Source organism: Methyloligella solikamskensis (assembly GCF_042676065.1).
In the GTDB taxonomy this organism is placed as follows: Bacteria; Pseudomonadota; Alphaproteobacteria; order Rhizobiales; family Methyloligellaceae; genus Methyloligella; species Methyloligella solikamskensis.
On sequence record NZ_JBHTJO010000001.1, the window covers coordinates 720,064 to 765,000 of the forward strand.

A 44,937-nucleotide genomic window follows, 5' to 3' on the forward strand; every position below is an offset into this window, starting at 1 on the left:
TGGCGCCGTTCTTTTTATCTCGGCCGTCTATTCCTCGGGCTCGGGATCCGGGATCGGGGTCACCTTGAGCAGGGTCAGGCGGTTGCGCTGACGGCGGAGCACCTCGAAGCGGAAGCCGTGGAAGGTGAAGGCCTGGCCGGCGTTCGGGATGGTCTGGGCCTCGTGAATCACCACGCCCGCGATGGTGGTCGCCTCCTCGTCGGGGATGTCCCACTCCATGAGCCGGTTCACGTCGCGAATCGGCACCGAGCCTTCCACGATCACTGAGCCGTCGGCCTGAGGCCGCGCGGCGGTGCTGGCGAGATCGGTCTCGTCGGTGATGTCACCGACGATCTCCTCGATGATGTCCTCCAGGGTCACCAGACCCATCACCTCGCCGTACTCGTCGACGACGATGGCGAAGTGGGCCTTCCGCTTCAGGAAGGCATTGAGCTGATCCTTCAGGGATGTGGAATCGGGGACGAACCAGGCCGGGTTGGCGAGGGCCACCACGTCGATCTTGGAGGAATCGCCATCCGCCTCGCGGAGCGCTCGGAGCAGCGTCTTGGCATGGAGAATGCCGATGATCTCTTCCGGCTTGTCGCGCCACAGCGGTATTCGGGTGTGCGGGCTTCGGAGCGCCGCGTCGACGATCTGGTCCGTCGGCAGATCCGCGTCGATGGTGTCCATGTTCGTGCGGTGGACCATGACGTCCTCCACGGAGAGGTCGCGCAGATCGAGAACGCCGCCGAGCATGTCGCGGTCGAGCTTCACCACGCCGCCTTCCTTGTGGTGGAGCTCGATGGCGCCGCGGATCTCCTCATGAGCGGAGAGCACGTCCTCGTCGGCGCCGATGGAAGTGCCGAAGAGGCGCAGGATCGCCCGCACCATGACCTGCATGGCTGCGGTCACGGGCGCGAACAGCACCACGAAGATGTTCACCGCAGGTGAGAAGGTGAGCGCGAAGCGTTCCGGGTTGGTGAAGGCCAGGGTCTTGGGCAGCACCTCGGCGAAGACCAGCACCAACGCGGTCATCACGATGGTGGCGTAGACCACGCCCGTGTCGCCGAAGACGTTGATGAAGAGGCTGGTGGCCAAAGCGGAGCCGGCGATATTGGCCAGGTTGTTGCCCAGGAGGATGGCGCCGATCAGCCGTTCCCGGGTCTGGGTCAGGCGGACCACCAAGGAGGCCCTGACATCGCCGTCCTGCTCCAGGGCGTGAATACGCGGTCTGGAGACGGCGGTGAGCGCCGTTTCAGAAGCGGAGAAGAAGGCCGATGTCAGAAGCAGGATAAGGATGGCACCAAGGGTGATGGAAAAGCCGAGGATCATTGGCTGCCGCACTCTCGTTTCAGGAAGTCGGTGAGTTCGTCCATATCGACGTCGCGCTCCAGATAGGCGCTGCCGATGCCGCGGGCCAGGACCAGAGCAAGCTGGCCGGCCTGAACCTTCTTGTCCTGGGACATGAGGCGCAGCATCTCGGCTGCGCTGGGGCCGCCGCCTTCGATATGCTTGATGGCGGTAGGCAGCCCGACCAGGTCGAAATGGCGCTCCACGCGACCGGCGTCCTCGCTGGCGCAGATTTCCTGCTCGGCGGAATAGCGGAAGGCGAGCACCATGCCGATGGCGATTGCCTCGCCATGGAGTAGGCGGTCGGAATAGCCGGTATAGGCTTCGAGCGCGTGGCCGAACGTGTGGCCGAGATTGAGCAGGGCGCGGGCGCCACTCACCTCCTTCTCGTCCTCCTCCACGATGGCCGCCTTGGACTTGCAGCTCGTGGCCACCGCATGGAGGCGCGCCTCGGGCTCGCCATTGAGCACTGCGCGCCAATTGTCGCCCAGCCAGTCGAAGAACTCGGGATCGTTTATGAGGCCGTATTTGGCGATCTCCGCGTAGCCCGCGAGAAGCTGGCGTTCGGGAAGCGTGCCGAGCACGTCGAGGTCGGCCAGCACCAGGGCCGGCTGGTGGAAGGTGCCGATGAGGTTCTTGCCCTGGGGCGTGTCGATGCCGGTCTTGCCGCCGACGGAGGAGTCCACCTGGGCGAGCAGGCTGGTGGGCATCTGCACGAGATTGACGCCGCGGCGCAGGATCGAGGCGGCAAAGCCGGCCAGATCGCCGACCACGCCGCCGCCAAGCGCAATGATGCAATCGCCGCGCTCCACGCCGAGATCGAGCAGTTGCTCACAGACCTTCTCAAGCTGAGAGAAGCATTTGCTGCTCTCGCCGGGCGGCACGATGACCTCACCGAGGAACAGGCCCTGCTCCTGGAGATTGCGCTTCATGTCGGCCAGATGGAGCGGCGCGACATTCTCGTCGCTCACCACCGCGTAGCGGGCGGCCGGCAGCAGGTCGTCGAGGCGCAGAGCCGCATGGGCGAGGAGGTTCTCGCCGATGATGATCTCGTAGCTGCGCCGCGCCAGGGTCACGGGAATGGTCGTCTCGACCTTGGCATCGGACGATACGGACAAGGATTCAGCCATTACTTGCCTTCGGAAATCTGCTCGCCACTTTGCGAGTCTTGTTGGGACAACAGGTGCTCCTCGAGCATGTCGACGATTTCGCCCACGACCGTATCATGGGGCGCATCGCGGGTCTCGACCACGAGGTCGGCCTGGGCATAGACGGGATAGCGCTGGTCCATGAGCTTCTTCATGGTTTCCTTCGGATCGCCTGTGGCGAGTAGCGGACGGTTGTTGCGGCGGCGCACCCGCTTCATGAGGATGGGTAGCTCGGCGCGCAGCCAAATAGACAGGCCGGACTCGGCGATTCTGTTCCGTGTCTCGGGGTCCATATAGGCGCCGCCGCCGGTGGCCATGACTTGCGGGCCGCTGCTAAGGAGACGGGCGATCACTTTCCGCTCGCCGTCGCGGAAATAGGCCTCGCCGTGATTGGCGAAGATCTCCTGTATGGTCTCGCCGGCCGCATCTTCGATCTCGTTGTCGGCATCGGTGAAGGGCAGGCCGAGGGTCGCCGCCAGGCGTTTGCCGACGGAGCTCTTGCCAGCGCCCATAAGACCGATCAGAACGAGGCTCCTGGACTGGAGCGCGCTTCGGATGCGTTCCAGACGGGGGTCGGCGTCTTCTGTTTTTGCTTTTTGCCGGGGGAGGCTCATTGGGCCGCATGCGGCAATCGAGCCGCTATCCTTCCTTGGTGGCGGAAAGTTTCACAACTTGCCGCTGCTGACAACGGGGTTCACAGACGCCAGAATAGCGATCCGGCGCCTAAGAGTCATAATCGCGCCGCCTTCGGCGCCCAGACACGAAAACGACACGGGGATCGGCCAAGTCCGCCATGCCAACACTGTTTCGACTTCTCACCGTTTTGGCGCTGATCGTCGGGACCGTGGCCGGCAGCCTCTATGTGCTGGCGGAATACTTCCAGCCGACCCCGAAGGAAATCACCAAGCCGTTGCGCAATGTTGAAGTGCGGAGCGAACAAGACGCCAATGCGAGTGACTAGGCGCGGCTGCGCGACCCTGCTGCTGACGGGGCTCGTTTTCTGCGGCCTTGCGGGACCGGCGTACGCTCAGATCGAGCGGCGGTCGCTGGAGCCGCTGGATGTGCCCCAGGATCAGATGCCTCAGGCGCCCGCCCAAGGCCCCGGGCAGGGGCAGAGCGGCGGACAGATATACGGTCAGCCTCAAGAGTACGGACAGCCGCAAGATTACGGACAACCCCAAGGCCAGCCTCAGGGGCAGACCTTCGACGGGTACGGTCAGCCGCCTGCGGACGCCGGCAGCCCGAATTACGACGGGCAGCAATATGGCGGGCAAGGCCAATACCAAGACCAGTACGGTGGTCAGCAATACGGCGATCCGAACGCGCCGACCTCTCTGACCCCGCCGGGACTGGATGGTCCCAGCTATCAGGAACAGCCGGCATATGGAGGCCAGCCGTCGGGAGGTCAGTCTTCCCAGCCGACCTATGACGGCCAGCCTGGCCCGGCATACGGCGATCGGCAGCCAGGATTTTATGGCGACTCCTCCTACGCGCCCCAGGCGTCCTATGGAAATCCGTCCGGCGACCAGTCCCCCATGCCGGCCGGCGTGTGGCGGAATGTGGATGCGCAGCAGATGCAGCAATTGCTGGCCGGGGCCAAGCTGCCGTCGTCGTCGCCCGTTCTGTCGGTCCTGATCGCCCGGGCGCTTGCCGCCGATCCGCCGGAAGGCGGCCAGGAGACCGCCATCCGTGTTTCGGCCCTGGAGCGCGCCGGCCGGGCGGAGCAGATCGTGGAGCTGCTGGCCCCGGCGGCCCAATCGGGCGATCCCGGAGTTGCCGCACGCTACGGGCTTGCGCTTCTGGCGGCCGGACGGGATCAGGAAGCCTGCGGGCTCAATCTCGGCCAGGTGCCCCAATCGGCGCGGCCGGACAGCGACGTCACGCAAGCGGCACTGCTGATCCCGGTCTATTGCGCAGCGCTTCAGGGCAATGCGCAAGGCGCCGCCCAGGCGCTGCAGTCCGCACAGCAGCGGGGTGTGCGCTCGCCCGTCGCTTCCGCCGTGATCGGCCAGCTCTCTCAGACCAGTCAGGAGCCGCCGCCGATCCCCGGCACGTTGGATGTGCTGGATTATGTGTTCCTGCGGCTGGGCAAGGTGGCGTTGCCGGCCTCTCTGGCGGACTCCGCCAACCCGACCCTGCTCTCCCGGATCGCGCAGGATTCCGAAGTCTCGCCAGAGCTGCGGCTTGCCGCGGCCGAGCGCGGCGCTTCGCTTCATCTCGTCGATGGGGAGGTGCTGCGGGAGGCCTATACGCAAGCCGCGCCCCAGCTCGGCAAGGAGGCGAGCGCGCCATACGCGCTCAGAGCCAAGCTATTCGTCAATCTTCAGAAGGCGCCGTCTGCCGCCTATCGGGCGGAATCGATCGATGCGCTGCTTTCGAGCGGCAAGGAGGCCGGGATTCAGCTGGAGCTGGCGGAAGCCCTGGCGCCGGAGAACGCCAAGCTGGCTCAGGATCCGTCGGCGGCCAAGTTCGCCGAGACCGGGGTGCGGGTGGCGATCCTCGCGGGCGACGATCAAAGCGCCTGGGAGTGGATCGAGCGCGGCGGGCAGGCGGCGCGAAGCTGGCCGCTGCTGGTGGCCGTGGACGACCCCTTCGGCCCCCGGGCCGAGGCGGCCCTGAATTCAGGCGCCGAGATCGCTTCCCAGACTGGGCTTCCCAGCCCGGTGCTGCATCGTCTGATCACGGTGCTGGATGCACTGAATTACGACGTACCGATCCCCCTCTGGGATATGGCGAGCAAGTCGGAGCAGCCGTCGGACGGATATCTGCCCGAGCGAGGCGTGCTCACCGATCTCCAGCAGGCTTCCGAGCAGGGTGAGGTCGGCAAGACGGTGTTGCTGGTCGCCGCGGCCTTGGGCCCGAACGGACCGTCCGGCGCCAATCTCCTGGCTCTGGGGGACTCGGTGCGGGCACTTCGGAAAGTAGGGCTTGAAGCGGAAGCCCGCAGGCTCGGCTTCGAGGCGCTCTATCCCCGCTGGCCCTTCCAAGGGAAGGCGTGAGCGCGGTGGGCGCGGGCTCCGACCAGGATTTCCGCTCCTCGGAGCTCAAGCTCTTCCTCGACATGCTGATGGCCGAGCGCGGCGCGGCCGCCCATACGATCAGCGCCTATACGACGGATCTTGCCGCCTTTCTCGGCTTTGCCAAGGGGCGCGGCAAGGATGCGCAGTCGGTCACCCCCGATACGATCCGCGCCTTTCTGGAGCAGCTCGCCAAGGATGGGCTCGCGGCCACCAGCCGGGCGCGGAAGCTCTCGGCGATCCGGCAGTTTTTCCGCTTTCTGTTATCGGAAGGGATCCGGGACGACGATCCCTGCTCGGCCATCGACAGCCCAAAGCTTGGCCGGCCGCTGCCCAAGGTGCTCTCGCTTGCCGAGGTGGAGACGCTCTTGGACACGGCCAAGGCGGGTGTGGAGGCGGCGCAATCGGACTCCGAGCGCCGCCGGGCCTCACGGCTCTATGCGCTGCTGGAAACGCTCTACGCCACGGGTTTGCGGGTTTCGGAGCTGATCAGCCTGCCCCGGAACGTGCTTCTGGCGGACGATCGGGTGCTGACCATCACCGGCAAGGGTGGCCGGGAGCGGCTGGTGCCCCTGAACGAGACGGCGCGCCAGGCCATCGCCGCGCATCTTTCGGAGCTCGAGGGCGATCCGGCCCTGAAAGGCTCGCCCTGGCTGTTTCCGGCCCAGAAGGCGAGCCAGCACCTGACGCGCCAGCGTTTCGGTCAGGAACTGAAGACCCTGGCGGGGGCGGCGGGTATCGCGCCCTCCCGTGTCTCGCCCCATGTGCTGCGCCACGCCTTCGCAAGCCATCTGCTGGAGCGGGGCGCGGATCTGCGCGCCGTGCAGCAATTGCTGGGACATGCGGATATCTCGACCACCCAGATCTATACGCATGTGATCGAGGAGCGCTTGCGGCGGCTGGTGGAGGAGCATCACCCCCTGGCGAAGCGCTGAGGCCGCAAAATGCGGATAACCACATCCTCAGATAGATTCGCTCCGCTTGGCCCGGGTCGGTTGACACGGTCTGGCCCTCGGGCCACTTAGAACGGGGCAGGTGGCGCCGGCCGAGCAGGGCCAGCGCGACACCGCCCGACGTCCGAAGACGCCAATTGGGTAATATGCGTACCTATCTCGATTTCGAAAAACCGATCGCCGAGCTCGAAAGCAAAGTTGCCGAGCTCAAGGCCATTGAAGACGGCGATGAGACCGCGGTCTCCATTTCCGAAGAGCTGAAAACCCTGGAGGCGAAATCCAGGGACGCGCTTGTGGAGACCTACGCCAAGCTCACGCCGTGGCAGAAGACGCAGGTCGCGCGCCATCCGGAGCGGCCCCATTTCATGGATTACATCCACGGGATGGTGGACGATTTCACGCCGCTCGCGGGCGACCGGCTGTTTGCCGAAGATCACGCCATCATCGGCGGCATCGGCCGGTTGAGAGGCCGCTCGGTCATGGTGATCGGCCACGAGAAGGGCTCCGATACGGAAGGCCGGCTGAAGCACAATTTCGGCATGGCGCGGCCCGAAGGCTATCGGAAGGCCCAGCGCCTCATGGGGATCGCCGAGCGCTTCAAGCTCGCAGTGGTCACCCTGGTCGACACGGCCGGCGCCTATCCCGGCATCGGCGCGGAAGAGCGCGGCCAGGCCGAGGCCATCGCACGCTCCACGGATACCTGCATGGGGCTCGGCGTGCCGATCGTCTCTGTCGTGATCGGCGAGGGCGGCTCGGGCGGCGCGGTCGCCATCGCCACGGCAAACCGCATCTTCATGCTGGAGCATTCGGTCTACACGGTCGCCTCGCCGGAGGCTGCCGCCTCCATTCTGTGGCGGGATTCGGCGCGCGCCATCGATGCGGCGACCAATATGAAGATCACCGCCCAGGATCTGCTCGAGTTCGGCGTGATCGATGGGATCATTCCAGAGCCGACGGGCGGAGCCCATCGCGACAAGGACGCGGCGATCCAGGCCACGGCGGCCCAGATCGACGAGGCGCTTTCGGCCTATGTCGGCAAGTCGAGCGACGAAATTCGCAAGGACCGCCGACAGAAATTTCTCGCCATGGGGCGCAGCTAGAAGCGCCGAAGATTTATTCGTGCACTTCGCCGCAGTTAACCAACTCCCTGATAGCGTTAACTTTTTCTCCCCAATGCAGCCGCTTTTTTAGTCTAGTTAAAGCGGCTATAATCGACCCGTTCAGTAAGGGGGACGGCGGCATGGGGGAATTGTGCCGCTAACGCCGCCTTAACCTTGCGGGTTCGATCTTCCGGGACGGGATTTTCCGGGTTCGATGTTTGGCCATCGCAGCCAGGGGCACTGCTTGCGTATGCTTTGTTTTTCGTCGGCCAAGGCTTTGCTGGCGGCATGCTTGCTGCTTGCCGTCGCCCTTATGGGCGGCTGCGGCCAGTACTCGCCTGACTATATGAAGCCGCTCTCTCCGGAGATGCGCGCGCTTCTGGCCCAGAAGGGAATGCGCGAGGAAGCCCCGATCACCATCCGCATCTTCAAGGCCGAGAACATTCTCGAGATCTGGAAGCAACGGGATGACGGGCACTACTACTTCCTGAAATCCTATCCGATCTGCAATTTCTCCGGCGATCTCGGCCCCAAGCTGAAGCAGGGCGACAAGCAGGCGCCGGAAGGGTTCTATATCGTGGCCAAGAACCAGATGAACCCGCGCAGCCACTATCATCTTTCGTTCAATATCGGCTTCCCCAACGCCTACGACCGGGCCTGGGGGCGCACCGGCAGCAACATCATGGTGCATGGCGACTGCAAGTCCGCCGGCTGCTACGCGATGACCGATGCGCTGGTGGAGGAGATCTACATCCTGGCCCGCGAGGCGTTCGCCGGGGGCCAGGAGTACTTCATGATCCAGGCCTACCCGTTCCGCATGACCTCGGCCAACATGGCCAAGCATCGGGGCAGCAAGTGGTACGGCTTCTGGCAGAACCTGAAGCAGGGCTACGACTACTTCGAAACGACCCGCCAGATTCCCGAGATCCAGGTCTGCAATCGCAGCTATCTGATCAATGCGGTCTTCAATAACCCGCGGGAGCGGGCGGACCCGACCCGGCCTTGCCCGGCCCATCGGCGTCTGCCGATCCGGCCGTTCTCGCCGAGACCCGATCAGACGGCGGTCAACCAGTCCTCGATCGAGCCGCTGGGGAGCTCACTTGGTCTCGCCTTCGGCCCGCGCAAGCCCACCTATCACATGTTCACCCTGGGGCCGGCCGAGACCGGCTCCGTCTCTACAGCCAAGTAAATCGTCCCCTGTACGCAGTGAGTGTCGTGCACCCGACAGTTCTGTGTCGGCCGCGCCACGCGCCGGCCAAAAGGTGAATTCGAAGCTTCGAAAAGCGCTAGTGGGCCCCCCTGAAATAGAGCAATTTCCCACCTCGCCGGGACCGGCCTCACCGTAAACGAGGGTCGGCTCGTAGTGATTTGGGGGCGTAAGCTGCGTAAGAAAAATTTGCGTCGTCAGGTGCTTCTGTCGACCACCATGCTTGTCGGCGCGATGACCGGGTATGCGGGCCGCTCTTATGGCGCGTGCACATTCCAGGGCACAAGCGGCGGCCGCAATCTCTATCTTTGCACCGGCGCTAATCAGCCTGCGCAAATCATCGTCGGCGCCAATTCCAATTACGCTTCCGTCGAAACAGTCGGCGGTTTTAACGTAACGGCCAGTAGCGGCACCGCCATAACCATCATCGGCGATGGGGCGCTCAGCTACACTGACATCTACGCGTCCGCCCTTACCTCGACGAATGGCATGGCGCTCTTCGTTCTCTCCAGTAATGCGAGCGCCAGTCCGAACGGTATCGCGGTTACCACGGATGGCGATTTAACCGGCAGTACGCTAGGCGCCTACTTCGGCAATAACGGCGCCGGCGGCATCGATCTGACGCTCGGCGGCACCATCACGGGCACGAGTAGCATAGGCCTGGGCGCGTTCAACGACTCCAGCAGCACAGGCGACATGACGGTCAACGTGGCATCCGTCCGCGGCGGCACCTCGGGCATCAGTTTATCCAATTCCGGGTCGGGCGCCGTGGACTTGACCGCGACCGGTGATGTTCAGGGCGGGGGGGCCGGTGCCGGTATCTCAGTGCTCAACCGCGCTGTGGCGGGCACCACGATCCGCGCCGCTACGGTGCAGGGCAATACGGGGATCGACGTCTTCAGCGCAGGTGCCCTCTCGATCACCACGACAGGCACCGTGAGAGGAACCGGCGCAATAGGCATTTCGGCGGACAGCTTGGGCGCCAGCCTGACCATCGACGCTGCCTCCGTGCAGGGCCTAACGACCGCCATAGACGCCACAAATTCCGGCAGCGGCACACTCTCCATAACGGCGTCGGGGGACGTCAGCAGCACGAATAACATCGGCATTGAGGCAAGAAATTCTAGTACGGCGACGGATCTGATCGTCGATGCGGCGTCGGTCAGCGGGCGCACCAGAGGCATTTACGCCCGGAACGAAGGCAGCGGTCTGACCAGCATCACCACAAGTGGTGCGGTCTCCGGCGGCACAGAGGCCATTCGCGTGCTGACTTACGCCAGCGCAAAAGAAGTCACCATCCAGACCGGGTCGGGCGGCCTTACAGCCAGCGGGTTTGGCATCTGGGCGCGGCAACAGGGTACCGGCGATGTGAGGATTACCGTGGGCGGGGATATCGCTGCAGGCGATCAGGCGATCCGGGCCGACCTCTCCAATGGGGCGTCAACGGCGGACATGGTCATAACGACCGCAGCCGATTCAGCCATCAGCGGCACCAGTGGAATCAACGCGCTGAACTACGGATCCGGCGCAACCCGGGTGACGGTGAACGGCGACGTCACCGCAACCTCCGGCGGCGGCATCATCGCTTACAGCGCGTCGGGCTCCTCGTCTCCGATCGAGATTGTGGTGGGGCGGAACGCAAACGTTGCTGCGAGCTTCGTCGGTATCCTCACCAACAATCGGCCGGCGGACATCATTGTCGCGGGGACGGTCTCGGGCACCCAGGGCGCAATACGCTTCAACGCTGGGGGGCCTGCCCACGACGACCGGCTCGAGCTGCGTGCCGGGTACGAGATCAACGGCAATGTGCTCGCGCAGGGAGGGACCGACAGCCTGGAGTTTGGCGGCTCCGGTGCGGACAGCTTCGATCTGAGCGAGATCGGCCCGAAATATCAGGACTTCGAGGAATTCGCCGTCATCGGCGGCAGATGGAGCTTCTCCGGCACCACCACCGAAAGCTTCGACGTGACCGGCGGTGCGCTCGGCGGCGAGGGCACCTTCGGCGAATTGAACATCGGTAGCGGTGGCACCATCGCGCCGGGCAATTCCATCGGCACGCTCAATGTCGGCAATATCACTTTTGCGCAGGGGTCGACCTACGAGGTCGAGGTCGATGCGGACGGCAATTCCGATCTTATCGAGGCGACCGGAACGGCCACCATCGCCGGCGGGACCGTGAGCGTGCTGGCCCAGAAAGGCGATTACGATCCGCGAACGACGTATACGATCCTGAGGGCCGCCGCCGGCGTGACCGGCACTTTCACGGACGTCACGTCCAACCTGGCGTTTCTTGAACCGACCCTTCGTTACGACGCCAATACGGTCTACCTGACCCTGGACCGGGTGGTGGAAGTCGGCGGCGAGAGTTTCGTGAGCTTCTGCTCGGTAGCGACCTCTCCGAACCAGTGCAATGTCGCGCAGGCGCTGGATGTCTTCCCGACCGATAATGAACTCTTCCTCGACATTCTGAACCAGACAGAAGCGGGCGCACGCCAAGCCTTCAACGCGCTGTCGGGTGAAATCCACGCCTCTGTCGGCGGGGCGCTGCTGGACGAAGGCCGTCACGTCCGCGATGCGGTGATGGGCCGGATGATCCAGGCGAGCTATAGCGGCACGGGGCTCGGGGCCGGCGGCCCGCAGAGCACTTCCGGCATGATGATGCTCGGCTACGGCTCCAAAGATCTCGGATCTTATGAACCGCTCCCGGTGGCCGAAGGCCCGACCTTCTGGACCCAGGGCTTCGGCAGCTGGGCCAACTTTGACGGCAACGGCAATGCTGCCAGCCTTGACCGCGACATGGGCGGTTTCATCTCCGGCGTCGACGCCGAGGTGATGCCCGGCTGGCGGGCCGGTATCGCGGCCGGCTACAGCTACACCGGTCTCGATGAGGACGCCCGGCTGTCCTCGGCCAATGTCGATGCCTACCACCTGGTGCTCTACGGTTCGGGCAAGGTGGAACGCTTCAATGTCCGCGGCGGCGGTTCGTGGTCCTGGCAGGATATCGAGACATCCCGCAATGTCGTCTTCCCAGGCTTCTCGGAGTTCGAGAGCGCCTCATACGACGGGGATCGCGGCCAGCTGTTCGGCGAGATCGCCTATCCGGTCGTGCTGCATCCGAGCATCGCTATGGAGGGCTTCTCGGGTCTCGCCTATGTGCATCAGGAGACGGATGGCTTCACCGAAAGCGGCGCGCTCGCGGCGCTCACCTCGGCCGGCTACAACGAAGACGTGACCTACTCCACGACCGGTTTCCGGGCCGCCACCACCATGACCCTTGGCAACACGGTCATCACGCCCAACCTCTCCGTGGCCTGGCTGCATGCCTTCGACTCGGTCGATACGGACCTTGCGCTCGCCTTCGCGTCCGCCGGGCCGGACTTCTCCATCCAGGGCACGCCGATCGCGCGGGACTCTGCTCTGGTCACCGTCGGCCTCGACTTCGCAGTCACCCCCGACGCGACACTCAGCTTCGCCTATGACGGCCAGTTCGCGTCCGACACGGACGAGCACGGCCTCAAGGGTCGCGCCTCCTGGAAGTTCTAGGGGCTCGCCCCACACCCGGCGTCATTCCGGCGAAAGCCGGAAACCAGCGGCAGACTCTGCCATAGCCACGTGACGCGGGTGGCTGAGCCTTGGACGCTTCGTCTCAAGTCTCTCTATTTGCTAGGGAAATTTTCTTCGCGCGGCGCGCTTTGCCGCGCGCTCCGGTCACGTTCACGCCAAAACGGCACCCCCATAAACCGGGCATTAACCATGCCTGATTCATCCTGCTGTCATCACGCCGGGGGGCATTCGTTTTGCGTAACTCTTCGACTTGGCAGGTTCGGAAACTCGCGCGCATCGCCGCGCTCGCTAGCAGTCTCGTGCTCAGCCTTGGGCTCGGCGGCTGCAGCCAATTCCTGCCAGATTATCTCAAGCCGCTATCGCCGCAGGCCAGCACCGTGCTGTTCCACAAAGACATGTCGTGGGATTCGCCGATCCTGATCCGCATCTTCAAGTCGGAGTCGGAAATGGAGATCTGGAAGCAGAAGGACGACGGCCGCTTCCATCTGTTCAAGACCTATGAGATCTGCCGCTTCTCCGGCAAGCTCGGGCCGAAGCGCTGGGAAGGCGACCGGCAGGCGCCGGAAGGCTTCTATACGGTGGCGGAAGACCAGATGAACCCGTGGAGCCGGAACCACCTCGCCTTCAATATCGGGTATCCGAACAAGTTCGACCGGGCCCACGGGCGGACGGGCAGCCTCATCATGGTGCATGGCGGCTGCTCCTCCATCGGGTGCTATGCCATGACCGACGAGGCGGTGCAGGATATCTATACCCTGAGCCGGGACGCGTTCGACGGCGGTCAGGAAGCGTTCCAGATCCAGGCCTATCCGTTCCGCATGACGGACGAGAACATGGCCAAGCACAAGAAGAACAAGTGGTTCGATTTTTGGGCCAACCTAAAGGAAGGCTACGACTATTTCGAAACCACCCATCTAGAGCCGAAAGTGGATGTGTGCGGGAAGCGCTATCTGATCAACGTGGCCTTCAAGGATCAGAACGCCGAGGTCGATCCGCGCAAGGACTGCCCGGCCTACCGCAGGCTGCCGGTCATCCCCTATACCAAGAGCCTCCAGGTGGCGGCACCGATCGGCCCGCCGCCGACGCCGCTGGGCGAAGCGTTCGGTCTCGCCTTCGGGCCGAAGGAGCCGACCTATCACATGTTCAGCCTCGGCCCGGCGGTGACCCGCAACAATTGATCTTCCGCTGGGCGGGCGTCTCCGCAGCTTTCCCTGACGTGAACGAGCCCGTTGCCCGGATCGGGGCATTGCTCAGTGAACGGCTGTCGTAAGACCGGGAAGCCCTCTCCTCGGCAGATGTCGATGCCTACCATCTCGTGCTGTACGGCTCCGGTAAGGTCAGCCGCTTCGATGTCCGCGGCGGTGGCGCGTGGACCTGGCAGGATATCGAGACCTCGCGGAACGTCGTCTTCCCGGGCTTCTCCGAGTTCGAGAGCGCCTCATACGACGGTGATCGCGGCCAGCTCTTCGGCGAGATCGCCTATCCTGTCGTACTGCATCCGAGGATCGCCATGGAAGGTTTCTCGGGCCTAGCTTACGTGCATCAGGAAACGGACGGGTTCACGGAGCGGCGCGCTCGCGGCACTGACATCGGCCGGTTACAACGAAGACGTGACCTATTCGACGACGGGTTTCCGGGCGGCGACCACCATGGCACTCGGCGAGACCGTGATCACGCCCAATCTCTCCGTGGCCTGGCTGCATGCCTTCGACAGTGTGGATACGGACTTGGCGCTGGCCTTCGCGTCCGCCGGGCCGGACTTCTCCATCCAGGGGACGCCCATTGCGCGTGACTCTGCTCTGGTGCAGGCCGGTCTCGACTTCGCGGTGACGCCCGGCGCGACGCTCTCCATCGCCTATGACGGGCAGTTCGCCTCCGATGCTGACGAGCACGGCATCAAGGGCCGCGCCAGCTGGAAGTTCTAGACCGCCGCCGTTTGGACTAGTGCCCTGACGCGCCTTCTCGCTCGGAATTCGTTGTTGTTCCGTACGCGGATGCTTGCGATTCTCTCCTAGCGAATCACCAAGACGAGCCGTGGGGGCGGGAGCTCTGGTGAAAAAGAAAAACGCTGTTAGGCAGCTCCTGCTGTCGAGCACGGCGCTGGCGGCGACGCTAGCCGGCTATGGACGTGCGGCCTACGGCCAGCAGGTCTGCACGCAGCAAGGCTCCACGAGCACTTATCTGTGCAGCGGTTCCAGCACCGACACGCAGGATCTGCGCTACGACACGACCAATATCGACAGCATCCAAGTCGTGACGGGGCCGGGCTTCAGCGTCAGCACTGTGATCGAGAGGCCGCTGATCATCACCGGTCACGGCGATGTCTCCTACACGGATCTGTACAATTCGTACCTGTCATCCGATCTGGAGAATTCCTTCTATATCAGCTCGTTCCCGAGCATCACCTACCGCTCGGGCAGCGTCACCGTGAAGACCAACGGAACGTTCGACGGCGACTTCGCGGCCTATAACACCAGCGACGGAAATCTCGCGGTCACCTTGTACCAGGGCGGCTCGGTGTCGGGCGGCGCGTACGGGATCTACGGCTCGAATACCGGCACCACCATGGAAATCACCGTCTACGGCGACGTGACGGCGACCCGCTCCGATATCGGCGAGGCCGGCACAGGCATCTGGGCGGACAATGGCGGTTCGGGCGACCTCACGATCACATCCGGGAGCAACGTGACGGTGCAGGGCGAGGCCACCGGCATCCTCGCTACGAACGACAACGCCGCGGTCAATATCTATGCCTATGGCGACGTGATCGGGACCAATGATTACGGGATCCAGGTCGACAACAGCGGGACCGACATCAATATCGTCACCGGCCAGCTGAGCCAGGGCGTGACCGGAAATGTCGGCATGTCGATCACGAACTCGGGCAGCGGCTCCACGACCATCACCACCAACGGGAATGTCACCGGAACCGGGTTAGACGGTATCGATGTCTCCAATGGCTCCGGCGCAACCGATCTTACCGTCACGATCGGTAACGGCACGACGGTGAGTGCGGAAGAGGACGGGATTCTAGCCAGTAATGACGGGTCCGGAGCTCTCACGATCACCACCTATGGCAGTGTTACGAGCAGCAACGCCACGGGCATCAATGCGAGCGGCTACGGGACCGATCTTTCGATCACGGTGGGCCAGCAGAGCACGGTGTCCGGCAGCCTCTTCGGGATCGGCGCCGATCAAAGCGGGAGCGGCACCCTGTCGGTCAAAGTCAATGGCGATGTGACCGGCCAGGGGGCGGACGGCATCGAGCTCTATAACGGCGGCGGAAGCGCGGCCCATGTGATGATTGGCGCGTCCGGAACCGTGGTGAGCACCAGCGGCGGCTCCGATGACTTTGCCATCGATATCGAGGAAGGTGCGGCCGAGATCACCGTGGCCGGCAGCGTGAGCGGTGCCGGGGCCGGCGCGATCCAGTTCGACCAGGGGTCGGCTCACGACAACCAGCTGAAGCTTCTTCCGACTGCCGTCGTCTCGGGCAATGTGATTGCCGGGCCGGGCAGCAACGACTTGCTGGCGTTCGGCGGCCAGGGCTCGGCCAGCTTCGACCTTACGAATATCGATACGGGCGGCGGTACGCAGCAGTATCAGAATTTCGAAGTGCTCGATCTCGTCAGCGGCAATTGGAGCTTCACGGGGGCGACCACGCTGCCGCTGACGGTGGAGAGCGGCCGCATCATGGGCAACGGCTCGTTCGGCAACCTCACCATGAGCGGCGGGACCATCGCGCCGGGGAATTCCATCGGCACGATCCGCACCCGGGACATCACCTTCAGGAAAGGCGCAACCTATGAGGTGGAGGTCGACGCGGCGGGCAATTCCGATCGGATCATGGCGAGCGGAACGGCGACGATCAACGGCGGAACGGTGAATGTGATCGCCGGGGACGGCGATTACGCCGACTCGACCCGGTATACGATTCTCACCGCAAGCGGCGGCAGGACCGGAACCTTCGCCGCCGTACAAGACAACCTTGCCTTCCTCACCCCGACTCTCAGCTACGACGCGAACTCGGTCTATCTGACACTGGTGCGCACCAACGGGCCGAATGGGGAAAAGAGCTTCAGCTCCGTGGCCAATACGCAAAACCAAAGCCGGGTGGCTGTCGCCTTGGACAACGTTCCGACCACCAATACGCTGTTCCGGAAAGTGCTGGGTCAGTCGGCCCCTGGGGCGCGAACGGCCTTCGATAGACTTTCAGGCGAGGTCCATGCCGCGATCGGCGGTGCGCTGGTGCGCGAAGGGCGATACATCCGCGATGCGGTCATGGGACGGCTGGTGCAGGCGTCCTTCGCCGGCTCGGCGCTTGGCGCCGGCGGTCCGCAGTCATATGCGTTCGCACCGGCGAACCTGCAGGCCAACATGATGGCGCTGGGATATGGCGCGGACGATCTTGCGCGGTTCGGACCTACCGTCGATCGGGGACCGACCTTCTGGACCCAAGGTTTCGGCAACTGGGTGAGCCGCGACGGCGACGGCAATGCCGCCTCGCTCAAGCGCTCCCTTGGCGGGGTCGTTTCCGGTGTCGATGCCGAAATGCTGCCCGGTTGGCGCGTCGGTGTCGCGGGGGGCTATTCCTACAGCGATCTCGACGTGGATGCCCGGGCGAGCGGGGCCAATGTCGATGCCTATCACCTGCTGGTCTATGGCGGTCGCGAAATGGGACGTCTGGCCTTGCGCGGTGGCGGGGCCTGGAGCTGGCAGGAGATCGAGACCAGCCGGTTCGTCGGCTTCCCGGGTTTTGCCGAAGCGCAGAGCGCCTCCTATGACGGCGACCGGGGCCAGGTCTTCGGCGAGCTGGGCTATGCGCTGCTGCCGGGCGGCAGGATGGCCATGGAACCGTTTGCCGGCCTTGCCTATGTGCATGAGGAGACTGCCGCCTTCACGGAGTCAGGCGCGCAAGCGGGCCTTAGCTCTTCGGGTTATTCGGAGGGCGTCACCTATTCCACGCTGGGGATTAGGGCCGCTACCAATATGGACGTTCGCGGCCTGTTGGTGAGCCCTCGGCTCGAAGTCGCCTGGCTGCACGCATTCGATGAGGTGGATACAGATCTGGCGCTCGCCTTCGCCTCCAACGGCGTCGGCTTCGAGGTCGCCGGCACGCCGATTGCGCAGGACACCGCTGTGATCGAGGCGGGACTCGACTTCTCGGTCTCGCAAACCGCCACGCTTACCGTGTCCTATGACGGCCAGTTCGGCGACGGCGTCGAAGAGCATGGCCTCAAGGGAAGGGCGAGCTGGAAGTTTTAGGGTCCGACGTCAGCCGGATTTCGCCTTGGCAAAGCCCGATTGAGATGGGCACTTTGCGCTCATGATTTGGCGCATTCTTTTCGGCATCGTGGTGGCGGTGGGCATCGGCGCGGCGGTCTATCTCATGACGCCCGAGGGTCGGCAGCTCCTCGACCGGATCCGGATCAACGCGACGCGGACCGAGCATGTCGCCCTGTGGGGCGCCGGCCGGAAGCTGCCAGGCACGCCCGCTCTCGACAAGCTGGACGAGCGGCTGGCGGCCAAGGGCGTGAAGGTCGGCGATCCCATCTTCATCCGCATCTTCAAGCTGGAATCGAAGCTGGAGCTCTGGATGGCCAAGGATGGTGGGACAGACGATGGTGGGTTCGTCCACGTGGCGACCTACCCGATCTGTTTCTGGTCGGGACGGCTCGGGCCGAAGCAACAGGAGGGCGATCTCCAGGCGCCGGAGGGCTACTACACGGTGGATGAGGGCCAGCTCAATCCGAATAGCCGGTGGCACCGCTCCTTCAATCTCGGCTTTCCCAACACATTCGACAAAGCGCAAGGTCGGACCGGCTCTTATTTGATGGTGCATGGGGGCTGCGCATCGGTCGGCTGCTATGCCATGACCAACGCCGTGGTGGACGAGCTTTGGCAGCTCGTGACGGCGGCGCTGGAGAATGGGCAGCCGCGCTTCGCCGTGCTGGCGCTGCCCTTCCGCATGACGGAAGACAATATGCACAAGCGGGAAGGGTATCCTTGGCGCGATTTCTGGGCCGATCTCGCCCGTGGCGATGCGCTCTTCGAAAAGACCCATGTGCCGCCGAAGGCGAGCGTCTGCGACGGGCGATATGCGTTCGCCCCTGGCGAAAAGGGCGCGCCCGTGCCGGAGGTCGAGGAAGGCTGTCCGGGGCCGCTGGCGATCCGAGACTGATCCTTCAGAGGGCCACTCAACTGGTCCTAGAATGAATTTACCATTATTTCATGTATTTCGCTTATTTCGATTATTGCGTTTAATGTGGCTAGTGATCATATTGAATCTTGGATCGAGAGAAGACGGACATGTCTATTGACACTTTGAAAAGGCGGCCTCCCACCCAGGCCGAAAGTGAGGATGCTTCGAAGGCTGCGAAAGCTGTGGCGGGTGCACTTACGCGCGAAGGCCTTACGCTAGGCTTTGTGCACGATGGAGAGGAGTCGAAGGTCGATCTGAAGCGACCGTTGGCCCTTTTGGTTTTGGACCTGCTGACTCATGTCGCCAGAGGGGAAATGGTTACGTTTGTGCCCTACGGGGCAGAGCTGACCACACAGCAGGCAGCTGACGTCCTCAATGTATCGAGGCCATTCTTAATCGGGCTGTTGGAGGGAGGCAAAATTGCTTTTCACACAGTTGGATCCCACCGTCGGATCCAGATGGCCGACTTGCTCGATTACAAAAAAGCGAGAGATGCGCAGCGGTCAGCTAGCTTGAAAGAGTTGCAGAAACTCGGTCAGGAATACGATGCCGGATGACACCTCATGTGGCAGATCGCTTCGTCGTCGTTCTTGATGCGAACGTTCTTTATCCATTTCGTGTCCGGGATGCCCTCTTGCGCTTTGCGGAAGCCGGACTCTATCGCGCCCGATGGTCCCCGAGCATCCTGAAGGAATGGGTAGACAACCTTCTAGCAGAGAAACCTCATCTGGCAGTCAGCATTGAGTCTCAGTTTAGGGCAATGGAGGCAGCATTTCCTGAGGCCTTGGTGACGGGCTTCTCTGACCTTATCGAGAGCTTAGAACTCCCCGATCCTAACGACAGACATGTTCTTGCAGCAGCGATTCGGTGTGGAGCCCAGCAGATCGTCACCGAGAATCTCAAAGATTTTCCAGAAGATTGTCTGAAGCCCTGGGGCCTTGAAGCGGTAAGTGCGGACACGTTTTTGGCGTCGACCTATGAGCTGTATCCTGCCGAGGCGACATCCGCTCTTCGGCGGATGCGGGCTGACTACCAGAATCCGAAAATGAATGTTTCCGAATTCCTTCTCGATCTGACGAAGAGCGGGTTGGTTAAAACCGTCGGCATCGCGAGAAGTGAAGTGGATCTGCTCTGACGCTAGAACGGCCAGAAGAAGGCGATGGCCGGTGCGCCGACCACGAGCACGATGATACTCAAGGGCAGGCCGAGGCGCCAGTAATCCCCGAAGCGATAGCCGCCCGGTCCCATCACCAGTGTGTTGCACTGATGGCCGATGGGGGTGAGGAAATCGCACGCCGCGCCGATGGCCACGCCCATGAGGAACGGGTCCGGGTTTTCGCCGAGCTGTTCGGCGAAGCTCGCAGCGATGGGGGCCATGACAAGCACGGTGGCGGCATTGTTCAGAAAGGGCGTCACCGCCATGGCCACGGCCATGATGAGCAGCAAGCTGCCCATGGCGGGCAGGTAGGTGCCGGCTTCAGACAGCCACATGCCGATCAGGTCCGTTCCGCCGGTGGTGCGCAAAGCGTCCGAGACCGGTATCAGCGCGCCCAGCATGATGAGGATCGGCCAGTCGATGGCGTCGTAGGCCTCCTTCAGGCTCAAGGCCCGGAAGAGCAACAACAGGACGGCGGCGCCGAAGAAGGCGACGGTGACGGGTACCCAGCCCAGGGCGACCGAGGTCATGGCCACGGCCAGAAGGCCGAGCGGCAGAAGGCTCGGTTTGCGGTCCATGCGGATGGCGCGCTCGGCCAGCGGCAGGCAGTGGAGCGTGCCCAAGGTCTCCGGCATCTGGGTGAGATCGCCGCGCAGCACGATGACGTCGCCCGCCTGAAGCTTCACCGTTCGCAGGCGGTTGGCGATGCGCCGGCCGCGGCGGCTCACGGCGAGCAGGGTGACGCCGTGGCGGTCGAACAGCTTGATCTGGTGGACGGTGGCGCCGACGAGCTGGGATTCCTTGGTAATCACCGCTTCCATGAGCCCGATATCGTCCCGGGGCGTGTCGATAGCGGCGTCGTCGGATTGCACGAGCTTGAGCTTCTCGAGCACGACGATGCGCTCCAGCGCTTCCGGATCGCCCTGGAGGATGAGCACGTCGTCGGGTTTGATCACGACATTGCCGGCCGGCTGGTAGCGGCGGCGGCGTCCCCGGAAATGGGCGATGACCTCCACCTCGTTCTCCGACAGGTCCTCGAAGGCGCGAATCGTGATGTCCACGCACGGGGAGTCCTCGGGGACGGTGATCTCGGTGGTGTAGGCCTCAAGGTTGAAGGCGGCATCCATGGTGGGTGCCCCTTTTCGGTTCTGCGGTAGAAGCCGCCAGCCGAAGACGAGAAAGGTCACGCCGACCACGGACAGGATGATGCCGACGGGGGCGAAGTCGAACATGGTGTAGGGCTCGCCCAGGATGTCCTCGCGGAGCCCTGAGACAATGATGTTGGGCGAGGTGCCGATCAGGGTGACGGTGCCGCCGAGAAGCGAGCCGAACGCCATGGGCATGAGAAGCGAGGAGGGCGAGGTGCCGGTCCGGCGGGCGAGCTGGAAGGCGACCGGCATCAGCATGGTAAGCGCGCCGATATTCTTCACGAAGCCCGACATGGCGGTCACGGACCCGACAAGGGCAAGGATCTGCCGATTCGTATTGATGAGGAGGCCGCCGACGCTGCGGGCGACACGCTCGATCACGCCGGACTTGCTGATGGCCGCGCTGACCACGAGCGCTGTGCCGACGATGATGACGATGTCGTTGCTGAAGCCGGTGAAGGCGCGGTCCGGCGGCACGATCCCCACGGCGATGGCAGCAAGCAGCGACATCAGAGCGACGAAGTCGTAGCGCCAGCGGCCCCAGGCGAAGAGGCCCATCATGGCGATCACGATGGCGAAGGCGAGAAAGCGCTGATCGATAAAGCCGAGATCGAGCGTCATGAAGGCGAAGGTCCGCTGCCAGTGGGCGTCGTCAGACGATGAAGCAGGTCGACGCTTTCCTCTTCATGCGAGGGCGCCCGACGGGATTTGAAACGCCCTTCAGGCTCTCCGGTTCGCAATAGAAGTCGCGGCTAATAAGCCCCGTGGCAATGCTTATATTTCTTGCCGGATCCGCAAGGGCAGGGGGAGTTGCGGGGAACCTTGCCCCAGGTGGTCGGATCGTTGGGATTGACCTCGGCCTTGCGGGAGCGGGCGGAGCGCGTCTTGGTCATGCCTTCGGTCACGCCGCTCGCTTCGGCCTCGGCCAGGGCGAACTCGTCCTCGCCGGTGCGCGGGTCGAAGTGATGGGCGACCATCTCCGGCTCCTCGAGCTGGGGCGGCTCCTGCTCGGCACGCTCCACATGCATGAGCTGGCGGGTGACCGCCTCGCGCAGTTGACCGAGCATGGACTCGAACAGGCTGAAGCTCTCGCCCTTGTACTCGTTGAGCGGATCGCGCTGGCCATAGCCGCGCAGGCCGATCACCTGGCGCAGATGATCCAGGGTCACGAGATGCTCGCGCCACAGAGTGTCGATGGTCTGCAGCAGCACGGCCTTCTCGACCTGGCGCATGGTGTCGGGGCCGAACGCGGCGACCTTCTGGGCAGCCTTCTCGTCGGCCGCCTTCAGAACGCGCTCGGTGATCTCCTGTTCGGCGATGCCTTCTTCCTTCGCCCAGTCGGCGATGGGAAGGTCGAGGGCGAAGATCTGCTTCACGTCCTCGTCGAGACCCTCGATATCCCACTGCTCGGCATAGGACTTTTCGGGAATGTGCTTGGCGACGATATCCTCGACCACCTGCTGACGCATGTCGGAGATGGTCTCGTTGAGGTCCGTCTCGGTCATCAGCTCGCGACGCTGCTCGAAGATGACCTTCCGCTGGTCATTCATCACGTCGTCGTATTTGAGCAGGTTCTTGCGGATGTCGAAGTTGCGCCCCTCGACCTTGCCTTGCGCCTTCTCCAGCGCCTTGTTGATCCAGGGATGGACAATGGCTTCGCCCTCCTGAAGGCCGAGCGCCTTCAGCATGCCGTCCATACGGTCGGAGCCGAAGATGCGCATCAGGTCGTCTTCAAGAGACAGGTAGAAGTGGGAGCGGCCCGGGTCGCCCTGACGGCCGGAACGGCCGCGGAGCTGGTTGTCGATACGGCGGCTCTCATGGCGCTCGGTACCGATGACATAGAGACCGCCGGCGGACAGCGCCTTATCCTTCTTAGCGGCGATCTGGGAGATAATCTCTTCCTTCTTGCGCTGGATGGCGAGGTCGTCGGGCTCCTTGCCCTTCTCGCGCTGCTCCTCGATCCAGTTCTCCAGCAGCATTTCCCAGTTGCCGCCAAGCTGAATGTCGGTACCGCGGCCCGCCATGTTGGTGGCGATAGTGATGGCGCCCGGCACGCCGGCCTGGGCGATGATCTGGGCTTCCTGCTCGTGATAGCGGGCGTTCAGAACGTTGTGGGCCACCTTCTCCTTCGTCAGAAGCTCCGAAAGAATTTCGGACTTCTCGATGGAGGTGGTGCCGACGAGACAGGGCTGGCCCCGCTCCTTGGCCTCCTTGATGCGCTCGATGATGGCTTTGTATTTCTCGGTCGCTGAGCGGTAGACCTCGTCGTGCTCGTCGTTACGGATCAGAGGCCGGTTGGTCGGCACCTCGATCACGTCGAGCCCATAGATATCCATGAACTCGTCCTGCTCAGTGAGCGCCGTACCGGTCATGCCGGCGAGCTTCTCGTAGAGGCGGAAGTAGTTCTGGAAGGTGATGGAGGCCAGGGTCTGGTTCTCCGGCTGGATCTTCACCCCTTCCTTGGCTTCCAGGGCCTGGTGGAGGCCTTCCGAATAGCGGCGTCCGGACATCATGCGCCCGGTGAACTCGTCGATGATGACGACCTCGCCGTTCTTGACGATGTAGTCCTTGTCCTTCTGGAACAGCTTGTGGGCGCGCAGGGCCTGGTTCACGTGGTGAACGACGCTGACGTTTTCGGTGTCGTAGAGGGACTCACCCTTCAGCAGGTCGGCCTCGGTCAAAAGCTGCTCGAGATGCTCGTTGCCGGCCTCGGTCAGGGTGACGGTGCGCTGCTTCTCGTCGACCTCATAGTCCTCGTCGACCAGCTCGGGCAGAAACTTGTCGATGGTGATGTAGAGCTCGGAACGGTCCTCCAGCGGGCCGGAGATGATCAGCGGCGTGCGCGCCTCGTCGATCAGGATGGAGTCGACCTCGTCCACGATGGCGTAGAAGTGCTCGCGCTGGACCATGTCCTCGATCGCGTACTTCATGTTGTCGCGGAGATAGTCGAAGCCGAACTCGTTGTTCGTGCCGTAGGTCACGTCGGCGGCGTAGGCGGCGTGACGCTCCTCGTCGCCGAGATCGTGAAGGATGCAGCCGACGGTGAGGCCGAGGAATTCGTAGACTTGGCCCATCCAGGCGGCGTCGCGCTTGGCCAGGTAGTCGTTGACGGTAACGACGTGGACGCCCTTGCCGGCGAGCGCGTTCAGATAGACGGGAAGGGTGGCGACGAGGGTCTTACCTTCACCGGTCTTCATCTCGGCGATGCGGCCTTCGTGGAGCACCATGCCGCCCATGAGCTGCACGTCGAAATGGCGCTGGCCGAGGGTGCGCTTGGCGGCTTCGCGCACGGTGGCGAAGGCTTCCGGGATCAGGCTTTCGAGGCTCTCGCCGTCGGCGATGCGCTTGCGGAAAACATCTGTGCGGGCCCGCAGATCGGCATCGGACAGCTTCTCGACCTCCGGCTCGAGGGCGTTGGTCGCCTCGATCAGCCCGTAATACTTCTTCAGCTTACGGTCGTTGGAGGTGCCGAAGACTTTGGCGGCGAGATTGCCGATCGAGAGCATGGGTCAAGCCTTTAAAAACATCCGCAGCGATAGGGATGATGAGCAACAGAACATTTTGCTCCGGGGCCGGAGATTTCCAGGCTCGGCGGGGCAGTTGAAAACCGGCTGTTTCGGCGCTTTTCCTTCGCCCGCAAGCGGGGCGTGCCCTGCAAAAGGCGACCGAAGGCCGCCGGAAACAGTCGGGTGAGACATAAGAGGACCCCGGAACCTTGTCAACGCGAAGGCCGCGCGCCGCCATGGCCGACCCGGCGGGACCCGCGAGAGGACGCCGGGGCTTGGGCGCCGGTCCGCTCCAGACTGCCATCAGGCGTTCGCTTTCAGCCAAATCCGGGCCTTAAATCGCGGCTTGGCAGCGCACCCTTCCAAGGTTTATGTAGGCGCCGGGGGAAGCGATCGAAAACGCCTGTCCTCGATAAGACGAACTCGTCTCTCCGGGGCGATCCGAGGCGGGCCGAAAATAAGGACCTAAATCCCGTGAAACGCCCAAGCATTGCGCTGCTCGCAGCAGCTTTCATTACAATTTTCGCGTTGCCCGCGGCGGCCCAGGACAATGTCGTCGCCCGCGTCAACGGCCAAGACATCACCGAGCAGGATCTCGACTTCGCGGCCGCCGAGGTTGGCGGTCAGCTTTCCAGCTTTCCGGAGAACGAACGCCGCCGGATGCTGGTGCAGTTCGTGATCGAGAACGAGCTGATGGCCACGGCGGCCGAAGAGGCGAAGCTCGACGAAGCGGACGATTTCGACGAGCGGCTGGACTATCACCGCCGCCGCGCGCTGCGTGACGCCTATTACGACGAGAAGGTCGAAGGCGCGATTTCGGAGAAGGTCGCCCAGACCATCTACGAAGAGCAGTCGAAGAAGATGAAAGAGGAGAAGGAGATCCGCGCCCGCCACATCCTCGTGCCGACCAAGGAAGAGGCCGAGGAGGTGAAGAAGGAGCTTCAGGACGGCGCCGATTTCGCCGAGCTCGCCCGGGAGAAGTCGCGGGATCCGAGCGCCGAGGACGGCGATCTGGGCTTCTTCGGCAAGGGTCAGATGGTGAAGCCGTTCGAGACCGCGGTCTTCAAACTTAAGAAAGGCGAACTTTCCGATCCGGTGGAGACTCAGTTCGGCTGGCACATCATCGAGGTCACCGACGAGCGTGCTCGCCAGGTGCCGGAATTCGACGATGTGAAGGAAGCCATCATGGGCAAGCTGCTGCAGAGCAAGGTGCAGAGCTCGCTGCGTGAGCTTCAGACCGAGGCCAAGATTGAGATCCTCGACGAAGACATCAAGAAAGCCATGCAGGATGCGGCCATTCGCGGCGAGGTGCCGCCTGGCGCCATGGGCGGACAGGATGTCGGTGCCGAGGATATCGAGGCTGAGCATTAGGCCGATGAAGTTCAGCAGGGCGGGAGCGCGTTAGAGCGTGACAAAGATTTCGCCGTTTGCGCCTGCCGCCCTGCCTGTGCTTCCGCCTATCGAAGGCGTGAAGCTGGCGAGTTGCGAGGCCGGGATCCGCTACAAGGGCCGGACCGATCTGCTGCTCGCGACTTTCGATCCCGGCACCACGGTGGCCGGTGTTCTCACCCAATCGAAGACCTCGTCGGCGCCGGTCGAATGGTGCCGCGCCCATCTCGCCCACGGTATGGCCCGGGCGCTGGTGGTGAATTCCGGCACGTCCAACGCCTTCACCGGCAAGCTGGGCGAGGCGGCGGTCAAGGCGACCGCACACGGCACGGCGGAGGCCCTGGGCTGTCTGCCGGCGGATGTCTATCTCGCGTCTACGGGCGTGATCGGCGAGCCCTTGAAGGCAGAGCGGATCACCGATCGGCTGCCCGAGCTGACCGCATCTTGCGAGCCGGAAGGCTTCGAAGGTGCTGCGCGCGCCATCATGACCACGGATACCTTTCCGAAGCTGGCAACCCGGGAAGCGGAGATCGACGGGGTCACGGTGACCCTGAACGGTATCGCCAAGGGGGCGGGCATGATCGCGCCGGATATGGCGACCATGCTGGCCTTCCTTTTCACCGATGCGGCCATCGAGCCCAAGGTGCTGCAAAGCCTGCTTAAGCCCGCGGCCGACCGGAGCTTCAATTCGGTGACCGTCGACGGCGATACGTCGACCAGCGACACGCTTCTTCTGTTCGCGACCGGGACCGCGACCAAGCGCGGGGCGCCGCGGATCGGACTTGCCGACGATGACCGGCTGGGGAGCTTCCGGGACGCGCTGGAGGATCTCTGCCTCGATCTGGCGCTCCAGGTCATCAAGGATGGGGAAGGGCTTACAAAGGTCGCCGAGATCCGTGTGGCCGGGGCGGAAGACGATACGGCAGCCAAGGTGATCGCGAATTCGATTGCGAACTCGCCTCTGGTGAAGACGGCCCTTGCGGGCGAAGATCCCAACTGGGGCCGCATCGTCATGGCGGTCGGCAAGGCAGGCGAGCGGGCCGACCGGGATCGGCTGGCCATAAGCTTCGGCGATATTCTGGTGGCCGAGAATGGCCAGGTGGCGGACAGCTATCGCGAAGAAGACGGGGCTGGCTACATGAAGCAGGCCGAGCTCGTCATCTCTGTCGATGTCGGCGTGGGAGAGGGAACGGCGCGGGTTTGGACATGCGACCTCACGAAAGAGTACATCGCGATCAACGCCGACTATCGCTCATAAGGCGAAATACGCCTTGTTAAGCAAATTCTGCGAGCATGAATAAAGATTTGAAGGAAGATTCGTCACATCAGATCTTGCTGGTGACGGCGTGTGTTCTTCTCAAACGTGACGGAACGGTTCTGATCGCGAAGCGGCCTGAGGGGCGCCCGCTGGCCGGCCTTTGGGAGTTTCCCGGGGGCAAGGTGGATGCGGGGGAAGTGCCGGAAGCCGCCTTGTTGAGAGAACTCGAAGAGGAACTCGGAATTCGGGTGGCTGAGCAGGATATCGAGCCCTTGACGTTCGTGAGCCATGCTTACGAGACCTTCCACCTCTTGATGCCGGTCTATCTCTGCCGGCGGTGGGAAGGCGAAGCGCAGGCTCTCGAGGGGCAGGATCTGGCATGGGTGTGGCCGGAGACCCTTTCGGACTATGCGATGCCGCCAGCCGATGAGCCGCTGAAGACGAGGCTGCGCGGTCTGCTGGACCGCTCGTTAGGACAGGGCACATGAGTGCACGGGGTTTGCGGGACAGAATCTGGAGCGTTTGTTGTCGTTTCGCTTCTGCCGATGACGGAGCGACTGCTGTCGAGTATGGAGCGTTGATGCTCATCGCGATCGCGATCATCAGCGCTTTCTCCTTCTTCACGCCTGCCCTGGTGGGTGTCTATGAGGCCGTGGTTGAAGCTCTCATAGCGGTGCTGGCGTAAGCACCATTCATTTCGGCTATTTCCGTTTTAGCTTTCCTCGCTTGGACTGTGGAAGCCGGCCTTTTCGCCAGCCGGCTTTTCTTCCGTCTGCAGCGCATCTGATAGCCGCTGCTTGGCGCTGCCCGGCTTGAGCGGCTTCTGCTGTGTCGGTGCTGGCGCCCATCCGCTCAGATAGATGATCTCGAAGCTGGCCTTGATGCGGCCATCGGGCAGCGAGAAGCGTTCCCGATAGATGTTCTCCGCGCGGCGCAAGGTGCGGCGCAGGAGGGGTGTGCGGCGCCGCTCGTTCAAGACGTTCGCCGCGCCCATGCCACGGATCTCGTTCAGGAGATCGGCGAGGCTTTCATAGCTCACGGTCAGGGTCTCTGTGTCTGTGACGGGAAGTGCGAACCCGGCCCGCTGGAGAAGCGCGCCTGCCTCCCGGATATCGGGGAAGGGCGCGATGCGCGGGCTGGCGCCGCCTTGTTCTTCCGCCTCGGCGACGATCAGCACCTCCCGCAATTCCTCCAGGCTCCGCGTTCCCAGCAGGCTCGCCATGACCAGTCCGTCCGGCTTTAGGGCGCGGCGGATCTGGATAAGGGCGCCGGGGAGGTCGTTGACGTGGTGGAGGGCGAGGCCCGAAACGACAAGATCGAGGCTGTCGTCGGCGAATGGCAGCCGCTCCTCGTCGCACACGACCGCCGGCCGGGGACAGGCGCGGGCGAGCTTCTCGCTCAGCTCCCCGTAAATCACCTGACCGATCTTCGGATTGTCCGCAATTCCGCGGCCGTGGCGTCCCTGATGGGCGCCCAGATCGAGGGCGAGCGGGAAGTCGTGCAGGATAGCCTGGAGCCGGCCGGCGATCTCTTCGGCGCTATGGGCGAAGAGGAAGTCGTGGCGGGCGTGAACGCCTGCATGCCGGTCGCGCCGTTGGCGCAGAAGACCGCGGTCGAACAGGCGGGCCGGATCGCTCATGGTGCCGGATCCCTCATGGAGTTTGCCTCACTGGCTGGTGCGCCAGATAAGCGCAGAGTGCTTGGTCGTCTGAAGCGGCGGATATAGCATCCTCGCCAGTCATGAGTGATGTATCGGCAGATGAGGGGCGGGTCGCACCGCGATCGGCGCCGTGGCCGGCAAGCGGCGGCCTCACCGCGCCGTTTCGCGCCGTCTTCGACGCGGTGGCCGATCTCCTGTTGCCGCCGGTCTGCATTGGCTGCCGTACCTCCATCGACCGCCACGGCCAGCTCTGCGGGGCCTGCTGGTCGAAAATCGATTTCATCACGTCTCCCATCTGCGACCGGCTCGGCATTCCGCTTCCCTTCGAGACGGGCGAGGTGATGCTGTCCGCCGCCGCCATGGCCGATCCGCCGGCCTATGACCGGGCAAGAGCCGCGGCCTGCTATACGACGACCATGCGGGAACTGATCCAAAGCTTCAAATATCGGGATCGGCAGGAAGGGCTGCCACTGTTCGGACGATGGCTCGCCCAGGCCGGTTCCGACATCCTCGCCGATGCGGATCTGCTGATACCCGTGCCCCTCCACCGCTCCAAGCTCTGGTCGCGGCGGTTCAATCAATCGGCCCTGCTGACGAGCGAGGTAGCGCGTCTTTCCGGTGTGCCGGCCGAGGTCACGCTTCTGAAGCGGACCAGGAAGACCATGAGTCAGGTGGGCTTAAGCGCCGATCAGCGCCGCCGGAACGTTTCCGGGGCATTCGGCGTTGACGCCAAACGCACGGAATCTTTGAAAGGGGCGTCCGTCGTGGTCGTCGACGACGTGATTACCACCGGTGCTACGATCGAAGCCTGTGCAAGGGTTTTGCGGAAGGCAGGCGCGGCCAGGGTCGACGCCCTGGCGCTAGCGAGGGCGGTCGAGCCGACGGCTTGGGCGCTCTAACGTATGGCGCTTTAACTTCATATTGCCTTCTTCGAGATGAGACTGATCGCAGCTGATGCAGGCTGATTTGGCCAACCAAGCAGAAAACCGATGAGGGACCAGGGTATGGCGCGTATTACCCTCTATACGACGCAGCTTTGCGGCTATTGCCGCGCGGCAAAGCAGCTTCTGATGAGCAAGGGGCTGGATTTCGAGGAAATCCCGGTGGATTGGGATCCGGATCTGCGCGAGCAGATGACGGAGCGGGCCGGCGGACAGCGTACGGTGCCGCAGATCTTCATCAACGAGCGTCACGTGGGCGGGTATCAAGACCTCGCCACCTTGGACCGCGACGGCAAGCTTGAGGACTGGCTCGACGCCGAGCCGGAACAGGCGTCCGTCTTTGCCGAGGATTCGGCGAAGGTATGAGCGGCGAGACCCCGGAGCGTTTCCGGGCCGCTCTGGTTCAGCTGCGCTGTGGGCGCAGCATTCCTCCAAATCTTGAAATGGCCGAGCGGCTGATCCGACAAGCGGCGGATCAGGGCGCGGTCTATATCCAGACGCCTGAGAATACGGCGCTGATGGAGCTCGACCGGCCGTTGGCGCTCGCGCAGGCTTCCGAAGAGGAGGCTAGCGAGGCCGTCGCCCGCATGCGAGGGCTCGCCAAGGAGCTCGGTGTCTGGCTGCATGTCGGATCCATCGCGATCAAGGTGGCGGCGGACAAGCTCGCCAACCGGTCCTTCCTGATCGCGCCGTCAGGCGAGATCGCCGCGCGCTACGACAAGATGCATATGTTCGACGTGGACCTGCCCAACGGCGAGGTCTACCGGGAATCGGAGGCCTACCGACCGGGCTCCAAGGCTGTTCTGGCCTCGCTGCCCTGGGGCAAGCTGGGGCTTTCCATCTGCTACGATCTGCGGTTCCCGGCGCTCTATCGCGCGCTGGCACAAGCCGGGGCGTCGTTCCTGGCCATTCCGTCCGCCTTCACGCGAGAGACGGGCCGGGCCCACTGGCGCACCCTGGTTCGGGCGCGAGCCATCGAGACCGGCTGTTTCGTCTTTGCCGCGACCCAGGGCGGGTTTCACGAGATGGGCCGCTGGACCTACGGCCACAGCCTGATCGTTTCACCCTGGGGGGATGTTTTGGCCGAGGCCGGAGAGGCGCCGCAGATTCTGATCGCCGATATCGATCCATCGCTTGTGGTCCATGCCCGCGCGGCCGTTCCGTCGCTGTCCGGCGGCAAGGATTTCGAGGTGGAGATTGCCGGCGAAGCGCGGGGGCCTGCCGATAGCTAATCGGATCAGGCGCGCTTGGTGGCGGTCGCGAAGTAGTTCACATCCGTGTCCGGGTTCAGCCGCCACTCGTCGGTGAGCGGATTGTAGATCAGCCCCGTCTCATTGGTGGGCGTAAGGCCGGCAGCCCGGAAGGCGCCTGTCAGCTCTCCGGGGGTGACGAAGCGGTCCCATTGATGGGTGCCGGCGGGGACCCAGCGCAGGATGTATTCCGCGGCCACGATGGCGAGCGCATAGGATTTCATGGTTCGGTTGATGGTTGAGAAGATCACCGCGCCGCCGGGCTTCGCCAGCCCCGCAACGGTATCGACGAAGGCCTGCACGTTGTCGACATGCTCCACGACCTCGAGTGCGAGAACGGCGTCGAACTGCTCACCGCGGGCGAGCAGCTCTTCGGCGGTGGTGGCCTCGTAAAGGATATCGAGGCCGGCGCCGCTTGCATGGGTGCGGGCGACCGCGACGGTCTCATGGGCCGGGTCGATGCCGGTCACGGTGGCGCCCAGGCGGGTCAGAGGCTCACAGATGAGACCGCCGCCGCAGCCGATATCGAGAATGCGCAAGCCATCCAGGCTCCGCGCCGTGTTTGGGTCGCGTCCGAAGATCTCGCAGAGCCGATCCCGTAGATAGCCGAGGCGCACCGGATTGATGCGGTGGAGGGGCTTGAAGGGACCGTCCGGATCCCACCATTCCTCGGCCAGCTCGGCGAAGCGGCGGACCTCTTCTTCGTTGAGGCTGGAGCGGCTGCCGGCGGTTTCTGTGTGCTGCGAGGCCATAAGCCATTGGCCGTCGGCCCCGGCCATCTGTCAAGCGGCCACCCCCTTAGGGCGCAAAAGACGCTTAACCTGGGCGTACGGCTTCGGTTGCGGGGCAAACCGTCAATCAGTATGAAGACGACCAGTCTATGGACATCATTCGGGCCGGCCCGTGAGGGGCCGGCCCTTTCATTGCTTGGGGCGAGCGGATGAAACGCGCCGCTCGGGAGGGGCTATGGCCCTGCTAGTGCTCAAATTCGGCGGCACGTCGGTCGCCGATATCGACAAGATCCGGAATGCCGCCCGCCACGTGAAGCGGGAGATCGACGCCGGCCATAAATGCGCGGTGGTGGTTTCGGCCATGGCCGGGCAGACGAACCAGCTGATCGCCTGGGTCGAGGAGGCCGCGCGTGCTCAAGAGGCCGGGTCGAATGGAAACGGCAACAGCGAGTCCCGCGGCTACGATGCCTGCGAATACGACGCCGTGGTGTCGTCCGGCGAGCAGGTGACGGCTGGGCTTCTGGCGCTGGTCCTCCAGTCGCTGGGGGTGCGGGCGCGATCCTGGCAGGGCTGGCAGATTCCGCTCAAGACCGATCCGGTGCACGCGAAAGCGCGGATCACCGGGATCGAAGGCGCGGCACTCAAGGGCCAAGTCCTTGACGGCGAGGTCGCCGTCGTGGCGGGCTTCCAGGGCATCGCGCCGGACGCCCGCATCGCTACGCTGGGACGGGGCGGATCCGACACTTCGGCGGTGGCGCTTGCCGCGGCGCTCGATGCGGATCGTTGCGACATCTATACGGATGTGGACGGCGTCTACACGACCGATCCCCGCATCGTGCCCCAGGCGCAGCGGATGGACCGGATTTCCTACGAAGAAATGCTAGAAATGGCCTCGCAAGGGGCGAAGGTTCTGCAGACGCGCTCGGTGGAGCTGGCGATGCAGCGCAGCGTGCCGGTCCTGGTCCGGTCGAGCTTCGCGGAAGCCGATCTGGATGCAGATACCGATCTTGCGGAGCTGGGCACGCTGGTGTGCGAGGAGGATGAGATCGTGGAGCAGAAAGTCGTCAGCGGTATCGCGTATGCGCCGGATGAGGCGAAGGTGACCCTGATCAAGGTGGCCGACAAGCCGGGCGTCGCGGCGCGGGTGTTCGGTCCCCTCGCCGAGGCGAACATCAATGTCGACATGATCGTCCAGAACGTCTCCGAGGACGGCCGCTACACGGACCTCACGTTTACAGTGCAGAGCGCCGACTTGGACCGAGCCCTCGACGTGCTACGCTCGGAGAAGGACGAGATCGGCTACGGCGATCTCGACGGCGCGACGAATGTCGCCAAGGTTTCCGCGATCGGCGTCGGCATGCGCAGCCATGCCGGCGTGGCCGCACGGATGTTTAACGCGCTTTCCGAAAAGGGCATCAACATCCAGGCGATTTCCACCTCGGAAATCAAGATCAGCATTTTGATCGATGCCGCCTATGCTGAGCTGGCGGTACGGACCTTGCACACGCTATTCGATCTAGACAGCCGCTAGCTCCGCACCGCGCGGCGTGTCGATCTTGCTAGGATGATGTCGCGGGCGCAGGCGCGCCGGCGAGGAATGTTGCTATGGTCCTTTCAGTGAGCGCACCAAGACAGCTGCTGCGTCGCCTCCGCGAGGTGATGGCGGAGCATGAGAGCGCGCAGGCACGGCTCGACAAGGTGGTGGTGCTGATCGCCTCCAACATGGTGGCCGAGGTGTGCTCGCTCTATTTGCGCCGGCGGGACGATTCGCTTGAGCTGGTCGCGACGGAAGGTCTGGAAGAGCGCGCCGTCCACAGCACCCATCTGAAACGTGGCGAAGGTTTGGTCGGTCTGATCGCGCAAGAGGCGGAAGCGATGCAGTTTCCGGATGCCCAGAGCCATCCGGCCTACTCGTACCGCCCGGAAACCGGCGAAGAAATCTATCACTCCTTTGTCGGCGTGCCGATCCTGCGGGGCGGCCACGCTATCGGCGTCTTGACCGTGCAGAACCGCACCCATCGGCAATACACCGATGAGGAGGTAGAGGCGCTTCAGACCACGGCGATGGTCCTGGCTGAAATGCTGGCCTCGAGCGGCATGCTGACGAACGACGATGTCGGGGCCGGGGAGCGGGACGATGCGCTGCGCTACGGGGTGCTGCCGCTTTCGGAAGGGGTGGCGCTCGGCCATGTGGTGCTGCACGAGCCGCCGGTTCTGGTGACCAAGCTGATCGCCGAGGATGTGGAGCTGGAGCAGCGGCGTCTGGACCAGGCGATCGACGACCTCACCGGCATGATCGACGCCATGCTGGAGCGGGGCGACATGGCGCGCGCGGGCGAGCATCGCGAGGTGCTGGAAGCGTTCCGCATGTTTGCCGCCGACCGCGGCTGGCGCCGCCGGCTGGAGGAAGCGCTGCACACGGGTCTGACGGCCGAAGCGGCAGTGCAGCGCGTGCGGAACGACACGCGGGCGCGCATGCTTCGCCAGACCGATGCCCATTCCCGCGACCGGCTGCACGATATCGACGATCTCTCGAACCGGCTGCTGCGGCTGCTCTCCGGCGGGACGGGCACGGCCGCCTCCGGCAACCTGCCCCACGATACGATTCTCATCGCCCGCAATATGGGGCCGGCCGAGCTCCTGGATTACGACCGGGAGAAGCTGCGCGGCCTCGTCTTGGTCGAAGGCGGGTCGGGCAGCCATGTTGCGATCGTCGCCCGCGCATTGGGCATTGCGGCGGTCAGCCAGGCAAAAGGCATTCTGGAATCCGTCGAGGCGGGGGATGCTGCCATCGTCGATGCGGATGGCGGCGAGCTGCATATCCGCCCGACCCAGGAGGTCGTTCAGGCTTATTCGGACAAGGTGCGCTTCCGCGCCCGCAGGCAGGCGCAGTACGCAGCCTTGCGCTCGGTGCCTGCGGTCACGCTGGACGAGGTGAAGATCTCCCTCAACATCAATGCGGGGCTGCTGTTCGATCTGCCGCATCTGGAAGAATCGGGCGCCGACGGGATCGGCCTGTTCCGCACCGAGCTTCAGTTCATGATCTCCTCGACCTTCCCGCGGCTCGATCAGCAGACGCGGATGTACAAGGCGATCTTTGATGCCGCTGGCGGCAAGCCCGTTGTCTTCCGGACCCTCGATGTGGGGGGTGACAAAGTGCTCCCCTATTTTCAGGCGGTGAAGGAAGAAAATCCGGCGTTGGGCTGGCGCGCCATCCGCATGGCGCTCGACCGGCCGGCCCTGTTCCGCACCCAGATCCGGGCGTTGCTGCGCGGTGCGGCGGGGCGCGAGTTGCGCATTCTGCTTCCCATGATCGCCGATGTCGCCGAGCTCACCGAGGCGAAGGCGCTGATCCACAAGGAACTCGGGATACTGAAGCGTCACGGAAAGCAGGAGCCGTCGAAGCTCCTGATCGGCGCCATGGTTGAGGTCCCGGCGCTGCTCTGGCAGCTCGATGAGGTGATGCCGCTGGTGGATTTCGTGTCCGTCGGCAGCAACGATCTTCTACAGTTCATGTTCGCCGCCGACCGGTCCAACGAGAAGGTCGCCGGGCGCTTCGACAATCTCAACAAGGCGGCTTTGCGGGCCTTGCGCTTCATCGTTCTGGCGGGCAAACGCCACGACGTGCCGATCACTCTTTGCGGCGAGATGGCGGGCCGGCCGCTCGAAGCCATGGCGCTGATCGGGCTCGGATTCCGGTCCATCTCCATGGCACCGGCGTCAGTCGGACCGGTGAAGGCAATGATTCTTTCCCTCGATGTCGGCGAGACGGCTGAGAAGCTCCTAACCTTGTTGGACGAAGATTCTGGGGACTTAAGGGACCAATTGAAGGCTTTTGCAGTTGAAAAGGGTGTGCAGGTTTAGTGCGAGGCAGCGGTAACCTGTGCTTAGTTGACGGGGAGAGAGGCAAAACCCCCGGCGTACAGCGGTTGCAAAAGCCGGGTCGATAGGTTTGTGTTAATGAAACTACGCAGGATTTGGGATCGGTTGCCTTCGGCTGCTCGGGACGCGTTGCGCTCCGACGAGGCCGGATTTGGGCGATCCCGTTGGGCCACGCCTGCATATTCACGGGATTCGCGAAATGCCCGCCGGGTTTGATGCGGAGGTGGCAGAGCTGTTTCGAGATCTCCGTCTCGCCAGCAATCTCGACGAGGCGCAGCTCGCAAATCGGCTCTCCACACAGGTTGAGGTCGTCCAGGCCCTTGAGCAGGGGACGCTTTACGCGTTGCCGCCCTGGCCGGAGACGTCGCGTGTCGTCTCGGGCTATGGCGAGCTTCTGAATCTCGACGTGCAGCCGCTGCTGCGGCGCGTTTACGCTCAGGTCGAGGCTGGTGTGATCCCGGAGGAGATGCCGCCGGAAAATCCGCCGCCGCTCGATTTCTCCGAAAACAATCCTTACGCGCCGGAGCCCCCGGTGGACGAGGAGCCGATGGCTTCAGGTCCGCCGGCGGGGCAGCCGAGCAACGGGCTCTATCCCGATTCGCCGTCGCCTTACGACGAGCCCGCGCAGGGTGGTTACGGGCAGCCGGAAGGCCCGCCGCCACAGCAGCCGAATTTCGGCCCTGGCGGCGCACCCCAAAGAGGTGCGCCGCCGCAAGGTGGCCCTCGGCCGCAAATGCCGCCAGGTCAGCGCCCGCCGCAAGGAATGCCTGGCCAACAAGGGATGCCCGGCCAGCCCGGTGCGCCGCGTCCGCCGGGACCGGGAGGTCCGCCTCCGGGGCAGCGGCCGCAGCAGGGTGGACGCCCCAGCGGGCCGCCGCCGCAATATCGCCCGCAGCAGCCGCCTCCTGGCGCGCCCCAGGGCCGGCCCCAGCCGGGTGGCCAATTCCGTCCTCCGCCGGGGCAGCAGCCACCGCCTCCGGGCGGTCAGCCGATGCGGCCCCCGCCGGGGCAGGCCGCGCCACCGCCCCCTCCGCCGCAGGATGCCGTCTATCCGGAGCCGGAATACGCGGCTGAGTCCGAGGCGGCGATGCCGGGCAAGGACGAGAAGAAGAGCAGCCGCCTGAAGAAGGCGATCGCGATGATCGTCATTGTGCTGGCAGCCATCTTCGTTCTATGGCTTCTGTTCAGCCAGGTCGGTTCGCTGTTCGGGACCGGTGGCGCACCGCAGCAGGATGCCGGTCAGAGCACCGGGACCGTTGGGGAAGCGCCCGCACCGGACGAGCCGATGGATCCGAACGATCCGCAGAGCCGCAAGAGCGACCGCCTGCCTGTGCCAGACATGCCGCAATAGCCAGGCTTCGCTGCCAGGCCTTGATTTAGAGCCTTCTTCTTGACCGCGATCCAATCCGATAAGCTCGACAAGCTCGTCTCCCGCTGGGAGGACGTGCAGAATACGCTCGCCACCGGGCCTGACCAGGAAACCTTCGTGCGCCTGTCGCGAGAGTTCGCCGAGATCGACCCCATCGTGGCGACGATCAAGGAGATGCGCGCGGCCGAGAGCGAGTACGAAGGGCTGAAGCAGCTCCTCGACGATCCCTCTTCGGACAAGGAGATGATCGAGCTCGCCGAGGCCGAGAAGGAAGAGCTCGAGGAGAAGATCGACACGCTTGAGCACAAGCTGAAGCTGCAGCTCCTGCCGAAGGATGCAGCCGACGAGAAGGACGCGATCCTGGAAGTGCGCGCCGGCACGGGCGGCGACGAGGCGGCGCTGTTCGCCGGCGATCTGTTCCGCATGTATCAGCGCTACGCCGACAAGAAGGGCTGGAAGATCAACATCCTTTCGGCAAGCGAATCGGCGACCGGCGGCTACAAGGAAATCATCGCCAGCATCTCGGGCAAGGGCGTGTTCGCCCATTTGAAATTCGAATCCGGTGTGCATCGGGTGCAGCGTGTGCCGGAGACGGAGACCCAAGGCCGGATCCATACTTCAGCGGCGACGGTGGCCGTGCTTCCCGAGGCCGAAGAGGTCGATGTGGCGATCGAGGACAAGGATCTGCGGATCGACGTGTTCCGGGCGAGCGGCCCGGGCGGCCAGTCGGTGAACACCACCGACAGCGCGGTGCGGATCACCCATATCCCGACCGGCATCGTGGTGATCCAGCAGGACGAGAAGTCCCAGCACAAGAACAAGGCGAAGGCCATGAAGGTGCTGCGCTCGCGGCTCTACGATGCTGAGCGGATGCGCCAGGAATCGGAGCGTGCGGCCGACCGCAAGAGCCAGATCGGCTCGGGCGACCGGTCCCAGCGGATCCGGACCTACAACTTCCCGCAAGGCCGGGTGACCGATCACCGGATCAACCTCACCCTGCACAAGCTGGAGCTGGTGCTCGCCGGCGAAGGGCTGGACGAGATCGTGGATGCCCTGACCACCGAGCATCAGGCTGATCTCTTGGCGGAGATGCAGGATCAGGTGGCGGCGGGCACCGAACCGGACGCCGTCAATGGCTAAGCCGCCGTTTCAGGGGGCGACGTTTCGGGAAGCGGTTCCGGCTGCCGCGAGGCGGCTTGAAGCGAGCGGTGTCGAGACCGCGATGCTCGATGCGCGGCTTCTGCTGTTTGCCAGCGCGAATATCGGCCCGGAGGACTATATCCGGGACCCCAACCACAGTTTGATCGATACCGCCGCTGAGCGCTTCGCCGACTTCGTCACGCGCCGGGAAGCCGGGGCGCCGGTCTCGCGGATTCTCGGCTCTCGCGAGTTCTACGGCCGCTCCTTCTCCTTAAGCGAAGGGACCCTCGATCCCAGGCCCGACACGGAGACGCTGATCGAGGCGGTGATCAAGAGCCCGCTTGCGAAGGGTGCTCCGCGCATTCTCGATCTCGGGGTGGGGAGCGGTGCGATCTTGCTGACCTTGCTGGCCGAGATCGACGGCGCGACAGGTGTCGGGATTGACCGCAGCGAAGATGCGATCAAGACGGCCTGCGAGAATGCGCAGGCGCTAGGCTTGGGCGATCGGGCGGCGTTCTGCTGCGGTGATTGGCTGGCCCCGATCGACGGGCTTGCCTCCGATGATGGTCTTGTCTCCGATGATGGTCTTGCCTTCGATATCGTAGTGGCGAACCCGCCCTATATCGCGAGCGATGAGATCGCCGCGTTGGCGGTGGAGGTGCGAGAACACGATCCGGTTCTTGCGCTCGACGGCGGCGCGGACGGGCTCGCTGCCTACCGGGAAATCCTCTCGGCGATCCCAAGGATTCTCGCGCCAGGCGGGGCACTTTTCTTCGAGATCGGCGAGACCCAAGCCGAATCGGTGGCCGCGCTCATGCGCGACGCCGGATTGGAGCTGGAGGAGGGCGTGTGGCTGTCGCGCGACCTCGCCGGAAGACCCCGCTGTTTGGCCGGAAAACGCCAGGTGCGGCGGTCGGGCGCAGTGTCGGGACGAGGCAAAAAAGAGCTTGGAACTGCAGCGGCTTCGGGCTAGGTTTCTACCAATGGATGAACACTCTCAGCTGCAGCGCGACGCGCTCGCTGATTGTAGTGGCAACGAGCGGAAATCTTCTGAACTCCTAAAACTTAGATCCGGGGCCGCCAGCCTCTGGCGGGACGTTTAGAAGATGCTCGACCGCCCTTCTTAGAACGGGGACTCAGGTCTCTATGGGGCTTTGTGCCTCAGAAGTTGGGTTGCCGCACGGGACGGCTCCACAGTCTCGGTTCCCTGCCTTTCGATGGGCATGAAGGAACCAAGCGTATTGCCGCCACCTTGCTGGATTGCCGCTGTTCGTTCGGCCTTCCGCCGCGGTTTTAGATCGACGGGATGAGCAGCGCTCTATCCGTCACGAAGGGGTCCATCGAGTAAGGGCTCACTCTGAATAAAGCTTAGGACCGGGAGCCAACCGGTTCGAAGAGTTTGGGGAAGGAGGCGGCGATGCGCCGCCCAGTAACCAATAAAGGGAGCTGATGAGGCAAGGACAACAGAACAGGCGAGGTCGCGGCCGCGGTCGCAAATCCCAGAATCCGCTCGCACGGAACTACGAGTCCAACGGTCCGGATGTGAAGATCCGCGGCACCGCTGCCCATATCGCGGAAAAGTACATGTCGCTCGCTCGCGATGCGCTGTCGTCCGGCGATTCGGTAGGTGCCGAGAGCTATCTCCAGCACGCCGAGCACTACAACCGGATCATCATGGCAGCCCAGAACGCCCAGCCTCAGCAGGGCAATCAGGGCAACCAGCCCAACGACGGTGCCAACGGCAACAATTATCGTGGCAAGTCCGACGACGACGACGACTCCTATGACGATGATAGGGGCTCCGACGATAACAGGGGCTCTGACAATCAAGGGTCGGACAACAGGCGCTCTGATAACGAGGAGCGCGCCGCGTCTTCGCGGAACGACAAGCCGCGCCGCAATTCCAAGCGGAACGACGACGGTTCGCGTGGCAACGGTGCCGACAAAGCTGCGGCCCGCAACGCCTCGCATGACGATGATGGCGGCCGTGACGACAAGCCTTCCGCCACGAAGCCGCGGGAAGAGGGCGCTTCGGAAGAAGCCGTCAACTAGGCCGGGCTGCCCGTCCGACTTCGTTCTTCTGCCTTCAGCCTATCGGCTGCCGTGCGAGCCCCATCGCGCGGCAGCTCCCGGCCTCGCCTTCCGCACCCCGTCTTTCCCTCGCTGTCTTCCCTTTGGGGCCGCGCAGAAGGGCCTTTGTGCCGGGCTGAGACAGGGTCTTAGGAGCTTCGTTACCGCATGCTCCTCTTTTGTCTCGCCAATCCCTCCCTATATCCTGCGTTAATAAAACACAGTTATCAGCGTATCTGAGCTCGTTTCAGAAGCCGTGGCGGGGCTGATCCTGCCTGCGCGGCGATGAGGTTGATTTCGCTCCTTGAGAGCCGAATTCGCCTAGCAAGGGCCAGATCCGCCTATAGGGATTCATTATGGATATTGAAAAATTTTCCGACCGTCTGAAGGGTTTCCTCCAGTCCGCACAAACCGTTGCTGTCCGCGAAGGCCATCAGCAGATCACGCCTGAGCATCTTCTGAAGGTGCTGCTCGACGATCCCGAAGGGCTCGCCAGCGGCCTGATCACGCGGGCCGGCGGCAATGCGAAGGAAGCGCTGGAGCGGACCGATACGGCGCTTTCGAAGCTGCCGAAGGTGTCCGGCCAAAACGCGCAGACCTACATGGCCACCGCCACCGCGAAGGTGCTGGACGAGGCGGAGCAGCTCGCGACCAAGGCCGGCGACAGCTTCGTGACCGTGGAGCGGCTGCTCCAGGCGCTGTCCCAGGCGAAGGATACCGAGGCAGAGAAGATTCTCTCCGGTTGCGGAATTACGCCGGCGACCTTGCGCGCCGCGATCGACGATCTGCGCAAAGGGCGCACGGCCGATTCGGCTGGCGCCGAACAGGCCTACGATGCGCTGAAGCGCTACACCCAGGATTTCACGGAAGCTGCCTCCAAGGGCAAGCTCGACCCGGTGATCGGGCGCGACGAGGAGATCCGCCGCACGATTCAGGTGCTGTCGCGCCGGACCAAGAACAATCCGGTGCTGATCGGCGAGCCGGGCGTCGGCAAGACGGCCATCGTCGAAGGGCTGGCCCGCCGGATCGTTGAAGGCGACGTGCCGGAGAGCCTGAAGGACAAGAAGGTGATGGCGCTCGACATGGGCTCGCTCATCGCCGGTGCGAAATATCGCGGCGAGTTCGAAGAGCGTCTGAAGGCCGTGCTGTCGGAGATCCAGGCCGCGGAAGGCAGCATCATCCTGTTCATCGACGAGATGCACACGCTTGTCGGCGCGGGCAAGAGCGACGGGGCGATGGACGCCTCTAACCTGCTCAAGCCGGCGCTGGCCCGCGGCGAGCTTCACTGCGTGGGCGCGACGACCCTGGACGAGTATCGCAAGCATGTTGAGAAGGACGCAGCGCTCGCCCGCCGCTTCCAGCCGGTCTTCGTGGCCGAGCCGACGGTGGAGGACACGATCTCCATCCTGCGCGGGCTGAAGGAGAAGTATGAGCTGCATCACGGCGTGCGGATTTCCGATGCCGCGCTGGTGACGGCCGCCACGCTCTCCAATCGCTACATCACCGACCGATTCCTGCCCGATAAGGCCATCGATCTTGTGGACGAGGCTGCTTCTCGCTTGCGTATGCAGGTGGATTCCAAGCCGGAGGCTCTCGATGAGCTCGACCGGCGGATCATTCAGCTCAAGATCGAACGCGAGGCTCTGAAGAAGGAAACCGACGACGCCTCCAAGGACCGGCTGGAGAAGCTGGAGAAGGAGCTCGGCAATTTGGAGGAAGAGGCTTCGACCGTCGGCCAGAAATGGCTGAAGGAGAAAGAGAAGCTGCAGGGCGCCCAGAAGCTCAAAGAAGAGCTGGATGCTGCGCGCATCGAGCTGGAGCAGGCTCAGCGCGGCGGCGACCTTCAGAAGGCGGGCGAGCTGGCCTACGGCAAGATCCCCGAGTTGGAAGCGAAGCTGAAAGAGGTCGAAGAGACCGAGGCCGAAGGCGGCGTGATGGCCCAGGAGGTCGTCACCCCCGACGCTGTGGCCCAAGTCGTGTCGCGCTGGACCGGCGTTCCGGTCGACCGGATGCTGGAAGGTGAGCGCGAGAAGCTGCTCCAGATGGAGACCGGGCTCGCCAAGCGTGTGGTCGGTCAGGAAGAGGCCGTGCGGGCGGTGGCCACGGCGGTGCGCCGGGCGCGCGCCGGTCTGCAGGATCCCAACCGGCCCATCGGCTCGTTCATCTTCTTAGGTCCCACGGGCGTCGGCAAGACGGAGCTATCCCGCGCGCTGGCCGAGTTCCTGTTCGATGACGAAAGCGCGATCCTGCGCATCGACATGAGCGAATATATGGAGAAGCATTCCGTCGCCCGGCTGATCGGCGCGCCTCCGGGCTATGTCGGCTACGAGGAGGGCGGGGCGCTCACTGAGGCTGTCCGCCGCCGGCCTTACCAGGTGATCCTGTTCGACGAGATCGAGAAGGCCCATCAGGACGTCTTCAACGTGCTGCTTCAGGTGCTCGACGACGGACGCCTGACAGACGGGCAGGGCCGCACGGTCGATTTCCGCAACACGCTGATCATCATGACCTCGAATCTCGGCGCGGAGTATCTGGTGAACCAGCCCGAGGGCGAGGATTCCGATCAGGTCAACGACCAGGTGATGGATGTGGTGCGGGCCCATTTCCGGCCCGAGTTCCTGAACCGGGTGGACGAGATCATCCTGTTCCACCGGCTGAAGCGGAATCAGATGCGCGCCATCGTCGATATCCAGATGCTGCGTCTGCAGAAGCTGCTGGCCGACCGGAAGATCACCCTGGAGCTCGACGACGACGCCAAGGAATGGCTCGGCAATAAGGGCTACGACCCGGCCTACGGTGCCCGGCCCCTGAAGCGCGTGATCCAGAAATATGTGCAGGATCCAATGGCCGAGCTGCTGCTGGAAGGCAAGCTGCATGACGGCGAGACGGTCGACGTCTCGGTCCGCGACGGCGAGCTGGTGTTCAACGGCGAGACGGTCCGCGCGGCTGCTTAGGGCTAGGCCACACTCACGAAGTTAGAAGGCCGTCATTGCCGAGCACCGGCGATGGCGGTCTTTTCGTTTCAGCTTCGATTGTTACGGATTGACGTCGGCGACGCGGGTGGTGATCGGGTCGATCTGCATCAGGTTGTCGATGCGGGTGCGCTCTTTCTGGAATTCGGCGAGCTGGCGGCCGGTGAGCTGAAGGCCGCGGGGGACCTGGATGGTCATGGGGTCCACGAAGTCGTTGTTTACGAGCACCTCAAAGTGACAGTGGGGCCCGGTGGAGCGGCCGGTGGAGCCCACGAAGCCGATGACCTGGCCCTGCTTCACATGCACGCCCGTATGCATGCCGTCGGCGAATTTCGACATATGGCCGTAGGCGGTGTCGAAGCCGTTGGAATGGCTGATGCGGACATAGTTGCCGTAGGCGCCGTTGCGGCCGACCGACTGGACGGTGCCGTCGCCGGCGGCGACGATCGGGGTGCCGCGGGGTGCGGCCCAGTCGACGCCGGTATGCATGCGGGTGCCGCCGAGCAGCGGGTGACGGCGATAGCCGTAGCCTGAGGTGTAACGCCCGCCGCGGACCGGATTGCGCATCAAGAACTTCTTCGCGCTGTTGCCAGACGTATCGTAGTAGTCGACCACGCCGTCAGGGGTGCGGAAGCGATAGAAGATGCGGGTCTCGTTGCGCACCGTCATGGAGGTGTAGAGTAGCTCGCCGCCGGCCTGATCGTTTTCGCCCGCGCCATCGGGAAGGTCGAAGAAGGCCTCGAACGTGTCGCCGGGGCGGACCTTCTGCTTGAAATCGACATCGTAGGAGTGGATGCGCAGCAGCCGGCGGATGGCGTTCGCCGGAATGTCCTGCTCGCGGGCCGCCTCGTAGAAGGCCTTGTAGAGGGTGACCTTGCTCGGGTCGGCTTCCTCTTCCTGCTCCTTCTTCATGGCCTCGATGGCGGCGATATCGACCGCCTGATCGGAGGCGAGATAGTCGCCGTCCATGCTGCGGGCCACGGTGGCGAGATGCTCGTCGTCGGCGCTGAAGACGCTGACCCGGACGGCGTCCATGGCGCCGGTGTCGCTCGGGGTCGGCACGAGGGTGAAGCGGATCTCCTGCTTCGGCTGAAGAGTGTCGGGCGAGAAGACCGGCTTCATGGCGGCGATGATGGCGCTCGCCTGAGACATGTCGGCGCCGGCCTTTTTGATAATGGCGAGCAGGCTGTCCCCGCTCTTCACCTCGATGGCCTTCACCTCGGTGCCCGGAAGCAGCTTCGGCTTCCCGTCGTCCTCGTCCTCCACCACCTTGTTGATGATGGTCAGGTTCTGATCTGCCAGAGAGGTAACCGGCTGATTGGGACGGTAGGAGGCCTTCTGGACGGGCAGATCGTCGGCGGCGTCTGCAGTCTTCTCCGACGCGTCGATGGAGCGCTCTGCGTAGGCGAAGTTCTCAGCCGCTTCTGCGACGAGGCTCAGAACTTCGTCCGGGCCGAGCTCGAGGCCGTCATTGGACAAGGAGTCCATGGGGAGGTTCACGACCTTGGAGGTGAAGCGCTTCTGGTTCTCGGCGTCACCATCGCCCCCGATGGGGGTGTTGTCGGAATAGAGCTTGAAGGGATTAAAGGGCGGAATGTCTTCGGGGTGGGCGGGCTGTTCGGTGGAGAGTCCTACGACCAGCCGTACATAAGGCTTGATGGTGATGAACTCGCGGGAGCCCTGACGCTGCACCACGGTCTCATGAATGAGCTGGCGGCTGGCAAAGCCGGCGGAGTTGGTCTCGATCCGGTCGCCCTTGAGCGCCGTGGGGCTCTGGTCCGAATCGTGGGCGATGCTGGCCGTCTCCATCGGGCGCAGCGCAGCCAGGCTGGCGCGCTTGATGGAATCCATCATGCCCGTGCCGTCCTCCATGCTCATGGAGGCGTAGACGGCGATGCCGATAAGACAAAGGCCGACGGTGCCGGCGAGACAGGTGCTGGCCATC

At 63.8% G+C, this 44,937-nt stretch carries 32 protein-coding genes and 1 pseudogene (1 of these 33 only partly in view); 25 read left to right on the forward strand and 8 right to left on the reverse strand.

Features of this window, described 5'->3' with window-relative positions; translation table 11 throughout:
- Nucleotides 1-27 precede the first annotated feature (27 nt).
- The 3 genes from ACFQ2F_RS03565 to ACFQ2F_RS03575 are packed head-to-tail and all read right to left on the reverse strand — an operon-like array spanning nucleotide 28 to nucleotide 3,091.
- Nucleotides 28-1,311, reverse strand: a complete 1,284-nt coding sequence (locus tag ACFQ2F_RS03565; protein ID WP_379085797.1) for an HlyC/CorC family transporter — start codon at nucleotides 1,309-1,311, stop codon at nucleotides 28-30.
- Nucleotides 1,308-2,459, reverse strand: a complete 1,152-nt coding sequence (gene aroB, locus ACFQ2F_RS03570) for a 3-dehydroquinate synthase (RefSeq protein ID WP_379085801.1) — start codon at nucleotides 2,457-2,459, stop codon at nucleotides 1,308-1,310. Before aroB ends, ACFQ2F_RS03565 begins: the two co-directional genes overlap by 4 nt.
- Nucleotides 2,459-3,091: a shikimate kinase gene (locus tag ACFQ2F_RS03575; protein WP_379085804.1), complete on the reverse strand. Its 633-nt coding sequence runs from the start codon at nucleotides 3,089-3,091 to the stop codon at nucleotides 2,459-2,461. Before ACFQ2F_RS03575 ends, aroB begins: the two co-directional genes overlap by 1 nt.
- A gap of 179 nt (nucleotides 3,092-3,270) precedes the next feature.
- On the opposite strand from ACFQ2F_RS03575, the gene ACFQ2F_RS03580 reads away from it, so the two are divergent.
- The 12 genes and pseudogenes from ACFQ2F_RS03580 to ACFQ2F_RS03635 all read left to right on the forward strand — a co-directional run bounded on the left by ACFQ2F_RS03580 (nucleotide 3,271) and on the right by ACFQ2F_RS03635 (nucleotide 19,655).
- A complete protein-coding gene (locus tag ACFQ2F_RS03580; RefSeq protein ID WP_379085807.1) occupies nucleotides 3,271-3,438 on the forward strand; it encodes a histidine kinase in 168 nt (55 codons plus the stop codon).
- Nucleotides 3,425-5,476: a hypothetical protein gene (locus ACFQ2F_RS03585; protein WP_379085810.1), complete on the forward strand. Its 2,052-nt coding sequence runs from the start codon at nucleotides 3,425-3,427 to the stop codon at nucleotides 5,474-5,476. Before ACFQ2F_RS03580 ends, ACFQ2F_RS03585 begins: the two co-directional genes overlap by 14 nt.
- Entirely contained in the window at nucleotides 5,473-6,429 is a 957-nt protein-coding gene (xerD, locus tag ACFQ2F_RS03590) for a site-specific tyrosine recombinase XerD (protein ID WP_379085813.1), read from the forward strand. Before ACFQ2F_RS03585 ends, xerD begins: the two co-directional genes overlap by 4 nt.
- A 164-nt stretch (nucleotides 6,430-6,593) precedes the next feature.
- A complete protein-coding gene (locus ACFQ2F_RS03595; RefSeq protein ID WP_379090588.1) occupies nucleotides 6,594-7,547 on the forward strand; it encodes an acetyl-CoA carboxylase carboxyltransferase subunit alpha in 954 nt (317 codons plus the stop codon).
- Nucleotides 7,548-7,797: 250 nt separating this feature from the next.
- A complete protein-coding gene (locus tag ACFQ2F_RS03600) occupies nucleotides 7,798-8,736 on the forward strand; it encodes a hypothetical protein (RefSeq protein WP_379085816.1) in 939 nt (312 codons plus the stop codon).
- Nucleotides 8,737-8,955: 219 nt separating this feature from the next.
- Complete coding sequence (locus ACFQ2F_RS03605) at nucleotides 8,956-12,297, forward strand: autotransporter outer membrane beta-barrel domain-containing protein (RefSeq protein WP_379085819.1); 3,342 nt, start codon at nucleotides 8,956-8,958, stop codon at nucleotides 12,295-12,297.
- Nucleotides 12,298-12,551: 254 nt separating this feature from the next.
- On the forward strand, nucleotides 12,552-13,496 hold the full coding sequence (locus ACFQ2F_RS03610; RefSeq protein ID WP_379085822.1) for a L,D-transpeptidase family protein: 945 nt from the start codon (nucleotides 12,552-12,554) through the stop codon (nucleotides 13,494-13,496).
- A gap of 137 nt (nucleotides 13,497-13,633) precedes the next feature.
- Nucleotides 13,634-14,243 (forward strand): annotated as a pseudogene (locus tag ACFQ2F_RS03615) (autotransporter outer membrane beta-barrel domain-containing protein).
- Between the two features lie 127 nt (nucleotides 14,244-14,370).
- Complete coding sequence (locus tag ACFQ2F_RS03620) at nucleotides 14,371-17,583, forward strand: autotransporter outer membrane beta-barrel domain-containing protein (protein ID WP_379085825.1); 3,213 nt, start codon at nucleotides 14,371-14,373, stop codon at nucleotides 17,581-17,583.
- Between the two features lie 61 nt (nucleotides 17,584-17,644).
- The gene (locus ACFQ2F_RS03625) at nucleotides 17,645-18,499 is read left to right on the forward strand and encodes a L,D-transpeptidase family protein (protein WP_379085828.1); all 855 of its coding nucleotides are present in this window, start codon (nucleotides 17,645-17,647) and stop codon (nucleotides 18,497-18,499) included.
- Between the two features lie 128 nt (nucleotides 18,500-18,627).
- Nucleotides 18,628-19,077 carry an excisionase family DNA-binding protein gene (locus tag ACFQ2F_RS03630; RefSeq protein ID WP_379085831.1) on the forward strand — a complete coding sequence of 150 codons (450 nt, stop codon included), beginning with the start codon at nucleotides 18,628-18,630 and terminating at the stop codon, nucleotides 19,075-19,077.
- An 8-nt stretch (nucleotides 19,078-19,085) separates the two neighbouring features.
- On the forward strand, nucleotides 19,086-19,655 hold the full coding sequence (locus ACFQ2F_RS03635; protein ID WP_379085834.1) for a PIN domain-containing protein: 570 nt from the start codon (nucleotides 19,086-19,088) through the stop codon (nucleotides 19,653-19,655).
- A gap of 2 nt (nucleotides 19,656-19,657) precedes the next feature.
- On the opposite strand, the gene ACFQ2F_RS03640 is transcribed toward ACFQ2F_RS03635, so the two are convergent.
- Nucleotides 19,658-21,445, reverse strand: a complete 1,788-nt coding sequence (locus tag ACFQ2F_RS03640) for an SLC13 family permease (protein WP_379085837.1) — start codon at nucleotides 21,443-21,445, stop codon at nucleotides 19,658-19,660.
- A gap of 131 nt (nucleotides 21,446-21,576) precedes the next feature.
- Nucleotides 21,577-24,330, reverse strand: a complete 2,754-nt coding sequence (secA, locus tag ACFQ2F_RS03645) for a preprotein translocase subunit SecA (RefSeq protein WP_379085839.1) — start codon at nucleotides 24,328-24,330, stop codon at nucleotides 21,577-21,579.
- 474 nt (nucleotides 24,331-24,804) lie between these two features.
- On the opposite strand from secA, the gene ACFQ2F_RS03650 reads away from it, so the two are divergent.
- From ACFQ2F_RS03650 to mutT, 3 genes are read left to right on the forward strand one after another with little or no spacing between them, the layout of a single operon-like run.
- Entirely contained in the window at nucleotides 24,805-25,701 is an 897-nt protein-coding gene (locus tag ACFQ2F_RS03650; RefSeq protein WP_379085842.1) for a foldase protein PrsA, read from the forward strand.
- Nucleotides 25,702-25,738: 37 nt separating this feature from the next.
- A complete protein-coding gene (gene argJ / locus ACFQ2F_RS03655; RefSeq protein ID WP_379085845.1) occupies nucleotides 25,739-26,977 on the forward strand; it encodes a bifunctional glutamate N-acetyltransferase/amino-acid acetyltransferase ArgJ in 1,239 nt (412 codons plus the stop codon).
- A gap of 35 nt (nucleotides 26,978-27,012) precedes the next feature.
- Nucleotides 27,013-27,465, forward strand: coding sequence for an 8-oxo-dGTP diphosphatase MutT (gene mutT, locus ACFQ2F_RS03660; RefSeq protein ID WP_379085848.1), 453 nt, complete (start codon nucleotides 27,013-27,015; stop codon nucleotides 27,463-27,465).
- A gap of 224 nt (nucleotides 27,466-27,689) precedes the next feature.
- Here mutT and ACFQ2F_RS03665 read toward each other — a convergent pair whose 3' ends face one another.
- Complete coding sequence (locus ACFQ2F_RS03665; RefSeq protein ID WP_379085851.1) at nucleotides 27,690-28,616, reverse strand: methyltransferase domain-containing protein; 927 nt, start codon at nucleotides 28,614-28,616, stop codon at nucleotides 27,690-27,692.
- Nucleotides 28,617-28,717: 101 nt separating this feature from the next.
- On the opposite strand from ACFQ2F_RS03665, the gene ACFQ2F_RS03670 reads away from it, so the two are divergent.
- The 3 genes from ACFQ2F_RS03670 to ACFQ2F_RS03680 all read left to right on the forward strand — a co-directional run bounded on the left by ACFQ2F_RS03670 (nucleotide 28,718) and on the right by ACFQ2F_RS03680 (nucleotide 30,810).
- The gene (locus ACFQ2F_RS03670) at nucleotides 28,718-29,536 is read left to right on the forward strand and encodes a ComF family protein (protein ID WP_379085853.1); all 819 of its coding nucleotides are present in this window, start codon (nucleotides 28,718-28,720) and stop codon (nucleotides 29,534-29,536) included.
- 105 nt (nucleotides 29,537-29,641) lie between these two features.
- Nucleotides 29,642-29,944, forward strand: a complete 303-nt coding sequence (gene grxC, locus ACFQ2F_RS03675; RefSeq protein WP_379085856.1) for a glutaredoxin 3 — start codon at nucleotides 29,642-29,644, stop codon at nucleotides 29,942-29,944.
- Entirely contained in the window at nucleotides 29,941-30,810 is an 870-nt protein-coding gene (locus ACFQ2F_RS03680) for a carbon-nitrogen hydrolase family protein (protein WP_379085859.1), read from the forward strand. Before grxC ends, ACFQ2F_RS03680 begins: the two co-directional genes overlap by 4 nt.
- Nucleotides 30,811-30,815: 5 nt before the next feature.
- On the opposite strand, the gene ubiG is transcribed toward ACFQ2F_RS03680, so the two are convergent.
- A complete protein-coding gene (ubiG, locus tag ACFQ2F_RS03685) occupies nucleotides 30,816-31,607 on the reverse strand; it encodes a bifunctional 2-polyprenyl-6-hydroxyphenol methylase/3-demethylubiquinol 3-O-methyltransferase UbiG (RefSeq protein ID WP_379085862.1) in 792 nt (263 codons plus the stop codon).
- Between the two features lie 187 nt (nucleotides 31,608-31,794).
- Between ubiG and ACFQ2F_RS03690 the strand changes: the two genes are divergently transcribed.
- The 7 genes from ACFQ2F_RS03690 (at nucleotide 31,795) to clpB (ending at nucleotide 42,974) form a co-directional block, all read left to right on the forward strand.
- Nucleotides 31,795-33,090 (forward strand): aspartate kinase, encoded by a 1,296-nt coding sequence (locus ACFQ2F_RS03690; RefSeq protein WP_379085865.1) that lies wholly within the window; start codon nucleotides 31,795-31,797, stop codon nucleotides 33,088-33,090.
- 74 nt (nucleotides 33,091-33,164) lie between these two features.
- Nucleotides 33,165-35,423: a phosphoenolpyruvate--protein phosphotransferase gene (gene ptsP / locus ACFQ2F_RS03695; protein ID WP_379085868.1), complete on the forward strand. Its 2,259-nt coding sequence runs from the start codon at nucleotides 33,165-33,167 to the stop codon at nucleotides 35,421-35,423.
- Between the two features lie 217 nt (nucleotides 35,424-35,640).
- Nucleotides 35,641-36,792, forward strand: a complete 1,152-nt coding sequence (locus tag ACFQ2F_RS03700; RefSeq protein ID WP_379085871.1) for a hypothetical protein — start codon at nucleotides 35,641-35,643, stop codon at nucleotides 36,790-36,792.
- A gap of 39 nt (nucleotides 36,793-36,831) precedes the next feature.
- Nucleotides 36,832-37,950 (forward strand): peptide chain release factor 1, encoded by a 1,119-nt coding sequence (prfA, locus tag ACFQ2F_RS03705; protein ID WP_379085874.1) that lies wholly within the window; start codon nucleotides 36,832-36,834, stop codon nucleotides 37,948-37,950.
- Complete coding sequence (gene prmC / locus ACFQ2F_RS03710; protein WP_379085877.1) at nucleotides 37,943-38,923, forward strand: peptide chain release factor N(5)-glutamine methyltransferase; 981 nt, start codon at nucleotides 37,943-37,945, stop codon at nucleotides 38,921-38,923. Before prfA ends, prmC begins: the two co-directional genes overlap by 8 nt.
- A 476-nt stretch (nucleotides 38,924-39,399) precedes the next feature.
- Nucleotides 39,400-40,002, forward strand: a complete 603-nt coding sequence (locus ACFQ2F_RS03715; RefSeq protein ID WP_379085879.1) for a DUF4167 domain-containing protein — start codon at nucleotides 39,400-39,402, stop codon at nucleotides 40,000-40,002.
- Between the two features lie 374 nt (nucleotides 40,003-40,376).
- Entirely contained in the window at nucleotides 40,377-42,974 is a 2,598-nt protein-coding gene (gene clpB / locus ACFQ2F_RS03720) for an ATP-dependent chaperone ClpB (protein WP_379085882.1), read from the forward strand.
- An 81-nt stretch (nucleotides 42,975-43,055) separates the two neighbouring features.
- Here clpB and ACFQ2F_RS03725 read toward each other — a convergent pair whose 3' ends face one another.
- Nucleotides 43,056-44,937: the 3' portion of a M23 family metallopeptidase gene (locus tag ACFQ2F_RS03725; protein WP_379085885.1), read on the reverse strand. The gene runs 179 nt beyond the window's last position; the window shows 1,882 of its 2,061 coding nt (coding positions 180-2,061); the start codon falls outside the window, past its right edge; its stop codon occupies nucleotides 43,056-43,058.

Bases quoted from the DNA above. Each gene is read 5' to 3' on its own strand.
- ACFQ2F_RS03565 (WP_379085797.1), bottom strand. From the start codon at position 1,311: ATGATCCTCGGCTTTTCCATCACCCTTGGTGCCATCCTTATCCTGCTT.
- aroB (WP_379085801.1), bottom strand. From the start codon at position 2,459: ATGGCTGAATCCTTGTCCGTATCGTCCGATGCCAAGGTCGAGACGACC.
- ACFQ2F_RS03575 (WP_379085804.1), bottom strand. From the start codon at position 3,091: ATGAGCCTCCCCCGGCAAAAAGCAAAAACAGAAGACGCCGACCCCCGT.
- ACFQ2F_RS03580 (WP_379085807.1), top strand. From the start codon at position 3,271: ATGCCAACACTGTTTCGACTTCTCACCGTTTTGGCGCTGATCGTCGGG.
- ACFQ2F_RS03585 (WP_379085810.1), top strand. From the start codon at position 3,425: ATGCGAGTGACTAGGCGCGGCTGCGCGACCCTGCTGCTGACGGGGCTC.
- ACFQ2F_RS03595 (WP_379090588.1), top strand. From the start codon at position 6,594: ATGCGTACCTATCTCGATTTCGAAAAACCGATCGCCGAGCTCGAAAGC.
- ACFQ2F_RS03600 (WP_379085816.1), top strand. From the start codon at position 7,798: ATGCTTTGTTTTTCGTCGGCCAAGGCTTTGCTGGCGGCATGCTTGCTG.
- ACFQ2F_RS03625 (WP_379085828.1), top strand. From the start codon at position 17,645: ATGATTTGGCGCATTCTTTTCGGCATCGTGGTGGCGGTGGGCATCGGC.
- ACFQ2F_RS03630 (WP_379085831.1), top strand. From the start codon at position 18,628: ATGTCTATTGACACTTTGAAAAGGCGGCCTCCCACCCAGGCCGAAAGT.
- ACFQ2F_RS03640 (WP_379085837.1), bottom strand. From the start codon at position 21,445: ATGACGCTCGATCTCGGCTTTATCGATCAGCGCTTTCTCGCCTTCGCC.
- secA (WP_379085839.1), bottom strand. From the start codon at position 24,330: ATGCTCTCGATCGGCAATCTCGCCGCCAAAGTCTTCGGCACCTCCAAC.
- mutT (WP_379085848.1), top strand. From the start codon at position 27,013: ATGAATAAAGATTTGAAGGAAGATTCGTCACATCAGATCTTGCTGGTG.
- ACFQ2F_RS03665 (WP_379085851.1), bottom strand. From the start codon at position 28,616: ATGAGCGATCCGGCCCGCCTGTTCGACCGCGGTCTTCTGCGCCAACGG.
- ACFQ2F_RS03670 (WP_379085853.1), top strand. From the start codon at position 28,718: ATGAGTGATGTATCGGCAGATGAGGGGCGGGTCGCACCGCGATCGGCG.
- grxC (WP_379085856.1), top strand. From the start codon at position 29,642: ATGGCGCGTATTACCCTCTATACGACGCAGCTTTGCGGCTATTGCCGC.
- ACFQ2F_RS03680 (WP_379085859.1), top strand. From the start codon at position 29,941: ATGAGCGGCGAGACCCCGGAGCGTTTCCGGGCCGCTCTGGTTCAGCTG.
- ubiG (WP_379085862.1), bottom strand. From the start codon at position 31,607: ATGGCCGGGGCCGACGGCCAATGGCTTATGGCCTCGCAGCACACAGAA.
- ACFQ2F_RS03690 (WP_379085865.1), top strand. From the start codon at position 31,795: ATGGCCCTGCTAGTGCTCAAATTCGGCGGCACGTCGGTCGCCGATATC.
- ptsP (WP_379085868.1), top strand. From the start codon at position 33,165: ATGGTCCTTTCAGTGAGCGCACCAAGACAGCTGCTGCGTCGCCTCCGC.
- ACFQ2F_RS03700 (WP_379085871.1), top strand. From the start codon at position 35,641: ATGCCCGCCGGGTTTGATGCGGAGGTGGCAGAGCTGTTTCGAGATCTC.
- prmC (WP_379085877.1), top strand. From the start codon at position 37,943: ATGGCTAAGCCGCCGTTTCAGGGGGCGACGTTTCGGGAAGCGGTTCCG.
- ACFQ2F_RS03715 (WP_379085879.1), top strand. From the start codon at position 39,400: ATGAGGCAAGGACAACAGAACAGGCGAGGTCGCGGCCGCGGTCGCAAA.
- clpB (WP_379085882.1), top strand. From the start codon at position 40,377: ATGGATATTGAAAAATTTTCCGACCGTCTGAAGGGTTTCCTCCAGTCC.